Below are 48,697 nucleotides of genomic sequence, written 5' to 3'. Positions count from 1 at the left end.
CCGGCGACAACGTGAAGATGACCGTGCAGCTGATCGCGCCGATCGCGATGGAAGAAGGGTTGCGTTTCGCGGTGCGCGAAGGCGGACGCACCGTCGGCGCCGGCGTCGTCGCGAAGATCATCGAGTAAAGGGCATGGCTAGCCAACGCATACGCATCCGACTCAAGGCATTCGATCATCGATTGATCGACCAGTCCGCGCGCGAGATCGTCGATACGGCGAAGCGAACCGGGGCGCAGGTGCGCGGTCCCGTCCCGCTGCCGTCGCGACATGAGCACTATACCGTGCTGATTTCGCCACATGTTAACAAGGACGCCCGTGACCAATACGAGCTACGCACGCACAAGCGGCTGATGGATATCGTTGATCCGACCGATAAAACGGTTGACGCCCTGATGAAGCTCGACCTGGCTGCCGGTGTCGACGTACAGATCAAACTGAGCTGAGGTTAAGACGATGGCCATTGGTGTGATCGGCCGCAAAGCCGGTATGACCCGCATCTTCAGTGACGACGGTCGCTCCGTTCCGGTCACCGTGATCGAGGTGCAGCCGAACCGCGTGACGCAGACTAAGACTGAGGAACGTGATGGTTACCGTGCGATTCAGGTAACCACGGGGCGCCGTCGTAAAACGCGGGTGACCGAGCCGATGGCTGGGCATTTCGCGAAGGCTGGCACCGAGCCCGGTTCAGTGCTGCGTGAATTCCGTCTCGCCTCCGGCGAGGGTGAGGATTTGAGCGAGGGTGGTGAGCTGTCGGTCTCGTTGTTCGAGTCTGGTCAAAAAGTTGATGTGCGCGGCGTCACCAAGGGGCGCGGCTTCACCGGAACCATCAGACGGCATCATTTCCACGGCCAGGACAGCACCCACGGTAACTCGTTGTCGCACCGGGCTCCGGGGTCGATTGGTCAATGCCAGACTCCAGGGCGCGTGCTCAAGGGTAAGAAGATGGCTGGCCAGATGGGCAACGAGAACCGCTGTCAGCAGAATCTCGAGGTGATCCGGGTCGACGTTGATCGCAATCTCTTGCTGATCCGCGGCGGCGTACCGGGTCCAGCCGGAGGGCGCCTGTTCGTGGTGCCCTCGGTGAAACAGAAGAATCGGAAGGGTTAATCATGGAGCTGGCTATTCGCAACGCCGAGTCGTCGTCGGTCCAGGTTGCTGACCTGGTCTTCGGTGTCGACTACAAGCCTGGGCTTGTGCACCAAGTCGTGACGGCCTATCTGGCCGGTGCGCGCTCCGGAACCAAAGCGCAAAAAAATCGTGCCGCGGTAAGCGGTGGCGGAGCTAAGCCATATCGACAAAAGGGAACTGGCCGGGCCCGAGCCGGTACCAGCCGTGGCCCATTATGGCGCAGCGGCGGTGTGACCTTCGCGGCTCAGCCGCGCAGCTACGAGCAGAAGGTGAACCGCAAGATGTATCGTGGCGCGGTGCGCTCGATCCTCTCGGAGCTGATCCGCGCCGAGCGCTTGATCCTGGTCTCTGAGCTGAGCATTAGCGCGCCGAAGACGAAAGAGGTTCGCGCGAAGCTGGCCGAGTACGGTGTCGAGCGCGCATTGATCCTCGTCGATGAGGTTGAGGACAACCTGGCATTGGGTGCCCGCAATCTACCGGGCGTTTGGGTCGATACGGCCACCAGCGTCGATCCCGTCAGCCTAGTCGCGGCCGAACATCTGATCGTCACCGAGGCTGCATTGCGCCTTCTAGAGGAGCGTCTGTCATGAATGCGGGTATCAATCAAGAACGCCTGATGAAGGTGCTGCTCGGACCGATCATCTCCGAGAAAACCTCGCTCATCGCCGATCAGTCCGCGCAATACACCTTCAAAGTTGAGCCAACCGCGACCAAGCGCGAGATCGGGCAGGCCGTCGAGCTGCTCTTCGAGGTCAAGGTCGACTCGGTGCAGGTGCTGAATGTTAAGGGCAAGGCGAAGCGCTTTGGTGCGCGGCTAGGCAAGCGGCCTGGCTGGCGCAAGGCCTATGTGCGCCTCGCGCCCGGCAATGATATCGACTTTGGGGGCGGTGCCTGATCGGCTGAGCTTGAGCGACGGCGCGTGAAGCTCGCGCACGGCGGTACCTGCTAAGGCCCATCAACGACACGGATAACAGACAATGGCTATCGTGAAAACAAATCCGACATCGCCCGGCCGGCGGTTCGTCGTCAAGATCACCGGAAAAGGGCTGCACAAGGGTGAGCCCCACGAGGCATTGCTCTCGAAGAAAGCAAAGACTGGTGGTCGTAATAATCAGGGCCGTATATCGGTGCGGCATCGTGGTGGCGGCCATAAACAGCGCTTTCGGCTCATCGATTTCAAGCGCCGCAAGAAAGAGGTGCCGGCAGTCGTGGAGCGGATCGAATACGATCCGAACCGCAGCGCCAACATCGCCCTGCTCAAGTATGCCGACGGCGAGCGCGCCTACATCATCGCGCCCAAGGGGCTGAGCCAAGGCGCGACCGTGATGGCCTCGGAGACGGCGCCGATCGCGGTCGGTAACTGCTTGCCGTTGCGCAATATCCCGGTCGGTACCGAGGTTCATTGCATCGAGATGCGTCCCGGCAAGGGCGCGCAGTTGGCGCGCGCGGCAGGCGCCTCGGTGCAGCTCGTCGCCCGTGAGGGTGACTCCGCGACCTTGCGGCTGCGTTCCGGCGAGATGCGCAAGGTGCATGCCGACTGCCGCGCCGTGATCGGTGTCGTCGGCAACGGCGAGCACAGCCTGCGCAAGCTCGGTAAGGCGGGGGCCTCGCGCTGGCGCGGCGTGCGCCCGACGGTGCGCGGCGTGGTCATGAATCCAGTGGATCACCCGCACGGTGGGGGTGAAGGCCGCACCTCGGGCGGTCGTCATCCAGTGAGCCCCTGGGGACTGCCGACCAAGGGCCATAAGACTCGAAACAACAAGCGTACGGACGGCATGATCGTACGTCGTCGTCGGCGCAAGTAAGACAACGCGAGGAGCGATCACGTGGCACGTTCGATCCGCAAGGGCCCGTTCATCGATCATCACTTGGCCAAGAAGGTCGAGGATGCGGTGGCCCAGAATAGTAAACGGCCGATCAAGACCTGGTCGCGCCGTTCGATGATTTTGCCGGAGATGGTCGGTCTGACCATCGCCGTCTACAACGGTCGCCAGCATGTGCCGGTGTTGATCAATGAGAACATGATTGGCCATAAGCTTGGCGAATTCGCGCTGACTCGGACCTTCCGCGGTCACGCGGCGGACCGCAAGGCCAAGAAGCGCTAGGGGATAAGCCATGCAAGCAGCAGCGACACTGAAGTATGCGCGTCTCTCGGCGCAGAAGGCGCGGCTGGTCGCGGATCAGATTCGCGGACAGCACGTTGAGCGCGCACTCAATGATCTGGCGTTCAGCACCAAGAAAGGCGCGCGCATGCTGCGCAAGCTCTTGGAGTCGGCGATCGCCAATGCCGAGAACAACGCCGGGGCGGACATCGACCAATTGCACGTCGTCGAGGTGCAAGTGGGCGAGGGTCCGACGATGAAGCGCCTGCGCGCTCGCGCCAAGGGCCGAGCGACGCGAATCTTAAAACGCACCAGCCACATTAGTGTCCGGGTAGCCGAACGCGACGGTCGGGGTTGAGGCATGGGACAAAAAGTACATCCAGTTGGTATTCGGCTCGGCATCGTCAAGGATTGGAATTCGACCTGGTACGCGAGTTCGAAGGATTATCCCGATCTGTTGAACAACGATCTCGAGGTGCGAGAGTTTCTCAAGAAGAAGCTCGCGAACGCCTCGGTGAGTCGTATCCAGATCAACCGCCCGGCACGCAACGCGCATATCACTATCCATACCGCGCGTCCGGGCGTCGTCATCGGTAAAAAGGGCGGCGATATCGACAAGCTACGCGCCGAGGTCTCCGGGCGTATGGGGATTCCGGTGCACATCAGCATCGAGGAGATCCGTAAGCCTGAACTCGATGCCCAGTTAGTTGCTGAGGGCATTGCCCAGCAGCTCGAGCGGCGCATCATGTTCCGACGGGCGATGAAGCGTGCGGTGCAAGGCACTATGCGGGCTGGCGCTGGCGGTGTGCGCGTGAATATTGCCGGCCGCTTGAATGGTGCCGAGATTGCGCGCTCGGAGTGGTATCGCGAGGGTCGGGTGCCATTGCACACGTTGCGTGCGGACATCGACTATGGCTTCGCCGAAGCACAGACAACCTACGGCATCCTGGGTGTGAAGGTGTGGGTCTTCCGCGGTGAGATTCTTGGCGATTTTCCGGGCGCCGGCGTTAAAGACAAGACCGAGAAGAAGGGTTGAGCCATGCTGCAGCCAAAGCGTACAAAATTTCGAAAGCAGCACAAGGGGCGTAATCGCGGCCTGGCACAAAGCGGCAGTCAGGTCTCGTTCGGTGAGTTCGGTCTCAAAGCGGTCGGTCGCGGTCGTCTGACAGCGAGACAGATCGAGTCGGCACGGCGCGCCATCACGCGTAAGGTCAAGCGTGGCGGCAAACTCTGGATTCGTGTCTTTCCGGATAAGCCGATCTCGAAAAAGCCGCTCGAGGTCCGCATGGGTAAAGGTAAGGGCAACGTTGAATATTGGGTGGCGCTGATTCAACCCGGACGGATGCTCTATGAGATCGAGGGGGTCTCCGAGGAGTTGGCGCGCGATGCCTTTCAGCTCGCTGCCGCGAAACTCCCCGTGCAGACCAGGTTCGAGAAGAGGACGGTGCTCTGATGAAGGCTCAAGAACTACGCACACTCGGTCAGACCGAGTTGCAGAAGCGGCTGCATGAACTGCTCAAGGAGCAGTTCAATTTGCGTATGCAGCAGCGTACCGGCCAGTTATCACGGCCGTCGCGGGTGAAAGCGGTACGACGTGACATTTCCCGGATCAAGACCCTAATGACTGAGCAAACCAAGGCCTTGGCGGGGAGCGGTCAATGAGTGAAAAGAATGACAGCAATCGCGTGCTCACTGGTCAGGTGATCAGTAACGCAATGGATAAGACCATTACCGTGATTATTGAGCGCCGGGTCAAACATCCGTTGTACGGTAAGTTTATGCGCCGTTCCACTAAGGTGCATGCGCATGACGATACTAACGAATGCAATAAGGGTGATTGGGTGCGCGTTGAGCAGTGCCGGCCCCTGTCGAAAACCAAGAGTTGGCGGTTGGTCGAGGTCGTCGAGCGCGCGCGTTAAGCCGCACTCGCGGTTCGTCGACTTGGACGCACGAGTCGGGTCTCGCTTGATATCCGCTCAGCAGTTGCAAAGGTAGGTTCATACAATGATTCAAATGCAAACCCGCCTCGGCGTGGCCGATAATAGCGGTGCCCGCTCAGTGCAGTGCATTAAGGTGCTTGGCGGATCGCACCGGCGTTATGCGGGCATCGGTGACGTGGTCAAAGTCACGGTGAAGGATGCGATCCCGCGCGGCAAGGTCAAGAAGGGCGACGTCTATAATGCGGTCGTGGTGCGCACACGCAAGGGTGTACGGCGACCCGATGGCTCGCAGATCCGCTTTGACGGGAATGCGGCGGTGTTATTGAATAATCAACTGCAGCCCATTGGCACTCGAATTTTCGGGCCTGTGACGCGTGAATTGCGCGGTGAGCGCTTTATGAAGATTATTTCGCTCGCGCCCGAGGTCCTCTGAATACAGGTCTCTGATGGCAGTGGATGGCCCATATACGAGCGGCACCAGAACGGTAGCAGGCAGGTTCAAGTCATGAACAAGATCAAAGTAGGCGATGACGTCATGGTTATCACCGGCAAGGATAAGGGCAAACGCGGCACCGTGCTGAAGATGGATGGTGACCGCATCGTGGTGGAAAACGTCAATATGGCGAAGAAGCACCAGAAGCCGAACCCGCAGAAGGGCGTTCCCGGCGGTATCGTTGACAAGGAGATGCCATTGCATCGCTCGAATGTCGGCGTCTACAACCCCGCAGCTGGACGCGCGGATCGGGTTGGATTCAAGACCCTCGAGGACGGTAGAAAGGTCCGTGTTTTCAAGTCCGACGGCGAAGTCGTGGACGTTGGGTAAAGTTATGTCTAGGCTACAGACGATTTATCATGAAAAGTTCGTCGGCGAACTGCGCGAGCGCTTTGGCTATAAGAGCGTGATGCAGGTTCCTCGGCTCACCAAGATTACCCTGAACATGGGTGTGGGTGAGGCCGTGACGGACAAGAAGGTCATGGATTTTGCCGTCGGCGATTTGACCAAGATCGCGGGCCAGAAGCCGATTGTGACCAAGGCGCGTAAGTCGGTCGCCGGGTTCAAGATCCGTGAGGGCTGGCCAGTCGGCTGCAAGGTTACGCTGCGTCGCGAGCGCATGTATGAATTCCTCGACCGGTTGATCAATGTCGCAATCCCCCGTGTGCGGGATTTCCGTGGGCTTAGTCCCAAGGCGTTCGACGGGCGCGGCAACTACTCGCTCGGTGTGCGCGAGCAGATCATCTTTCCGGAGATCGACTACGATAAGATCGATGCCGTGCGCGGCCTGGATGTCGTTATTACCACCACGGCACGTACCGATGAGGAAGGGCGCGCATTGCTCGAGGTCTTCCAGTTCCCGTTTCGTACCTAATTTTCGGAGGCAAGGTTGGCGAAAAAGAGCATGATCGCGCGCGACCAAAAGCGTGCACGGATTGCGCAACGCTATGCAGAACGGCGTGCGCGGTTGAAAGCTGTCATCAACGATCGGAGTGCCGATCAAGATCAGGTCGAGGCTGCAGTGGTAGCCCTGCAAAAACTGCCGCGCGATGCCAGTCCGACGCGGTACCAGCGTCGTTGCCGAGTCAGTGGTCGGCCGCATTCGGTCTACCGGAAGTTTGGGCTTGGACGCAACAAATTGCGTGAAGCGGTGATGCGCGGCGACGTACCGGGCGTGGTCAAGGCCAGTTGGTAGATGGCGCTCGATCCACCTATTGAGCGGGACCTAAAGTTCCTCTCAAGCCAAGCCTAAAGAGGCTAAAAATAAAAATCCGTCCGGGATTGCATGTGCCGGCGGATTCGATCGGAGTGTCCGATCACCCTGTTCGCCAGAGGCGACCAGGATCGAGAAACCCTAAAGGGTATCGCGCTCTCACCGGCGGTCTGACCCTGGAGTCAATCTAATGAGTATGACCGATCCCATTGCGGATATGCTGACGCGCATCCGCAACGGCCAGGCGCGCGGCAAGATTACGATCTCGATGCCGCTCTCGAAGAAGAAACAAGCCATCGCCAACCTCCTGCGCGATGAGGGCTATATCGCCGATGTGTCCGTTGAGGACGATGAAAAAGCCAAGCCGCAACTGGTGCTCAGACTCAAGTATTACCGCGGCAAGCCGGTGATCGAGTTCCTGAAGCGTGTGTCGCGGCCTGGATTGCGCATCTATCGTGGCAAACATGAGCTGCCTCGTGTCTGGAACGGCCTTGGTGTTGCCATCGTCTCGACTTCACAAGGCCTGATGTCCGATCGTGCTGCGCGCCAGGCTGGACACGGCGGCGAAATCCTGGCTTACGTGGCCTAAGGGAGGTTGTCATGTCCAGAATAGCGAAAGCACCCGTCAAGATACCGAGCGGCGTCGATGTGTCGATGTCCGGTCGCGATGTCACCGTTAAAGGGCCGAAGGGCTCACTCTCGTGGTCAGTACACCCGTTCGTCGAGGTCGAGATTGATGGTGCCATCGTCACTACGCGTCCCGCAAATGACGAGGATGAGCAGTGGGCGATGGTCGGCACGACGCGCGCCCTGCTAAACAATATGGTGCACGGCGTCAGTAGCGGCTTCGAGCGTAAGCTCAGCCTCGTTGGTGTGGGGTATCGCGCGCAAGCCAAGGGGAAGGTGCTGAACCTCGCGCTTGGTTATTCGCATCCGATCGACTTCCCGGTTCCAGATGGCATCGAGATCGATACGCCGACACCCACCGAGATCGTGGTGCGCGGCATCGATAAACAACAGGTCGGTCAGGTCGCCGCGGTGATTCGCGGATTCCGTCCGCCGGAACCGTACAAGGGCAAGGGCGTTCGTTACGCGGATGAACAGGTCCTGCGTAAAGAAGCCAAGAAGAAATAGGTGATGCGGATGGATAAGAAACATGCGCGGCTGCGGCGCGCAACGCGCGCCCGGGCCAAGATTCGCGAACTCGGTGGCTATCGGCTCTGCATCTTTCGCACGCCGCGCCATATCTATGCCCAGGTGATCGGTGCTGATGGTGATCGCGTGATTGCTTGCGCCTCAACGGTCGAAAAGGAGCTTAAGACAGCCTGCGAAGGTCAGACCGGTAATATCAGCGCGGCGGCGAAGATCGGCCAAGCGATTGCCGATCGAGCGCGCTCGGCGGGAGTCGAGAAGGTCAGCTTTGACCGCTCCGGGTTTAAGTATCACGGCCGCGTCAAGGCGCTGGCCGATTCCGCGCGCGAGCACGGGCTTCAGTTCTGAGGAGACGATGATGTCGAATTACAACCCCAAGCCCGAAGGCGACGATCTGCTCGAGAAGCTCATCTCGGTCAACCGGGTCGCGAAAGTCGTCAAGGGCGGCCGCGTGTTTGGCTTCGGTGCGCTCACCGTGGTTGGTGATGGTAAGGGCCGGGTCGGCTATGGCACCGGTAAGGCGCGCGAAGTCCCGGTCGCGATCCAGAAGGCGATGGAGAGCGCGCGTAAGAATATGGTCGATATTAAGCTTAAGGGTTCGACCCTACAGTATCCGGTCAACGGCCGGCACGGCGCGGCGCATGTCTACATGCAGCCGGCCTCTGAAGGGACGGGCATCATCGCCGGCGGTGCGATGCGCGCGGTGTTCGAGGTGGTCGGGGTGCAGGATGTGCTGGCGAAGTGCATCGGTACCAATAACGCCATCAATGTGGTGCAGGCGACGATCAATGGCCTCGCCGGTATGGCCGATGCTGAGGTGGTTGCGGCCAAGCGCGGCAAAACCGTCGATGAGATCCTAGGTTAGGAGCAAGACATGGCGGAGAACAGGCTGAAGGTTCAGCTCGTGCGTAGCATGCACGGGCGCTTGAAGATGCACCAGGATTGTGTTCGCGGCCTCGGCTTGCGGCGCATGCACCAAATCGTCGAGGTGGAAGATACGCCAGCGACGCGCGGGATGGTGAACAAGGTGCAGTACATGGTCCGCGTTTTGGAGGACGGTTGAGATGCATCTGAATACTCTTTCACCCGAGCCAGGTAGCCGCCCCGACGCCAAACGCGTCGGTCGCGGTATCGGTAGCGGGCTCGGCAAGACGGCTGGCCGTGGCCACAAGGGCCAAAAGTCGCGCACAGGCGGCTTCCATAAGACCGGCTTCGAAGGTGGGCAGATGCCGTTGCAGCGGCGTCTGCCCAAGGTTGGTTTTCGCTCGCGCAAGGCTGTGATCAAGGATGAGATCCGGCTTAGCGAGCTGAAGCGGCTCGAGGGCACCGAGGTTAACCTGGCGAGCCTGCGTGCTGCGGGACTAGTCACCGGTGCCGTCTCGTCGATCAAGCTCATCAAGTCCGGTGAGGTTGATCGCGCCTATCAGGTCAAGGACCTGCGGGTCAGCGCGGGCGCGCGTGCCGCGATCGAAGCGGCCGGCGGATCGGTCAGCGACAGTTAACCGATAGCTCAATAGGGGCGCGAAGATGGCGAAGAACACGGCATCGATGATGCAGTCGCTCGGCGGAATGGGGCGGCTGACCGAGTTACGACAGCGGCTGCTGTTCGTAGTCGGTGCGCTGCTCGTCTACCGTATCGGCACCTTTATACCGGTGCCGGGGGTGAACCCCGAGGCGTTGGCCGTTCTCTTCGATCAGAACCAGGGCTCGATCCTGGACATGTTTAACATGTTCTCGGGCGGCGCCCTGGAGCGGGCAAGTATCCTCGCGCTTGGGATTATGCCGTACATCTCGGCGAGCATCATTATGCAGCTGATGACGGCGGTCATCCCGCAGCTCGAGCAGCTGAAGAAAGAAGGCGAGGCCGGCCGCCGCAAGATCACCCAATACACGCGCTATGGCACCGTGGTCTTGGCTACCTTCCAAGCGATAGGGATCTCGATTGCATTGCAGGGACAGACAGCCGGAGGTTCCGCCTTAGTCGTCCAGCAGGGTTTCGGCTTTGTCTTTACCGCAGCGGTGTCCCTGGTGACCGGCACCATGTTCCTGATGTGGCTCGGCGAGCAGATCACCGAGCGTGGCATTGGAAATGGTATCTCGCTGATCATCTTCGCGGGTATCGTCGCGGGGCTACCAGCCGCTGTCGGCGGTACCTTGGAGCTGGTGCGCACCGGTGAAATGAATGCGCTCGCCGTGCTTGCCCTCTTTGCGCTGGCGCTCGCGGTCACTGCGTTCGTGGTCTTCGTCGAGCGCGGGCAGCGCCGGATCACCGTCAACTATGCGCGACGGCAACAGGGTCGACGCATGCTTGCGGCGCAAAGCACACATCTGCCACTGAAGCTGAACATGGCTGGAGTGATTCCGCCGATCTTCGCCTCCAGCATCATCCTGTTCCCGGGAACGCTTGGGCAATGGTTCGGTCAGTCCGAGAACATGCGCTGGCTCGCGGACATTACGAGCAAGCTCTCGCCGGGTGAACCGGTTTATGTGATCTTCTATGCGACCGCGATCATCTTTTTCTGTTTCTTCTATACTGCCTTGGTCTTCAACGCCAAGGATACCGCCGATAACCTAAAGCGCTCGGGCGCCTTCATCCCAGGGATTCGCCCCGGCGAGCAGACCGCGCGTTACATCGATTCGGTCATGACGCGGCTCACAGCCGCCGGCGCGCTGTACATCAGCGCCGTCTGTCTGCTGCCTGAGTTCCTGATCGTCGGTTGGAATGTACCGTTCTACTTTGGCGGCACCTCGCTGCTGATCGTCGTCGTGGTGGTGATGGACTTCATGGCCCAAGTCCAGGCGCATCTGATGTCCCATCAGTACGAGGGTCTGATGAAGAAGGCCAATCTGAAAGCGCCCGGGGCGGGTCTAACGCGATAACAAGACTTGTATGGGGGCGGCGCGGCGAAGCGCTCGTCCCCGCGTTGGCGATTGAGGCCGCGCCCCTCCAACGAAAACGGAGAGAACCATGAAGGTAAGAGCATCTGTCAAAAAGATCTGCCGCCACTGCAAGACCATCCGTCGCAATGGCACGATTCGCGTGATCTGTAAAGATCCGCGGCACAAACAACGCCAGGGCTGATCTGTGCGCTAGTGTTGCTGCTTTCATCTGAAAGCGTGCGATGCTAAACTGCCCTGTTTACACTTTTTCTTCTAAAAGAACCGAACGCTCAGGAGCGCAACGCGCATGGCTCGAATCGCCGGAGTCAACATTCCAGACCGAAAACACACGGTCATTGCCTTGACATCGATCTATGGGATCGGGCGGACTCGGGCGGCCGCGATCTGCGAGGCCGCTCAGGTGCCGACCACCACGCCCGTCCGCACGCTATCCGAGGATGATATTGATCGTCTTCGTACCGAGATTGGCAAATACTCGGTTGAGGGTGATCTCCGGCGTGAGGTGTCGATGAATATCAAGCGCCTGATGGACCTCGGTTGTAACCGAGGTATTCGCCATCGCCGCGGTCTTCCGCTGCGTGGTCAGCGCACGCGTACCAACGCGCGCACACGCAAGGGACCGCGGCGCCCGGTTCGTCGTTAAACCCGTCTAGGGGACCTCTGACCGATTGGCGCGAAAACGCGCCGGCGGCAGGGAATGCCTTTTCCGCTCGGAGACAGAATACAGTGGCTAAGCAGCTGCGCACGCGCAAAAAAGTTAAGAAGCAGGTGGCGGACGGCGTGGCCCATGTTCACGCCTCGTTCAATAACACCATCATCACGATCACTGATCGGCAGGGTAATGCCCTGACCTGGGCGACCTCCGGCGGCTCTGGCTTTCGTGGTTCGCGTAAGAGCACGCCCTTCGCGGCCCAGGTGGCCGCGACGCGCGCCGGCCAGGCCGCGAAGGAGTTCGGCGTTGTCAACCTCGATGTCCATGTCAAAGGTCCGGGGCCAGGTCGTGAATCTGCCGTTCGTGCATTGAACAACGCGGGTTTCAAGGTCGCGAGCATCACCGACGTGACACCGATCCCACACAATGGTTGCCGACCGCCGAAGAAGCGGCGCGTCTAACGGGGCAGAGAACATGGCGAGATACATTGGGCCCACCTGCAAACTGGCACGCCGCGAAGGCGTCGACCTTGGTCTTAAGAGTAAGGCACGCGCGCTTGAGACCAAGTGCAATCTGGAGAAACAGCCTGGGCAAGCGGCTGATCGGCGCCGTCGTCTTTCCGATTACGGCCTACAGCTGCGCGAGAAGCAGAAGGTCCGTCGCACCTATGGGGTGATGGAAAAGCAGTTCCGGAATTACTATGCCGAGGCCGCGCGCCGCAAGGGTGCGACCGGCGAGAACCTACTGCAGCTGCTCGAACGTCGGCTCGATAATGTGGTGTATCGAATGGGCTTTGGTGCCACCCGCGCCGAGGCACGGCAGCTGATCGGTCACAAAGGCGTGTTGGTCAATGGCAAGGTGCTATCGATCCCGTCTTATCAGGTCTCGATCGATGACGAGATCGAGGTCCGAGAAAAGGCTAAAAAGCAGGTGCGCGTGCAAAACGCGCTAGCCTTGGCCGAGGCGAATGGGTTCGCAGAATGGATCGAAGTCGATAGCAAGTCGGCGAAAGGGGTCTTCAAGCGGGTTCCGGACCGGGTCGATCTACCGTCCGATATCAATGAGTCGCTCATCGTCGAGTTGTACTCCAAGTAACGCCGCCGAGGGAGTTTTCTATGTCAGACGTCGCAGGCGGCTTTCTCAAGCCGCGCATCGTCAAGGTCGATCCCGTCGCCGGCAGTCCGCATCGCGCCAAGGTCTCGCTCGAGCCTTTCGAGCGCGGCTTCGGGCACACGCTCGGCAACGCGCTTCGGCGAATCCTATTGTCCTCGATGGAGGGCTTTGCTGTCACCGAGGTCGAGATTCAGGGTATCTTGCATGAGTACACCACGATCGAGGGTGTTCAGCAGGATGTCCTTGAGATCCTATTGAACCTCAAGCAACTGGCCATCCGCTTGCATGGGCGCGATGAAGGGACCTTTACCCTGAGCAAAGTTGGCCCCGGTGCGGTCACTGCCGGCGATATCGCAATCGATCACACGGCCGAGATCGCTAATCCTGATCTGGTGATCGCGAATCTGACCGGAAAAAGTGAGCTAAGCATGTCGCTGACCGTGCGCCGCGGACGCGGCTATGAGCCGGCGAGCGTGCGCGAGGCCAATGGCGCCGAGGAGCGTCCGATCGGCAAGCTGCCGCTCGATGCGACCTTCAGCCCGGTGTTGCGGGTCGCGATCGATGTCGAGGCGGCGCGCGTCGAACAGCGCACCGATCTCGATCGACTCGTGATCGATATCGAGACCGATGGCACGCTCGATGCCAAGGATGCGGTCCAGCGCGCGGCGACCATCCTGCGCGACCAGCTCGGCAGCTTTGTTGATTTGGATCAAACTGGGGGGCCGGTCGATAGCCTTGGCAGTGAAGAGCGCCCGAACGAGCCGTCCTATGATCCGATCCTGGTGCGTCCGGTCGACGAGCTGGAACTGACGGTGCGCTCGGCGAATTGCCTCAAGGCCGAGAACATCTATCTGATCGGTGATCTGATCCAGCGCACCGAGGTGGAACTCCTGAAGACGCCCAACCTAGGCAAGAAGTCGCTCACCGAAATCAAGGATGTCTTGGCCACCCGCGGCTTATCGCTTGGCATGCGCCTGGAGAATTGGCCGCCCGAGAACATCGAAGAGTTGATGGTCAAGTAGCGACCGGAACATTACCGATCGGAACAGAACAATGCGACATCTAAAAGCTGGAAGAAAACTCAACCGGAACAGCACTCACCGCGAGGCGATGTTCCGCAACATGGCCGGCTCGCTGTTCCGGCACGAGCTGATCAAGACGACCCTGCCGAAGGCCAAGGAGCTGCGCCGCGTGGCCGAGCCCTTGATCACTTTGGCGAAGGAGGATTCGGTCCATCATCGGCGCCTGGCCTTCGCCCGGCTGCGCGATAAGAAGGCCGTCGGCAAGCTCTTCACCGAACTCGGCCCGCGCTACAGTGAGCGTCCTGGCGGCTATCTGCGCATCCTCAAGTGCGGTTTCCGCGCCGGTGATGCAGCGCCGATGGCCTATGTCGAGCTGGTCGATCGTCCCATCGACGAGACCTCGGGCGAGGATGACGATTGAGTCCAGCCCCGTTGAGACGCTGGGCGATGCCGGTGTCTTGCGCTGAAACGGCCGGGTTCGACCCGGCCGTTTGCGTTTTGGGACGCGCCTGATGCCAGAACGACGGCCGCGACAACAGCCCGATCACCCCAGGCGCATCGCCTTGCTGACCGACTTCGGCGCTGGTCCCTACGTCGGCCAGATGCGGCTGCGCCTGAGCGAGCTGGCGCCGGCGGTGCCCGTGATCGAGCTGATCTCCGATCTGCCAGCCTGCCGCCCGGAGCTGGCCGCCTATCTGCTGCCCGGCCTGGCCCGTGGCATGCCATCGATGACGCTCTACACCTGCGTAGTCGATCCGGGGGTGGGCACCGATCGCGGGCTCATCATCGCCCAATGCGCGGCGCATGGTTGGTGGCTGGCACCCGATAATGGTCTGCTGATGCCGTTGTTGCGCGCTCATCCGAATGCACAGGTCTTCCGCCTGCACTGGCGCCCAGCCCAGCTCTCGGCGACCTTTCATGGCCGTGATCTGTTCGTGCCTGCGGCGGCGCGGCTGGTCGCGGGGGAATGGCTGGAGGCCGAGCCTGTCGCGGCGAGCCAACTGGTCGGCGCTGACTGGCCCACCGATTGCGCTCGCATCTGCTATGTGGACGCCTTCGGCAATCTGATCACCGGTTTGCCTGCCGATCGCCTTGCGGCCGATGCCGAGGTGCAGGCTGGCACACATGCGTTGAACTCGGCACGCACCTTCGCCGACGTCGCGGCAGGCGAGGCCTTTTGGTATCGCAACGCCTTCGATCTGGTCGAACTGGCCGTGAATCAGGGGCGGGCCGATCACTGCCTGGGGCTTGGGCTCGGCGATCCGATCTCCAGCCGGCCGCCTCCGGCAGCAGCACCTTGAAACCGGCGGCGCCTTGAAATCCGTGTCGCGCCCCTATCTCCAACACTGAACGCCCCGATTGCGCGGAGACGCCGAAGCCCCTTGTATCCCCCCATCGAACCCTTTGCCTCGGAGCGCCTCGCAGTCGGCGAGGGCCATACACTCTATCTTGAGCAGTGCGGCAATCCCAACGGCATGCCGGCGGTGTTTCTGCACGGTGGGCCGGGCGCCGGTTGTGGGCCCTCGCATCGGCGTTTCTTCGATCCCAAACGCTATCGCATCATCCTCCTCGATCAGCGCGGCTGCGGGCGCTCGACACCGCACGCGAGCCTCGAGCACAACAGCACCTGGGATCTGGTCGCCGACTTGGAGCGCATCCGCGAACACTTGGGTCTCGAGCGCTGGCTGGTGTTCGGCGGCTCTTGGGGCTCGACGCTGGCCTTGGCCTACGCCGAGACTCATCCCGAGCGCGTCAGCGCGCTGGTGCTGCGCGGTATCTTCCTCTGTCGCCCCGAGGAGATCGCCTGGTTCTACCAACAGGGCGCGAACTGGATCTTCCCCGACCACTGGGGCGATTTCCTGGCCCCGATCCCGGCGCAGGAGCAGGATGATCTCCTCAGTGCCTATCATCGACGCCTGACCGGAGACGACCCGGCCACCCGGCTGACCGCCGCCAAGGCCTGGTCGATCTGGGAGGGGCGCTGCGCGACTCTGCTGCCAGACAAGACGATCCGCAGCGCTTTCAGCGACGAGCGGCTCGCCTTGAGCCTGGCGCGGATCGAATGCCATTATTTCGTCCATCAGGCCTTCCTGCGTCCGCGCCAACTGCTCGACGACGCCTCGCGCCTGCGCGAGATCCCGGGCGTCATCGTGCAGGGTCGCTATGATCTGATCTGTCCGCTGCGCTCGGCCTGGGAGCTGGCCGCAGCCTGGCCGAGCGCCTCGCTCGAGATCATCGATGATGCCGGCCACGCCGCGTTCGAGCCCGGGATCGCGCAAGCGTTGGTGGCCGCAACCGATCGTCTGGCGGCGGAACTCCATTGAGCCCACCGCGATCGAATCCCGAGAAGCGGCGATGATCGGCTTATTGCAACGGGTCAGCGCGGCCCAGGTGCATGTCGACGGCAACCTGGTCGGCGCCATCGAGACCGGACTGCTGGTCTTGGTCGGGGTGCAACAGGGCGACGACGAGGCGCGCGCGCAGCGCCTGTTGGAACGCCTGCTCGGTTATCGGGTCTTTCCCGATCAGAGCGGGCGCATGAACCGCAGTCTGGTCGACATCGGTGGCGGGCTGTTGCTGGTGCCTCAGTTCACCCTGGCCGCCGATACCAAGAAGGGCACCCGCGCCAGCTTCACCAGTGCGGCCGCCCCCGAGATCGGCAAGCACCTGTTCGACCTGCTGCTCGAACGCGCGCGCGAGTGCCATGCCCCGGTGGCCAGCGGTCGCTTCGGCGCCGACATGCAGGTGAGCCTGACCAACGACGGTCCGGTCACCTTCTGGCTCGAGACCTGAGTCCTGTTTATACTGTACGGCTGGCCTGCGCGCGAGCCGCTGATCGAGACCCTGAACTGAGCGAACCCCTGCATCGACATCCATGACGGCCACTGAGACCTCCACCCATCGCAGCGCCGAGATCGAGCGCAAGACGCTCGAGACCGAGGTGCGTGTCACGCTCGATCTGGACGGCAGCGGGCATGCGCGCTTTGAGACCGGCGTGCCCTTTCTCGAGCACATGCTCGATCAGATCGCCCGCCATGGCCTGATCGACCTCGAGGTGCAGGCCACCGGCGATCTGCACATCGATGCGCATCACACGGTCGAGGATGTTGGGATCACGCTTGGCCAGGCACTGGCCGCAGCCCTGGGCGACAAGGCCGGCATCCGCCGCTACGGTCATGCCTATGTGCCCCTGGACGAGGCCCTGTCGCGGGTCGTGATCGACCTCTCCGGGCGGCCGATGCTGACCTATGAGGTGCCCTATACCCGCGCCCTGATCGGCGGCTTCGATGTCGATCTGCTGCGCGAGTTCTTCCAGGGGCTGGTCAACCATGCGGCGATGACCCTGCAGATCGATAACCTGCGGGGCATCAATGCGCATCATCAGGCCGAGACCGTGTTCAAGGCGTTTGGTCGCGCCTTGCGTATGGCGGTGGAGCCCGACCCGCGCATGGCGGGTATCACCCCGTCGACCAAGGGTCATCTCTGACCATTCACCTCAATCGCCCGCTGGAGGGCCCGCGATGCTGCTGATTCCCGCAATCGACCTCAAGGACGGCCGCTGCGTGCGCCTGCGCCAGGGGCGCATGGAGGACGAGACCGTCTTCGCCGATGATCCAGTCGAGGTCGCCGGGCGCTGGGTCGCGGCGGGCGCCAAACGGCTGCATCTGGTCGACCTCAACGGCGCCTTCGCCGGCGAGCCGGTCAATGGCGATGCCATCCACGCCATCTCCGCCGCCTTTCCCGAGCTGCCGATCCAGGTCGGCGGCGGCATTCGCGATGAACGCACCATCGGCGCCTATCTCGAGGCCGGGGTGCATTGGTGCATCATCGGCACCCAGGCGGTCAAGGAACCGGAACTCGTCGCCCGCGCCTGCGCCGCCTTTCCGGGGCATATCATCGTCGGGCTGGATGCGAAGGACGGGCAGGTCGCGATCAATGGCTGGGCCGAGGTCACCGAGCATCGGGTCGAGGCGCTCTCGCGGCGTTTCGAGCACGACGGCGTCGAGGTCATCGTCTACACCGACATCGGCCGCGACGGCATGCTGACCGGGCCCAATATCGAGGCCACACGACAGCTCGCCGATGCGATCCGCATCCCGGTGATCGCTTCTGGCGGCATTACCCATCTCGATGACCTGCGGGCACTGGCGGCGGTCGCCGAGCCCGGTATCATCGGCGCCATCACCGGTCGCGCCATCTATGAAGGCACCCTCGATTTCGCCGAGGGACAGCGCATCGCGGCGGGCGCCGCCGAGGCCTGAGGCCTCTGCTTCGGCGTCCGCTTGGATCAGTATGGGTCACCAGTCGTCGATCACAGATCACGGGAGTTCAGTCACGTGTCCGATGTCCTGAATCGGCTCTCCGAGGTGTTGGAGGCGCGCAAGGGCGCAGATCCCAGCACCTCCTATGTCGCCAAGCTCTATGGCAAGGGGCTCGATGCGATCCTCAAGAAGATCGGCGAGGAGGCGACGGAAACCGTGATGGCCGCCAAGGATGGCGACCCGGAGAAGCTGGTCTACGAGCTGGCTGATCTCTGGTTCCACTCGCTGGTGTTGATGGCGGACCAGGGGCTGCATCCGGATGCGGTGCTCGCGGAACTCGATCGGCGCTTCGGCCTCTCGGGGCTCACCGAGAAGGCCGCTCGCTCGGAGTAGGCCGATGCTGTCGACATGATTGCCGGCATCTATGCACGGCGACTTGGGCATGCGGTATAGTCGCGGGTCACGGCTCGCGGAGCCGCGTTCGCGCGGCGGCTGCCTGAGCGTTGGGAAAACGAACACTTAAGCTTACCCACTAGGGGTGACATCAAGGCTTGTCCTGGAGGTTTCGATGGGCGTCGGTGGAATTGGTATTTGGCAACTGTTGATCATCCTCTTGATCGTCGTGCTGCTGTTCGGCACCAAGCGATTGAAGAGCATCGGCTCGGACCTCGGTAACGCGGTCAAGGGCTTCCGCTCGGCGATGTCGGAGGCTGATAAATCAGCCGACGAGGACGAGGACCCGAAACGGCTCGATGCGGCCAAGTCAGAGCAGGCGTCCGAGTCGAGCGGGTCGACGGTCGACCCAACCTCGGGCAAGCCGGCGGACAAGACCCAGGTCTGAGAGGCGCGATGGCGGGCTGCGCCATCGAGCGGTTGAACGGGCTGGAGCGAGGCGGATCAGATGTTCGATATAGGCGCATTGGAGCTGCTGGTCATCAGCGTGGTCGCACTGATCGTCGTTGGGCCCGAGCGGCTGCCGACATTGGCGCGCACCGCTGGGCTCTGGGTCGGCCGGGCGCGGCGTGCCTTCTCCGCCGTCAAGGAGGAGATCGACCGCGAGATCAAGGCCGACGAGCTGAAAGCGATCCTGCGCAAGCAGGCCGAAAGCAATCCGCTGGAGACCATCCTCGAAGAGGGCAGTGGCTCGCGCACGAGCGCAAAGCCATCGGCGTCATCCCCCGGCGAAGGGTCCCAGGATCGTTCATGAGTCTCGCCGGATGACAGCGCCCTCCCGACAAGAGACCTCGCAGCAGCAGACCGCCCCTGTGTCGGGTGACGCGCCCGATCCGACGCCCGACGGCTTGGGCGCTGAGCAGCCGTTCATCTCGCATCTGGTCGAGCTGCGCGATCGCCTGATCCGGATGGTCGTCGCCATCCTGCTGGTGTTCCTGGTCCTGTTCCCGTTTGCGAACGATCTCTACACCTTCGTCGCCGAGCCGATCCGCGCGCAGTTGCCGGTCGGCTCGCAGATGATCGCCACACAGGTGGCCTCGCCGTTCCTGACCCCGTTCAAACTGGCCTTGGTGGTCGCGGTCTTCGTCGCGATGCCTTACTTGCTCTATCAGTTCTGGGGTTTCATCGCGCCGGGCCTCTACACCCACGAGAAGCGCTTGGCGCTGCCGCTGGTCAGTTCCAGCATCGTGCTGTTCTACCTCGGGATGCTGTTCGCGTACTACGCGGTGTTTCCGCTCGTGTTCGGCTTCTTCTCGGCGGTGACACCCGAAGGTGTCGCGCAGATGCCCGATATCGAGTTCTATCTCGCGTTCGTGCTGAAGCTCTTCTTCGCCTTCGGCATCGCCTTCGAGATCCCCATTGCGACCATCCTGCTGGTCGCCATCGGCGCGACCACGCCTGCGGCGCTGCGGCGTAAGCGCCCCTATGTGATCGTCGGCGTCTTCGTCGCCGGCATGTTGCTCACGCCCCCGGATGTGATCAGCCAGACCCTGTTGGCGTTGCCGATGTGGCTTTTGTTCGAGGCTGGTATCTTCTTTTCGCGCTTCGTTCAGCGCCGGTTGGATGATGATGATGACGGTGGCAGTGATCCGGCAAGGATGCCTGACGATGCTGGGCCGAGCGGCCCTGCGTCTCCCGCAGCTGCCCAGTCGGCCACTCAGTCAGCCACTCAGTCAGCGACTCAGCCATCAGCGCCTGACGACTCGCCGCAGGACGCTTCGTCGTCCCCCGTTGGCAGTGAACTCGATGGCGGCGATCGCGACGAGCTAGGGCGCTATCGCCCCATGAGCGATGAGGAGATGGAAGCCGAACTCGACGCCATCGAGGCCGAGGAACTTGAGGCCTTGGCAGCTAAGCCAGGCCCCAATTCAGCGCCAACCGCCACCGATGAGTCGGCTCAGGTCGCGCTGATCGAGGCCCTGATCCGCAAGGCGAACCAGCTTCGGACATCGGGTGAGGTCGCCCATGCCAAGCAACTGCTCTATCGCGTCCTCGAGGAAGGTAACGCTGACCAACGCGCGGTTGCTCGCAATATCCTCGTCGATCTGGACCGGTGACTGAGCCTTTGGCGTTCGCTTGGTGGATAGGGGATTGGCCCGTGCTCTCGGCACTCTGTACCGGGAGTGCTCACATCAGACGTGACCAGGGATGACCCGCTCGCCCACCGACCAAGAGCAGTCTTCTGCGCCGTTGGCGCGTCGCCGGGAAAAGGCGGGCGCGGCCACCGGACGTGGCAGTCAAAATCGCCTCAAGCAGTTGCGTGCCTTCTGCCATGCGGCACGGGTCGGCAGCGTCAGTGCCGCCGCCGAGCTGGTCTCGCTCAGTCAGCCCACCGTCTCGCTGCAGATTCAATCGCTCGAGCGCGAGTTGGACACGATCCTCTTCGAGCGTCGCGGCCCGAAGATTCAACTTACCCCCGAGGGCGCTTTGCTGTTCGAACTGGCGCAACCGCTGGTGCAAGGCGTCGATGGATTGCAGGAGACCTTCGCCGCGCAATGCGGGCGACTCGATCGCGGCCGGCTCGATATCGCCGCGGGTGAATCGACCATCCTCTACATCCTGCCCGAGCCGATCCAGCGCTTCGCCGATCAGTATCCGGATATCGAGCTACAGCTGCACAATGTCACTGGTCGCGATGGCCTGGCGATGGTGCGTGCCGATGAGGTCGATCTGGCCGTGGGCTCGATGCTCGAGGTGCCAGACGATATCCGCTACATTCCGATCGTGACCTACCGGCCGGTGCTGATTACGCCCTTGGGGCATCCGCTGGTGCAGAACCCCGAGGTCTCCTTGCAGGATATCGCCGAGCATGGGCTGATCTTGCCGCCGCGACATCTGAGCACCTGGCGACTGGTCGACCTGGTGTTTCGGCAGCAGGGGCTGAGCTACAAGGTGCGGCTCGAGGCCGGCGGTTGGGAGGTGATCAAGAAATACGTCGCGCTTGGGCTCGGCATCTCGATCGTCACCGAGGTCTGCCTCACCGGCGAAGAGCCGCTAGCACGGCGGCCATTGGATGCCTATTTCCCAGCGCGCAGCTATGGGCTGGTACTCAGGCGCGGCAAGTTCATGTCTGCGAGCAGCAAACGCTTCCAGGCACTGATGACCGAGCTGTTCTTGACTGGCGGCGAGCGTCCCGGCCAGCCGCCGCCCGCCGGTGATGACTCTTTTGAGGACGGGCTGCTCGGCTGATCAGCTAAGCGGGAAGGCGCTCAAGCGCTTAAAGTAAGCCGGCAGCGCTGGATCCTGTCTTTAGTATTCGAGCCCGGTCGATCAACGACCCTGGCTCCCTGTTTTCGGTACAACGTCGACACTATGAGCATCAAATCCGACCGCTGGATTCGCCGCATGGCGCGCGAGCAGGGCATGATTGAACCCTACATTCCCGGCCAAGTGCGGGAATCCGAAAGCGGTGGTCGTGTCATCTCCTACGGCACCTCGAGCTACGGCTACGATATCCGGTGTGCTGACGAGTTCAAGATCTTCACCAACATCAACTCGGCCGTGGTCGACCCGAAAAACTTCGACTCCTCGAGCTTCGTCAATCTTAAGTCCGACGTCTGCATCATCCCGCCCAACTCCTTTGCCCTGGCGCGCACAGTCGAATACTTCCGTATCCCGCGCAATGTGCTGACCATCTGTCTTGGCAAGAGCACTTATGCTCGGTGCTTTCGCGGCGACACGCGCGTTGCGCTGCTCGACGGCTCCACCCCCACCTTGGAGGAGATGGCACGGCGGGCCGAGCAGGGAGAGCTGTTCTGGGGCTACAGCATTGGCCAATATGGCCGTGTGATCGCCGCTCTGCTCGAGGCCCCGCGCTATATCGGCCGCGACGCATTGCTCGAGCTGACGCTGGACAATGGCCAGCAGATCCATTGCACGCCGGATCACGAATTCGTGCTGCGTGATGGCCGCATGCTCGCGGCCAATGAGTTGCGCCCGAACGATTCATTGATGCCTTTGTATCGGCATCTTGCTCGTGGATGCGAGATGGCCTATCAGCCGTCCAATGGTCATCTGTATCCAACGCATCGGCTTGCCGATGAATGGAACCTGCGCAATGGCCTCGACGAGGCTGTGCCCGGAACGCACCGGCATCACAAAGACTGCGACCGCCTCAGCAGTCTGCCCGGGACGGTCGAGCGCCTAGCGGCGTCTGAGCGCATCCGGCTGCACAACGCTGAGCGCCTCCAACCAGCTTCGGCGCTGCCTGCATTTCGTGAAAAAGGGCAGTCAGCGGTTGTATACAACCACAAGATACAGCGAATTCGCGAGATTAAGGGTGACCACGACGTCTACTGCTTAACAGTGCCAGAGGCCGGCAATTTTGCGCTTGCCGCCGGTGTATTCGTCAGCAATTGCGGCATTATCGTCAATGTCACGCCCTTAGAACCCGAATGGGAAGGGCATGTAACGCTCGAGTTCTCGAACACGACCCCGCTGCCGGCCAAGGTCTACGCCAACGAGGGTGTGGCGCAGATCCTGTTTCTGGAGTCGAACGAGGTCTGCGAGACCTCATACAAGGATCGTGGCGGAAAGTATCAGGGGCAGCGCGGCGTAACCTTGCCGAGGTCCTGATAAGCTGTCAGTGTGGGACCAACATAGACTCACACCCAACATTCGCCGCGCTTGCATCTGTGCATGCGCAATATTCGGCTCCCGAACTCCAACAGCTGAATGTATTCGAGGCGGTGTGTCTCACTCGACTTTGGCCGTTCGTTTTAGAACCGTTTGCCGTGCTGTTCACGCGACCGACCTGGGCGCATGCGCAGATGTGGGTGATCGGCACCCTGCTCGCGCAAGGGCCCGCGCACGGTCACTGCGGCGCTGCGCGCGATAGGCCTCTCGGGCGAGCGGCGCTTCGAGCGCTACCATCGGGTGCTCAACCGCGCGCGCTGGTCAGGACTGCGCGCAGCGCAGATCCTACTGGGGCTGTTGCTGGCCCTGCTGCCGCCCAGCCTGCCGATCGTGATGGCGATCGACAAGACCCTGGAGCGGCGCTTCGGGCCGCGCATCCGGGCCAAAGGGGTGTATCGGGATGCGGTGCGCTCGATTCGGGGCATGGTGGTCACCTGCCTGGGCGTGGACTGGCTGGTGATGGCGCTGATGGTGCCCGTGCCCTGGAGTCAGCGGATGTGGGCACTGCCGTTTCTGACCCTGCTGATGCCCTCCAAGCAGGCCGACAGCGAGGCCGCGCGCTGACCCTGACCCCGGTACGGGTGATCGAACTGTTCGTCTGGCGCTGGTCGCTGGAGGTGACCTTCGAGGAGACCCGTCGCCACCTCGGCGTGGAGACCCAGCGCCAGTGGAGCGATCTGGCCATCGCCCGCACCACGCCGGTGCTCATGGCCCTGTTCTCGCTGGTCTGTCTGATGGTGCATCGCTGGCGTGAGCACTGGCCGACCCTGGCGCGCTCGAGCGCCTGGACCCTCAAGCCCGAGGCGACCTTCTCCGACTGCCTGGCCTTGGTCCGGCGCCGGATTTGGAGCGAATCCTATTTCGACACCTCAGCCGGCGAGCAGAACCCTGTCCAAATCTCACCCCAGCGCCTGGAGCGCTTGCTCGATCAGCTTGCCGCGACGGCCTGAGGGGCCGAAAAGTCCCAAAGTCAAGGCTCATACACATTTCGTGTCACAGCGAAAGCGTGTGTAAATCATGACTGAAAAATAACGAATAAGAAAATATTACGTCATAATAATGAAATTTATTTGTAATGTTGCCGGAAAACCATCGCTGCTTTAATATTCGCTCCGCAAACGCAGCCAAACGATTGCGCGCGTCTTTCAGATTCTACAGCCGGTATGTGAAGCCTCTGTCTATTTCATGATCAACTCTTGGAGCTGACGATGTCGATTGTCCTGAACCCTCTCGGAACCTACCAAACCGGTGTCTTCGACGAAGGCGCGCAAGAGATCAATGCCTACGACCCGGAGACCCAGCGCCTCTTCGTCGTCAACGCCGATGCCACGACGGTCGACGTGCTGGATCTCAGTGATCCCGCGAATCCCAACAAGCTCGGCAGCATCGATGCCTCCGCGTTTGGCTCCAGTGCCAACAGCGTGGCGGTGAAGGAGGGGCTGATCGCGGTGGCAATCGAAGCCCCAGTGTCGACCGATCCCGGCAAGGTCGTGTTCTTCAACGCCGACGAAACCGATTTTGCCAACCCCACCTTGGTCGCCGAAGTCGGCGTGGGTGCGTTGCCCGACATGGTCGCCTTTACCCCCGACGGGAGCACCCTGGTCGTCGCCAACGAAGGTGAGCCCGACGGCGGCGTTGATCCGGACGGCTCGGTGAGTATCATCGACATCGCCACCTTTACCGAGCAAAAGGCGACCTTCGACGCCTTTAACGCGCAACAGGCAGCCCTACAAGCCGAAGGCCTGCGGCTCTTTCCCGATAAGACCCTCTCTGCGGATGTCGAGCCCGAATATGTGGCGATCACGTCGGACGGCGCACAGGCCTATGTCACCTTGCAAGAGGCGAATGCGGTGGCCGTGGTCGATATCGCCAGTGCGACCGTCACCGACATCCAGACGCTCGCGCCGATCGACCACAGCCAGCCCGGTAATGGCCTTGATCCCAGTGACCGTGATTCCGGCATCAACATCCAGACTTGGCCCGTCTTTGGCCTGCAGATGCCGGACGCGCTCGCCGTCTACGAGGTCGGTGGTGAGACCTACTATGTGACCGCCAATGAAGGCGACGATCGCGGCGATGCCGATGAAGACGCGACCGGTGATGCCGTCCGTCTCAAGGATCTCGCCGATGTCACCTCCTTTGGCCATGATGGCCTCGCGCTCGACCCCAGCATCACCGATGCGTCTCCCAACATCGCCGATGATGACCAGCTCGGACGTCTCACCATCTCCACGGTCGATGGCGACACCGATGGCGATGGTGACATCGACCAGATCCATGCCTACGGCAGCCGCTCGTTCAGCATCTTCGACAGCCAAGGCAATCTGGTCTTCAACAGCGGCGACGCCTTCGAGCAGATCACCGCAGAGCACTTCCCCGAGGACTTCAACGCCAACAACGACGAGAACGACAGCTTCGAGAGCCGCAGCGATAACAAAGGCCCGGAGCCCGAAGGCGTCACCCTCGGTGAGATCGATGGCAAGACCTACGCCTTCATCGGCCTCGAGCGCGTCGGCGGCATCATGGTCTACGACATCACCGATCCGGCCGAGGCCTCCTTCGTCAACTACATCAACAAACGCGACTTCAGCGTCGAGGCCGAGCTCGCCGATGGTTCCACCAACCCCGAGGTGGGCGATCTCGGCCCCGAGGGGATAACCTTCATCGCCGCCGAGGACAGCCCGAACGATCAACCGCTGCTGGCAGTGTCCAATGAGGTCAGCGGCACCACGACGTTGTACGGAGTCGAGTCGAGAGAACCCGTCTATACCCTCGAACTCCTCCATGCGGCTGATCAGGAAGCGGGCCCGGCGGCCATTCAAGATGCGCCGAATTTCTCGGCCGTGCTCAATGCCCTCAGGGCTCAGGATCTCGGCAACGATGGTCTCCCGGATAACACCCTGACCCTCTCAGCCGGTGATGCCATCATTCCCGGTCTGTTCTTCGATGCCTCTGAGGCGGTGTTCGGTTCGCCGGGGATCGCGGATATCCAGATCCAAAACGAGCTTGGCTTCCAGGCGCTCGCGCTTGGCAATCACGAGTTCGACTATGGCACCGCTACCCTGGCCGGCTTGATCGACGGCTCCGCGACTGGTGATTTCTCGGCCCTCAGCGGCTCCGAGCTGGCCGGTCAGGCCTTCACCGGAGCGAACTTCCCCTACCTCGCCACCAACCTCGACTTCTCGACCGACGCCAACCTTGCGCCGCTGGAGGTCGAGGGTGGTCAGGCCCCGCAAGCCCGCACGGTGACCTCGTCGGTGGTCATCGACGTCAACGGTGAAGCGATCGGTGTCGTCGGGGCGACCACGCCGACCCTCGCCATCATCTCGAGTCCTGGGGATCTCGGTATCGCGCCGGCCGACTTCGATGCCAACCCGACCCCTGCCCAGCTCGATGCGCTGGCCGCCGAGATCCAAACGGAGGTCGATGCGCTGCTGGCGGCCAATCCCGGCATGGACAAGATCGTGCTGTTGGCGCATATGCAGCAACTCGATATCGAACGGGCGCTCGCCGAGCGTTTGAGCCATGTCGACATCATCGTCGCCGGCGGCTCCAACACCCGTCTGTTCGACGACAACGATCGCATCCGCGATGGCGACAGCGACCAAGGCCCCTATCCTCAATTCATCACCGACGCCGATGGCGTGACCACCGCAGTGGTCAACACCGACGGCAGCTACAAGTACGTCGGCCGATTGGTGCTCGACTTCGACAGCGACGGCCACATCATCGCCGACAGCTACGATCCCGAGATCTCCGGCGCCTATGCCACCGACGCTCAGGGCGTGGCTGCCTTGGGTGCCGAAGGGCTGATCGATCCTGAGATTCAGGCCATGGCCGATGCCATCGAGGCGCAGATCATCGCCACCGAAAGCAACGTCTTCGGCGTCTCAGACGTCTTCCTCAACGGCAACCGCTCCGGTATTGACACCCCGGAGGAGACCGATGGTGTCCGCACCCAGGAAACCAACCTTGGTAACCTGACGGCAGACGCGAACCTGGCGATCGCACAGGAGTACGACGAGGACGTGGTCGTCTCGATCAAAAACGGCGGCGGCATCCGGGCTTCGATCGGCGAGACGATCGTTCCTCCGGGTGGCAGCGAGGCGGTGCGCTCCCCGAACGAAGCGGTGATCGGCAGCGACGGCAACATCGTCAAGCCGGCCGGCGGGATCAGCCAGAACGATATCCAGACCACGCTGGCTTTCAACAATGACCTGACCTTACTGACGCTCACCAAGGCCGAATTGGTCGCGGTGCTCGAGCATGGGGTTGGCGATATCGGCTCCGGTCGCTTCCCGCAGGTCTCCGGGATCAAGTTCTCCTATGATCCCGACCTGCCCGCCGGCGAGCGCCTCCTCAATGCAGGGATCTTCGATGAGAACGACACGCTGGTCGCCGAACTGGTCCGCGACGGCGAGATAGTGGGCGATGCCAGCGCATCTTTCCGCATCGTGACCCTCAATTTCCTAGCCGGTGGTGGCGATGGCTACCCATTCCCGACCGCCCCGCAAGCCGATCGGCTCGAGCTGACCGACCTCGATGGCGATGCCGAGCCGGACGAGAGCCTGACCGGTGAGGCCACCTTCACGTTTGACGGCACCGAGCAGGATGCACTCGCCGAGTATCTGAACGACAACTTCAACCCAGACAACGGCGGCGAGGCGTTTGGTGCCGCCGATAGTGGACGTGATCTCGATGAGCGCATCCAGAACCTGGATTACCGCACCGATGCCGTGTTCGATATCGATGTGCCGGAGCCGACCCAATCGATTGTCCTGAACCCTCTCGGCACCTATCAAACCGGCGTCTTCGACGAGGGCGCGCAAGAGATCAATGCCTACGACCCGGAGACCCAGCGCCTGTTTGTCGTCAACGCCGATGCCACGACGATCGACGTGCTGGATCTCGGTGATCCCGCCAATCCCATCAAGCTCGGCAGCATTGATGCCTCCGCGTTTGGCTCCAGTGCCAACAGTGTGGCGGTGAAGGAGGGTCTGATCGCCGTGGCGATCGAAGCCCCGGTATCGACCGATCCCGGCAAGGTCGTGTTCTTTAACGCTAACGAAACCGATTTTGCCAACCCCACCTTGGTCGATGAGGTCGAGGTGGGCGCGCTACCCGACATGGTCGCCTTTACCCCCGACGGGAGCACCCTGGTCGTCGCCAACGAAGGCGAGCCCGACGGCGGCGTCGATCCGGACGGCTCGGTCAGCCTCATCGACATCGCCACCTTTACCGAGCAAAAGGCCACCTTCGACGCCTTTAACGCGCAACAGGCAGCCCTACAAGCCGCCGGCCTGCGGCTCTTTCCCGACAAGACACTCTCTGCGGATGTCGAGCCCGAATACGTGGCGATCACGTCTGACGGCGCGCACGCCTATGTCACCTTGCAGGAAGCGAACGCGGTAGCGGTGGTCGATATCGCCAGTGCGACCGTCACCGACATCCAGCCGCTCGCGCCGATCGACCACAGCCAGCCCGGCAATGGCCTTGATCCCAGTGACCGCGACTCCGGCATCAATATTCAGACCTGGCCCGTCTTTGGCCTGCAGATGCCCGATGCGCTCGCCGTCCACGAGGTCGGTGGTGAGACCTACTATGTGACCGCCAATGAAGGCGACGATCGCGGCGATGCCGATGAAGACGTGACCGGTGATGCCGTTCGTCTCAAGGATCTCGACGAGGTCACCTCTTTTGGTCGCTCGGGGATTGCGTTGGATGCCAGCATCACCGATGCGTCTCCCAACATCGCCGACGATGACCAGCTCGGCCGCCTCACCATCTCCACGGTCGATGGCGACACCGATGGCGATGGCGACATCGACCAGATCCATGCCTACGGCAGCCGCTCGTTCAGCATCTTCGACAGCCAAGGCAACCTGGTCTTCAACAGCGGCGATGACTTCGAGCGGATCACGGCACAAGCCTTCCCCGACGATTTCAACGCCAACAACGACGAGAACGACAGCTTCGAGAGCCGCAGCGACAACAAAGGCCCAGAGCCGGAAGGCGTCACCCTCGGCGAGATCGATGGCAAGACCTACGCCTTCATCGGTCTCGAGCGCGTCGGCGGCATCATGGTCTACGACATCACCGAGCCGGCCGAGGCCTCCTTCGTCAACTACATCAACAACCGCGATTTCAGCGTCGAGGCCGAGCTCGCCGATGGTTCCACCAACCCCGAGGTGGGCGATCTCGGCCCCGAGGGGATAACCTTCATCGCCGCCGAGGACAGTCCAAACGGTCAACCGCTGCTGGCAGTGTCCAACGAGGTGAGCGGTACCACGACGATGTATGCGATTGAGTCGGATGAAGAGCCCGAGGCACTGAAGCCTGAGTTGGCTATCTCCGAAATAGCCATGCGAAGATTAGCAGGTGAGGCTGCTGAGCTGTCTGAGAATCTATTAAACATCTTTGCCCGGATTCTGAGCCGTCAAATCACTATCGATGAAGAGACTGATCAGATTGAATACGGGGCTGCGTTTGATAACCTGCTATCTGTTTTCACCTTTGTTGCTACCGACACGGGTAATCGCCCAGATTCACCGTTTAGCCACGAGGATCGAGTTGAGCAAGTTAAAGAAGAAGCAGAAGCAGAGGTTTTTGCGCAAGATCCGTTTGCAGCGTTTGGCGATGCTAAAAACCATCAGCTAGACGATGGAGATGCAATCTTCTTCGAGGATCGAATTAATGACTTCGATCAATCGCATGGTCTAGAGATCGAGGATGCGATGATAAACACACCTCTCGAAAATACAGGCTCCAGTATTTCTAACATGGAAACGGACGTCGTCACGCAGCAAGTGGTGGAAACAACAGGTGGTATAGAAAGCTATGTCGACCTCTGGCTAGCCTGATGTGAAGTCATAGAAGATCGCTGTTCCAGCAATTCTTCGCAGCCGATCGTGACTGCCATGAAATGCACGGGGAATACCCCGTGCATTTCGGGCTACATTCCGTTCAGTGCATCGCATCGACGCGATAACGATAAAGCCGCCAACCATTGATCGGCTCATCGCAACCGCTGGCGTCCCAGGTCGCGGAGACATCGATCACGGTGAAACGCCCGTCGGGGCAGCTATAGAGGCTGCGGGTCTCGACGGCGTCGAAGCCGGTGATCTCGGGTGGCGAGAACTTGCGCGTCAGCAGCCAGAAGCCGGTTTGCCGCAAGGCCTGCGGGTTCGGCAGCGGTGCGATTCGTCCGCGCCCGTACTCCGATGGCCGGGTGATCCCGGGCCATTGACTGACCGCAAGCTGGGGCTGATAGAAGTTCAGCATGGCCGCGAACTGATAGCGATCGGCGATCACCGGCTCGGGCAGGCGCGCGCTATAGTCGGCCAGCTCCGCGAAGCCGTGGCTCTCACGCAGTACGCGTCCGGCCGCGTCCGGCAAGGGCGGGAAGGCCGTGACCGCGTATAACACATAAACACTGATGAGTATCAGGTTGCCAGCGGCCGCGGCCAGCGCCCAGGCGGCCACCCCGCCATCAACCCCGCCATCTACCCCGCCATCGAACCCGCGCCGCAATAGCAGCGCGACGAAGGGCACGGCGCCAATCAGATAGGGCGCCGCCCAGTTCGCCTCGACCTCACTGCCGAGCGCGACCAGCGCAAACAGGCCCAAGGGCACCAAAGCCGCCGCCCCTAGCAGCGAGACGGCGGCAGGATCGAGCGTGCTGATCGTGCGATCAAGTTCGGGCTCGGACTCGGGCTTGATGCCACCCCCCACACCCCCCAGGCGCCAACTAGGGAACCAACCGACGCGCCAAAAAAAATGCCAAGTAGGGCGCTCATCTGAGCCCTGACCAGAGCCTTCATCCGCGCGCTGGTAAGCACGTCGACCAGCGCGCCAAACGGCGATCCCGATCGGCACCAGCACCAGCCCCCAGAACAGCAACTGCTCGCCGATGAAACCGCCGAGACTGGAGAGTCGCTCGCCCACATCCATTGGCGTCGGTTGCTCGCGCGCATAGGCCTGCGCGCCGGTGACTGCGGGCAGGGCGTCTGCCGCCAGCCTGATCGGACCGCTATCGGTCGAAAAGCCGTGCCCAAACTGAAACCGCAGGGTCAGCCAGTCGTTCTGCGCATTCCAGAGCAGGTTTGGCGAGCACACCAGCAGCGCGAGCAGCCCCCCGAGATAGGGCCAAGGCGTGCGCAATGCGCGCGGGTCGGCGCGCACCAGCGCCCAGAGAAAGACCGGGCCGATCATGACCATGCTGTACTTGCCGAGCAGCCCGAGCCCGGTCGCGAGACCCGCCGTGAGCCAGCGTCGACGCTGGCCCTGGAGTGCCCGCAGCGCCTCGTGCAAGGCCAGCGGCCAGCACAGCAGCAACACGCTGTCGGGCGTGGTGATGACGCCAGCGACCAGCCCAGGGGCGGTGGCGACCGAGAGGATGAGCGCGAGCAGCAGCCCATTGCCCGCGCGCAGACCACTGGCACGATACAGGCGCCAAAGCACCAGCAGCGCCGCGCTGCCAAACAGCACGGCGCCGAGCCGGGCGGCCAGCGTGGAGCCGGGCTCGATGACGACACCGAGTCCGAGCAGGGCGACGGCGGGCGGATGGTCGAAATAGCCCCAGGCGAGTCGACCCGCCCAGTCGAAGTAATAGGCCTCATCGCGCATGACCGGCAGCAGATCGGCGACCAGCAAACGCCAGGCCGTGATGCTGATGATCAGCGCGATGACCCAGCGAACCTCGTCGCCTGCGGCATACTGAGCAGACACCAAGCGCTTGCTCATGCGGGTCCAGGGGCTTGCGCGCAGTGGCTCTTGCGCAACTCTTGCTCGATCAGGGTTTGCAGCCGTTGATGATCGTTCATCAGCTCAGCGGGCGGCGCCGGTGTCTGTTTCAGCATCGCCTCGGCCTGGCCCAAGCCTTGACAGCGATTCCCACCGGACTCCTTCAGCAGTGCGTGATAGAGCAACGCCGAGGCGGTGTAGATGAAGCCGAGCGCGCTGTCTGGCACCTGCGCGCGCGCCTGGTTGGCGGCCGCCAGCAGCTTCTGGTTCTCGCGGTCGAGCGTCCTTTCCCGCACCGAGGCATCGAGCCGGTTGCGCCGCTCGCTCAGAGTCAGTAACAAGCCGCCGTGATAGGACGCCATGCTCGGCGACGCGCTCGAGTGGTGCAGCAGCAAGGCTTGGCGGTAACCGGATTCGGCCGCGTCGAGCAATTGCCGGGTTCGCCCCCTGGTCGCGGAAGCGTCAACCGGTAACTGGATGGCGAGTCGCAAACAGGCATCAGCGCGAATGGCGTGGACCTCGGCGCAGGTATCCGAGGGCTCGCCGCAGTCGATGTCGGCGGCCACGATCGCCTCCCAGTCGCTGTCCGCGACCAACGCCTGCAACTGCTCCAACTCCAGCACGGGGCCGAAGCCGACGATGGGTTGGGTCTCGCAGCCCACGGCAAGGCCGAGGAGGGCGAGCGCGCAGCATGCGCGGAGCCACAGGCGAGGCCCTGTATGACGCAAAGGGCTCATCGAACCGTCCGCTCCTCGCGCGTCTTGGGCTGGGGCTTGATCGGCGACTCGATGGGGGCCGCGATCGGGGCGTTGAGCGGAAGGAGGCGTTGCAGCATGAGAAAACCGACCCAAACCAGCAGGATCGAGGTCAGCGCATCGCTGAGGAAATGCGCGCCTGCGGCCATCCGCGCGAGCACCATCGCCAGCAGATAGAGCAGGGCCAAGCCGGTCCAGAGCGAGCCGACCCCACACACCACCACCGGCACCGCGACCAGCCAGGCGGCGGCCGCGACATGGCCGGATGCGAAGGCGCCGCCGCCCTGGTCGGAGACGATGAAGGCCGGCGAGAAGGCGCGCTGCCCGCCGAACTGCTCAAGCTGGATCGGGCGCGCCCGCCCCCAATGCTCCTTGAAGAGCGTATTCACGATCAGACCCGGTACGAGCGCGAGCAGCAGCAGCAGGAAGGCGAGTCGTCGGCCGGTGACGCGACTCGCGACCGACCCGATGAACCGCTCGCTAGCGTGCCGATGGATCGGCACTCGGAGAGCACAGGCGCCGATCAGGCCGAGGCTGATGACCACCAACAGCTTGTCGATCGAGTGATACATGAACTGCTCCCAGAGGGCGCCGCGCGCGGCAAAGTTGTCCTCCGGTGTCCAGAACAGGCTGGCGACGGCGAGGTCGATCTGCGGAAACGCCAGCCAAAGATCGGCCAGCGCGAAGAACAGGATCGAGACGGCAAGCAGCGGCGAGGCGCGCATGGGCAAGACGGGGTCGGCTTCACTTCTTGCGCTCACGCATGAAGCCCCAGAGGTCTTTGATGAGGTCGAGCATCAGTAGGGCTCTCGTCAGTAAGGTTTCTCGAAGGAATGGGGTGATCGTGATAAAACGCCGAGGATGTTGACCGCCATGAGTGCCGAAGACGCATCTGAGTAGGGTTCGCCCGGCAGCTGCCGCGCAAGCCGGCGGAGTATAACGAAGTTCTGATGTGCTGACCCGCTTGCTCTGCGGTTGAAGCCAATCCGCGGCCGGACCTCGTTGCACGGCGACAAGACGGCAGCGCGGAGCATACCGCGACCTTTACTCTCGCCACAGCGCACGCTGGACGCTCGTCGTCTAAAGCCTCAGCGGCCGAGACGTCTGCTGATGACAGCGCAGGTCGCTGATCGAGAGCGCTAGCCCGGGTCACCTGTTTGCAGCGGTCCGGCGTTTCCCGCGACAACGCCGAGTGATGACCGGCCTGGCTACTCCCCAGATGGCTCCCGCACGATGCCGAGCGCGGCGAGATAGGCTTGGGCGCTGGCGTGGATCGAAAAGTCCTGGGCACGCTCGATCAATCGCGTCTTCGCCGGCGGGTGCGCCAGGGTCTCGCTGATCACCCGCGCCAAGGCCTGATGATCGCCAACTGGCACCAGTGCCTGCGGACAGCAGGGACCCAGGATCTCACGCGGGCCGGAGGGGCAGTCGGTGCTGACCGCCGGCGTGCCGCACGCAAGTGCCTCGACCAACACGATCCCCAAGCCCTCCCAACGCGAACTCAGTGCAAAGACCGCTGCTTGGCGCATATACGGATAGGGATTGTTGACGAAGCCGGGCAGGTCGACCGCATCGGCGACACCAAGGTCGGCCGCCAGCGCTAGCAGCCGTTCGCGTTGGCGGCCGCGACCGAGGATCAACAGCCGACAGGGGCGCTCGGCCCGCACCAGCGCGAAGGCGCGGATCAGGGTGGCGAAGTCCTTGCGTGAGCCAAGCTCGCCCACCCCGAGGATGACCGGTGGCGCGCCAGCGGCGAGCCAAGGATGCTCGATCGGTTCCTGCGCCAAGGGCTCCAATCGCGCCGAGACAATCGGGCTATGGGCGACCTGAATACGCGCGCGCTCGACGCCAAGCTGCTCGACCAGATCGGTCGCGACCCCGACCGAGGGCACGATGATGCCATCGGCGAGCCGATACAGATAGCGGATCGAGGCGCGCTGCAGCACGCGCTCACCGAGGCCGCGACTGGCGAGATTGACCGAGACCGTGGTGCCAAGCCGCACGGCGAGCCGGGTGTGTACGCCAGACAGCATGCGCGCCAGGATCGCGATGCGATTGACGCGATCTTTGTCGGAGAGCATCGCGACCGGGCGCTCGCGGCGCAGATACCGCGCCACGGCCGACAGTGCGGTGTTGACGTGTGCAGTGCCGAGATCGATGCAGCGCACGCCTGGCGGGACGGGCTCAAGCCGTGGTCCATGTCGGCGCACCTGCAGTAGATCGACGCGTAGCCCCCAGGCGGCCCATTGCTCGATCAGGTTGACGAGGATACGGTCGACGCCGCTGTGGCCTGAGGTGGCGGCGAAGATTGCGATGCGTTCGGCCGCTGATGGTTCGCCGCAAGTCAATGCTTAGTCCATCCCAGGATGGCCTGTCTCTGACCTGAAAGCCCTCCCCCCGACCCGGGAACGCTTAGCCCGAGCACTTCAGCATAGCGCGCGGCGCTGCGCTGCGGATCGAAGCGCGCGGCCCCGGCGCGCAGGCGCTCGGCCGGCAACGGCGCCTCGAGCACCGAGCGCATCGCCTCGGCCAAGGCGACCGGGTCGTCGACCGGCACCAGGGGGCCGAGGCGGCCGTCGTTGAGGATCTCGCGCGGGCCGCTTGGGCAGTCGGTCGAGACGCAGGGCGTGCCGAGCGTGAGGGCCTCGAGCAGGGCGTTGTTGGCGCCCTCGAAGACAGATGAGCAGACGAACAGGTCGGCGGCGGCGACATAGCGGAACGGGTTCGACTGATAGCCGAGCAGCTCGATCCGGTCGGCGATTCCGAGTCGCGCCGCCAGCGCCAGCAGTCGTTCATGTTGGCCGCCGCCGCCGCAAATCATCAGGCGCGCGTTCATCGCCGGCGGCAACAGCGCGAAGGCACGTAGCAGTAGGCTGAACTGCTTGGCGCGCACCAAGCGCCCGACGCTAACGATGACAGGTCCGATCTTTTGCTTGAGCCAGGGATGCGAGACCGGCTCGCCGGCTAGGCGGGCGATGGCCTCGGCATCAACCGGATTCAGGATGGTCTCGATGCGTGGCTGATGCCGCCGCCAGCGCGGACCCTGGTTCAGCATGCGCGTTAACGCGGCGCTGACGCCGGAGGAAATGCCGATCAATAGATCGACCTGGCGATAAAGCACAGCGAGCCGCCAGCCATTCCAAGCCGCCGTCCAAGGGCTGTTGCGCTTGAGCCGTTCCGGAATATTGGTGCCGACGCGAAAAGCGGTGAAGGGGCGTTCTCCGTCGAGTGTACGCCGCAGGAGCAGGCGATGACTCTGATCTCGGTTGCTGAGGATGGCGTCGGGCTGGCGCTGGCGCAGGTACGCGAGCAGCGTCGGCTCGGCCTGCTTGAGTCGATCGAGATCGATGACGAAGCGATTGACCTCGCCTCGCAGCGCACTCAGGTCTGGATGCTCCGCGCTCGGCAGCAGCAGATCGATGTCGATGCCGGTATCGAGCAGGGCGTCTATCAGCGTGGTCATCACACGCCCGACACCGCCGCTGCCTTGGCGGAAGCCGATCATGGCCAGTCGCCGTCGTGGCGCGCTTGTGCTTGCGTTTGCCGGCGTGAGTGCTCTGTGATCGACCATGCGCAGTGTCTTCATCAAACGTGCACGAGAAACCTTGTCCTTCTGAGGGAGCGCTCGGTGGCTGCAAGAGCGCGTCCATTCCAATGGCCTCAAGGGCCAGAGCGAGGGGCTGGGGTGACGGCTAGTGATGCAGGCCGGTTATAGTACAGCGTTTGCCCATGCTGTCCCCACGACTGTTTTTGTGACCACCGCAATCGCTTCGCCCTGGAACGGCTCGCTAGACCGCTTGCGTCTTTTTAGCCTCTATGCACTCTCGCTCAGCCTGTTCATGGCGCCGGCTGGGGTCTCGGCCGGACTGCTGCTGATCTGGGTTTGGTTCGTGGCGCTGTTGCTGAGCCGGGCCCACCAGCCCCAGCTGCCGCGTCATCCGCTGGTCTGGCTGACGCTCGCGTTCGCGCTCTATGGTCTGCTGCAGGCGCTCTTCCCACGCATGGCGAGTGCCGAGCTGATGCAGCGCTGGGAGGTCGCGTTCAGTTGGGCGCAGCTCGCTGTCATGGTGCCAATCGCTTACGCGCTGCGCGGTGAGGAGCGACTCGCGCAGCGCTTGTTCTTGCTGGTGCTGATGGGGATCTTGCTCGGCACCCTCTGGCGGCTGGACTGGGCATTGTTGCTCGGCGATGCCGATGCCTTCTTCGATTCGCGCCCGGGCTTCGGTTTTCCGGCGCTCGCTTATGCCCTCTATGCGGGAACGGCGCTGATCGGGCTGCTGGTTCTGCGCCGGCGTTGTTGGTACCGGCATGATGGCCGGTTACGCTGGTGGGCCTTGCCGCTGTGGCTTGCGGCGCTGGTCATGCTGGCCGAAGGCGTGGTACTGACCCAGGCCCGTGGTAGCTGGCTTGGGCTGATCTTGGTCGCGTTGCTTGGGGCTGGGCTGTGGCTGCGCGGGCAATGGCGACGGCATGGGCGGATTCCGCGCACCCCTTTGTTGGTGGCTGCAAGCGCGCTGCTGCTGCTCATTGGCTTGAACGCCAGCGAGATCGGTGAGCGTCTGAACGAGGAGCGAAGGGTCGCCGAGCAACTACTGCGCGGCGAGGTGCCGCCCGATCAGGTCACCTCGCTGACATTGCGTTGGCATGCCCAACGCTTCGGATTTGAGGTATGGCAAAAACGGCCCTGGCTGGGTTGGGGGCCCGGCGCCAGCGCTCCGCTGATAGCCGCAAGCGTAGCCGCGCTCGCTGTGGAGACTGAAGCCGATTCTTGGACAGGGGTCGCGGCAGGGACCGAAGCTGGTGCGGCGGCAGGGGCTGATGCTGGTGTAGTAGGGGCTGATGGCGCTGATGAGGTGGCGGGACTTGCGCGTGGCGGCAGGGCGAGCGTCGTGGACGCTAAGCTGGCCGCTGCTGCGAGCGGGATCTGGCATCCCGAGGATGGCGTCATCAAGCATCTGCACAACAGCTACCTGGAGCTTCTGGCCCAGTTGGGTCTGGTTGGCTTCGGGCTCTGGATGCTGATCGCCCTGCTATTGCTCTGGGCGGTCTATGACGGGATTCGCCGTGGACGGCTGAGCCTGGATGTGGGTCTGTTCCTGAGCCTTGCGCTGCTCTACCTAGCGGTTTGGAGTCTGTTCGATTTCCGTATGGTGCACCAAGACTTTCGTGGCTACTGGGCGCTGCTCGCGGGCACGGCGCTGAGCATGGCGCTGTACCGGCGCGACAGCGTTGAGGATGATGGTCGCTGATGAGGGTTCCGAGTACCGATCAGGGAGCGGAAACAATGGCCCGATGCAGCGTTGGCAGGGACGCTCGAGACGGCGATGGGGCGAGGGCAAGTCCGCAACGTCTCCTGTTGGTGCGCCTGAGCGCGATCGGTGACATCATCTTCGCCTCGCCGCTGATCGCAAGCGCTCGGCGCGCCCATCCTCGGGCGCACATCGCCTGGCTGGTGCAGCCCGAATGTGCGCCGTTGCTGGCGCACCACCCGGACCTTGACCAGGTCATCGAGTGGCCGCTGCCGCGCTGGCGCCGGCTCTGGCGCGAGCGGCGTCTCTTCGGGCTGGTGGCGGAGGTCATCGTGGCGGTGAAGGCGTTGCGCGCGTGCCGCTTCGATCTGGCGATCGATTTGCAAGGGCTGCTCAAGAGCGCGCTGCCAGTGCGCTGGTCCGGAGCACCGGAGCGCATCGGCTTGGGCACGCGCGAAGGCGGTCAGTGGCTGATGACGCAGCGGATCGAGCGGGGGCCGAACAGCGACTGGATCAGCTCCGAGTACCGTCACCTCGCCTCCAGTCTGGGCTGGCCGAGCGATGATTTCCGCCTCCGGGTGTCTCCAGGCCGCGAGGCCGAATTGGCGGCCGAGGCGCTGATCGCCGCGCATGGACTGGACGCCGGTTATGCCGTGATCTGTCCGTTTACCACGCGCCCGCAGAAGCATTGGATCGATGCGCGTTGGTCGGCGCTGGCAGCGCGGATTCACGCGCGCTTTGGACTACCGACGCTGATGCTGGGCGGTCCGGGGGATCGAGAGGCCGCGCAGCGGATCAGCCGCGGGCCGCTGGTCGATCTGGTCGGCGCGACCAGCCTCCTGAGCGCGGCGGCGCTGATCCGTCGGGCTCGCTGCGTGGTCGGTGTCGATACCGGCCTCAGCCACATGGGCATCGCCTTCGAGCGGCCGACGGTGCTGCTATTCGGCTCGACCTGTCCCTATACCGAGACCGGCAGCGCCGCCGCACGCGTGCTCTATCACCCGCGCCACTGCTCGCCCTGCCGCCGCCGGCCGATCTGTGATGGCGCCTTCACCTGCATGCGCGAGATTCAGCTCGACGAGGTCATGGCGACGTTGGTCGAACTGCTGGAGCGGGACCGGAGCGAACAGACGAGTCGGGCGGATCAGGCTGATCGGGCAGATCGGCCTGATCAGGCGGATCAAGCCGATCCGTCGGTGGGTCGAGCATCAGGATGAAGGTGCTGCACATCGAGGGTGGGGCGCACCTCTATGGCGGTGCGCAGCAGGTTCTTTATCTGCTGGAAGGACTGGCGGCGCGCGGCATCGAGAATCATCTCGCCTGTCGTCCTGGCTGCGCGCTAGGCGTCCGCGCCGAGTCCTTCGCGGTGGTGCACGGCATGCCGATGCACGGTGATTTGGATGTGCTGATGATCGGACGCCTGTATCGGCTGATCCGCCGCGTACAGCCAGAGCTGGTGCATCTGCACAGCCGCATCGGCGCCGATCTGATGGGCGGCCTCGCGGCGCGGCTGGCTGGGGTGGCGGTGCTGCACACGCGTCGGGTCGATAACCCCGAGCCGCGCTGGTTGGTCGCGCTCAAGTATCGGCTGCATGATCGGGTGATCGCGATCTCCGAGGGCATCGCGCGCGTGCTGCGCTCCGAGGGGCTGCCGGAGGCCAAGCTGCGCGTGGTGCGCAGCGCGGTCGTCGCCGAGCGTTTTGCCCAGCCCTGTCGGCCGGGGCTGATCGGCGAGCGGCTCGGGTTGCCGGAGGAGGCGTTGGTGCTCGGCGTGGTCGCGCAGCTGATCGCGCGCAAGGGGCATGCGGTGCTGCTGCGAGCACTACCCGCCTTGCTCGCCGAGCAGCCACGGCTGCGGGTGGTGTTTTTCGGTCAGGGACCACTGGCCGACGTGCTCACACAGCAGATCGATGCGGCGGGGCTCAACGGGCGCGTGCATCTGGTCGGCTTTCGCGACGATCTCGCCGAGCTGCTGCCTTGCCTGGCGCTGCTGGTGCATCCGGCGCTGATGGAAGGGCTTGGCGTGTCCTTGTTGCAGGCGGCGGCCGCTGGGGTGCCGATCGTCGCGAGCCGCGTGGGCGGTATCCCGGAGGCCGTCGAGGATGGTGTCACGGGGCTGTTGGTGCCTCCCGGCGAGGCGGCGGCCTTGGCGCAGGCCATGCGCGCCTTGCTCACTGATCCCGCGCGGCGCGAGCGGTTCGGGCAGGCCGGGGCCGAGCGGGTGCGCCGGGTGTTCTCCGTCAACGAAATGGTCGAGGGAAATCTGAGGGTCTATCACGAGCTGCTGGCGGAGGCTGCGCGATGAGCGCCAAGCCCGGATCAGCGCCCGGATCAGCGCCCGATCCCAGGGCTGACACCGACGCTCAGATGACCTCTCACGCCGAGGCTCATCCTGACCGGCTGGCCTCGGCTCACTGGCCCTCGAGCCTGCAACTGATCGGCAGCAAGGGCCTGGGCGGCGCCGAGCGCTGGTTCCAACGCTTCTGCGAGGCGCTGGCCGAGCGGCAGGCACCGGCGGCGATCGGTCTGCGCGCCGGCGGCGAGCTGGATCGCCTGCGCGGGCAGCAGGGGCTGGACGCACGGTTACCCTGCCATCGATTGCCGTTTCGCACCGTTTGGGACCCGCTCTCGCGGCTGGCCGTCGAACGGCTCGTGCGGCGCGTAAAGCCGCAGATCGTGCAGACCTACATGGGCCGGGCGACGCGACTGACTCGCTTGTCACGCCGTCCTGGCCTGGGCTTGGCTCGACCGGTCCATCTGACACGGCTCGGCGGTTACTATGACCTGTCTCCCTACCGGCATGCGGATGCATGGATCGGCAATACGCGCCAGCTTTGCGACTGGATGCTGCAACAGGGGTTACCCGCGCGACGCGTGCATCAGATCTACAACTTCGTCGATCCGCCGCAGCCACTGCCGGCGGCTGAACTCGCGCAGCGACGGCGCCAACTGGGAGTGCATGCCGATGAGCAACTGCTGCTCTGCATGGGCCGCTTCGTCACCGTCAAGGGCCAGCGCTATCTGCTCGATGCGCTTGCGCGCTTGCCAGCCGAGCTGGGTGGCCGGCGCTGGCGTTTGCTGTTGCTCGGTGAGGGGCCACTGCGACAGCGGTTGCAACGACAGGCGCGCGAGCTGGGCATCGACTCGCGCATCCTCTGGCTCGGTTGGCAGCCGGAGCCGGCGCCCTATCTGCAACTTGCCGATCTGGTGGTCTTCCCGTCGCTCGAGACCGAGACCCTGGGCAATGTGATCCTCGAGGCCTGGGCCTGGCGCCGACCGTTGGTGACGGCGGCGTTTCGCGGCGCGCGCGAGATCACCCATCACGGCAAGGATGCCTGGTGCGTGCCCTGCGAGGATGCGCCGGCCCTGGCCGAGGGCATCCGGTTGCTGCTGCGCGAGCCGGCCTTGGCCAAGGCGCTGGTGGAGCAGGGCGCCCAGCGGGTCGAGCAGACCTTTTCGCGCACTGTGATCATGCAGCGTTACCTTGAACTCTACACCGACCTGACCGATGGCTGATCCCGTCTCAAGCCCAAGCCCACTCGGCCGACGCCTGTCGATCCTGATGTACCACCAGGTTGGGCGCTTCAAGCCAATGCGCGCGCATCGCGCGAATTATTGCGATGCCGGGCGTTTCGCGCGCCAGATGGCCTTGCTCGCCCATGGCGGCTTCCATGTGATCTCTCTCGAGCGGGCACTGGCGGGACTTTATGGCCAATCCCCCTTGCCACCACGGGCGGTGCTCTTGACCTTCGACGATGCCTACGCCGATTTCATCGAGCACGCGCTGCCAGTGCTGATGGCACATCGATTCCCGGCCGTGGTCTATGCCATCAGCGATTGGGTCGGACAGCGCATGCGCTGGGCCGAGCGCGATCCCGATCGTGCCGAGCCGGCCCTGATGAGTGCTTTCCAATTACGCGCGCTCAAGGAGGCCGGCATCAGTGTCGGCTCGCATGGGGTCTCGCATCGCAAGCTCGCTGAGCTGGCGCCGGCGGAACAAGCCCGGGAGCTGAATCAGAGCCGGGCGGCGCTCGAGGACCTGCTCGGGCAACCGGTGCGCGATCTGTGCTATCCCTTTGGCCGCTTCACTCAGGAGACGGTGCGCCTCGCCGCCGAGGCGGGCTATCGCAGCGCGATGACCTGTCTGCGTGGGGCCGCCACTGGCGCGGATCATCCCCTGGTGCTGCCGCGCAAGGCGGTCTCGTTCGGCGACAACTTGCTCGGCGTCGGCTGGAAGCTGACCAAGCATCGACCAAAGCCGGCGCTGGAGGACTGGCGCCGCTGGAGCCACCAGCGCGCGGATGCTGTCGGCCTCCGAGGCGGTCGTTGAGACATGCGTTCCCTGTATTCACTCCTGCTCACGCTGGTGCTGCCGCTGGTACTGCTGCGTCTGCTCTGGCGCGGCTACCGCAATCCGGCCTATCTCCAACGCTGGCCGGAGCGGCTTGGGGTTTGGCGAGTGCCGCCGCGCCCGGTCGATCTCTGGATTCACGCCGTCTCGGTCGGCGAGGTGCAGGCGATGCAGCCGCTGATCCGCGAACTGCTCGGGCGTGAACCGGCGCTGGAGCTGATCGTCACCACCACGACCCCAACCGGCGCTCGGCGGCTGCGGGATCTGTTCGGTGAGCGTGTGCAGCACGCCTTCACGCCCTACGATCTGCCGGTGGTCATGCACCGCTTTCTGCAGCGAGCCCAGCCGCGTCTGGTGTTGGTGGTCGAGACCGAGATCTGGCCGAACATGCTCGCGGTCTGCGCCGCGCGCGGCATCCCGGTGATCCTGGCGAATGCCCGCATGTCGCCGCGCTCGGCGCGCGGCTATGCGCGCCTTGGCGGCTTGACCGCGCGCACGCTGCGCGGCTTTGCGTGGATCGCCGCACAGAGCCCGCCCGATGCCGAGCGCTTCATCGCACTCGGTGCCGACGCGCGTCGGGTGCGGGTGACCGGCAGCATCAAATTCGATGTCCGGTTGCCGGCGAGCCTGCGCGATCGCGCCGAGGCGATGCGCCGTGCGTGGGGCATCAACCGTCCGGTCTGGGTGGCCGCGAGTACCCACGAGGGCGAGGAGGAGCCCTTGCTCGCCGTGCAACGCCGGCTGCGAACCCTGTTCCCCGAGGTCTTGTTGGTGCTGGTGCCGCGCCATCCGGAGCGCTTCGAGCGGGTCGCGGCCTTGGTGCAGCGTGACGGTCAGGCCCTGATGCGCCGCAGCCAAGGGCAGGACTGCGAGGGCGCCTGTTCGGTCTATCTGGTCGATAGCATGGGCGAGCTGCCGATGTTTCTGGCCGCCGCCGACGCGGCCTTCATCGGCGGCAGTCTGGTGCCGGTCGGCGGCCATAATCTGCTGGAGGCCGCCGCGCTGGCCGTGCCGGTGGCGATCGGCCCGCATTGCTTCAATGTCGCCGAGATCACCCGCCTGTTGGTGGCCGAGCAGGGCGCGGTCCAAATCGAAGACGCCGAGGCGCTGGGCCGGTTGCTCGAGGGCTGGCTCGGCGATGCCACCGAACGCGCACGCATCGGTGAGCAGGGCCTGGCCTTCGTCGAGCGCAACCGGGGCGCCTTGCAGCGCCTGCTGGCGCTGCTGGATGGAAAAAGCTAGGGCGGCGGCGCTACCGGCTCGGCCGTGGACTGAACCGCAGCTATTTGAACAGGCGCGAGACCTCGCGGAATTGCGCATGCTGGGAGTCGCTGAGCCATTCGAAGGCGACCGACTCGGTGTTGCTGACCTGGATGCCAGAGTGGCGCATGCGCGCGAGGGCATTATCGGCCTTCTGTGGATGGCGCGAGCAGATGCCATCGGCGGCGACGAAGACTTGATAGCCCCAGCGCTGCAGGCCAGAGGCGGTCTGGATGATGCAAATATGCGCTTCCATGCCGACGAGCACCACTTGCTTGCGCTCGGGCTGCTCGGTCAGCGCGCGCTCGAAGCCGGCGGCGGTGCAGCACGAGAAGCAGGTCTTTTCGGTCGGCGCGGCGGTTGCGGGGAGCTGGTCGCGGATGGCATCGATGGTCGTGCCGAGTCCTTGCGGATACTGCTCGGTCGAGATGATCGGGATCTCGAGGATCTTGGCCGCGCCGATGAGCCGGTTGATGTTGCCCACCGTGCGTTCGAGCACGTCCTCGGGCATGGCGGCGGCGAGGCGCTCCTGCGCATCGATGATCAAAAGCTGCGCGAACGCGGCCTGGCACAACGGCATCGGGGCCTGGTGGATGCTCATGACGGTCTCCTCGCGGGGGGTGAATCGGCAGCGCTGCTTGGGCGCTGCTCAGTAGGTCGGCATTTCGGGGTCGACGTCGCTCGCCCAAGCGGCGACACCGCCGCGCAGGTTGATCACGCGCCGAAAGCCTTGGAGTTGGAGAAAGAGGGCGACCTGATGCGAGCGGATGCCGTGATGGCAGATGAGGACGGTCGGGCGCGCCTGATCGAGCTGGGCGACGGCGGCCGGGATCTGGCGCATCGGCAACAGCTCGCTGCCGTCGATCCGGCAGATGGCATGCTCCCAGGGCTCGCGCACATCGAGCAGCAGTGGTCGCTGTTGGTCGAGCGTGGCGTTGCCATCGAGCAGGTCTTTCAGGGATTGGGGAGTGATCTGTTCTATCACCGGCGCCTCGCATCGGTTGGGTGGGATTCAGAACGCGAAGCGTTCTGGTAGCGGGGCATTCTCGAGCGCAGCGATGCAAGTCTCGAACAGGCTTTCGCGGCGAATGTCGTTGCCGATGCGGGTGATGCGCATCGCCTCCATCAGCGGCGGCTCGCCGACGACGATGAACAGGCGCCCGCCATCGGTGAGCTGTTGCTCGAGTGCCGCAAGAGGCTCGGCGGTGGGCACCGAACCGGTGACGGCGATGACATCGAAGGGGCCGCCGTCGATGTGCCCGGAGAAGGCATCACCGGTGTGCACCTCGGTGTGCGAGAGCCCCATGGCCTCGAGGCGTGCGCGCGCGCCCTCGGCCAGGGCCGGGTCGATCTCGAGGCTGAGGACACGCTTGCCGAGGTGCGCCAGGCAGGCGGTGACGTAGCCCGTGCCGGTGCCGATCTCGAGCACCGTCTCGTGCGGCTGTACCTGCACTGCCTGCAGCAGGCGCCCGACGACCTTGGGCGCCAGCATGGCGGCCTGGTCGCCGAGTGGGATCTCGATATCGGCATAGGCCAGCCCTCGGTAGGCATCGGGCACGAAGGCCTCGCGCGGTAGCTCGCGCATCACTGTGAGCACGCGCTGGTCAAGCACCTCCCAGGGACGTACTTGCTGCTCGATCATGTTGAACCGTGCTCGGTCCGTGGTCGCTTGCATCGGTTTGAATCCTCATCTTGCGATAATGGGCGGTCGCTCGATCACGCACACTGACCACCGGTGAAGGGTATGGATTTTGATCAGCAGTGGCAAGCGCCTCGCGGAGTGCTCGGTCCCGCGTGCTAGAGCAGCACGAGGTTATCGCGATGGATCAACTCTTCGTCATCGATGTAGCCGAGGATGTCGACGAAGGCCGCGCTGGGCTGGCCCTGGATGCGCAGGGTCTCTTGCACATCATAGTTGACCAGTCCGCGGGCGATCTCCTGGCCCTGCTCATCGACGCAGGCGACCACCTCGCCGCGCTTGAACTGCCCGCGCACCGCCTTGACACCGACCGCGAGCAGGCTGCGGCCCTGTTCACGCAGGGCGCGCGCGGCGCCGGCGTCCAGCACCAGGCGGCCGCTCACGCGCAGATGGCCGGCCAGCCATTGTTTGCGTGCCGCTTGCGGCTCTTGCACCGGGCTGAGCAGGGTGCCGACCGGCTCGCCCTGGCCGAGCCGCGCGAGACCGTCGGCGGCGCGCCCCGAGGCGATGAGGGTGGTGCATCCGGAGCGCGCGGCGAGGCGCGCGGCGCGCACCTTGGTGACCATGCCGCCGCTGCCGAGACCGCCGCCGCTGCCGCCGGCCACTGCATCGAGTCGATTGTCATCGACCCGCGTCTCGGTGATCAAGCGGGCCTCGGGGTGGGTGCGCGGGTCGGCCTCGAAGAGACCGTCCTGATCGGTCAGCAGCACCAGCAGTTCGGCCTCGATCAGATTCGCGACCAAGGCCGCCAGGGTGTCGTTGTCGCCGAAGCGCAGCTCATCGGTGGCGACGGTGTCGTTCTCGTTGACCACCGGCACCACGCCGAGCGCGAGCAGGGTGCGCAAGGTGCTGCGGGCGTTCAGGTAGCGCTCGCGGTTGGCGAGATCGTCGCGGGTCAGCAGGACCTGCGCGGTGTGCAGACCGTGGCGGGCGAAACAGGCCTCCCAGGCCCGGATCAGGCCCATCTGGCCGATGGCGGCGGCGGCTTGCAGCTCATGCAGCGCGCGCGGTCGTCGGCTCCAGCCCATGCGCGCCATGCCCTGGGCCACGGCGCCGGAGGAGACCAGCACCAGGTCATGGCCGGCGAGCCGGCGCGCGGCGAGCTGGGCGACCCAGGGTTCGAGCACCTCGATGTCGAGACCGGCGCCGTCGCGCGTCAGCAGCGCGCTGCCGATCTTCACGACCCAGCGTCGGGTCTGCGGGATGCGCTGGCGATTGGGCATGTGAGCGCGCTAGTCGAGTGGATGCCAGCCGCTGGCGGCGTCCGCATCGGCCTCGCTCGCATCCTGTTCCGGCGCGAGCGGGTGTTGGATCTCGCTGAGCCGCTGCATCAGAGCGCCGGTCAACGCATCGGTGCCGGCGCCGGTCGCGGCCGAGATCAGGAACACCGGGCCGGACCAGCCCAGGGCCTCGACCAGCGCGCGTCGTGCCTCGGCGCCCTGCTCGGCGTCCAGCACATCGCTCTTGTTCAGGACCAGCCAGCGCTCCTTGGTGGCCAGCGCCTCACCGTGGGCGACGAGTTCGTCGGCGATGATCCGCGCCTGTTCGAGCGGACGCGCACTGCCCTCGAGCGGGGCGATGTCGATCAGATGCAGCAACAGGCGGGTGCGGGTCAGGTGCTTCAGGAAGCGCGTGCCAAGCCCCGCGCCTTCGGCGGCGCCGGCGATGAGGCCAGGGATGTCGGCGATGACGAAACTCTGCCGGGGGCCGAGCCGGACCACGCCAAGATTGGGATAGAGGGTGGTGAACGGATAATCGGCGACCCGGGGGCGGGCGCTGGACACCTGCCGGATCAGGCTCGATTTGCCGGCATTGGGCAGCCCGACCAAGCCGACATCGGCGAGCAGGATCAGCTCGAGCCTCAGAAAGCGCCGTTCCCCAGGCGTGCCCGGCTTCGACTGGCGGGGCGCGCGATTGGTGCTCGACTTGTAGCGTGCATTACCAAGGCCGTGGAAGCCGCCTTGGGCGACCAGCAGACGCTGCTCAGCGGTGAGCACCTCGCCGATGCATTCCTCGGTCTCGCTATCGAAGACGCGGGTTCCGAGCGGCACCTGGATCGCGAGATCCTGTCCGCCACGACCGGTGCGGTTCTGGCCCATGCCATCGCGACCACGCTCGGCGCGATGGCGGCGCGCCTGGCGAAAATCGACCAGGGTATTGAGCCCCGGATCGCCGATCAGGTAGACGCTACCGCCATCACCGCCATCACCGCCGTCGGGGCCGCCCTTGGGGATGAAACGCTCGCGCCTGAAGCTGACGCATCCATTGCCCCCATCACCGGCCTCGACCCGGATCTGCGCCTCATCGACGAATTTCACGCACTGGTTTCGAGCGGATCGATGCTGACGAATTTGCGGTTGCGCGGGCCCTTGACCTCGAAGCGCACCACGCCATCCTTGAGCGCGAACAGGGTGTGATCGCGACCACAGCCGACATGCACGCCGCCGTGGAACCGGGTGCCGCGCTGGCGCACGATGATGCTGCCGGCCTGCACGGTCTGACCACCGAAGCGCTTGACGCCAAGGCGTTTGGACTCTGAATCGCGGCCGTTGCGAGAGCTGCCGCCTGCTTTCTTATGTGCCATGGTGTAATCCTCTCAGCCGTTGCTGATCGCGGTGATCTTGAGCTGCGTGAAGGGTTGGCGATGACCCTGCCGCTTCATGTGGTGCTTGCGCCGCTTGAATTTGATGATGCGCACCTTGTCATGCTTGCCGTGGGCCGCGACCTCGGCGGTGACCTTGGCGCCGTCCAGATACGGCTTGCCGAGCTGGACCGAATCGCCATCGGCGAGCATCAACACGCGCGGCATGTCCAGGGTCGCGCCCTGATCGACGTCGAGCTTCTCGACGGTCACGAGATCGCCCTCGGCGACGCGGTACTGTTTACCGCCGGTTTCGATGATTGCGTACATAACGGTGTCGAGATGCCTCGGAGCAGAGGAAGGGGTTGGCCGGGCGCGAGGGGCCGCGCGCTGGTGCCTCATCCGGGGCGCCGCTCGCAGGAACCAGTTCATCGCGCAAGACCCCCTAGTATGCCGGATCGCGCGGAAGGCGTCAAAGAGATGCGATCGAGCAGTCGTACGAAGCCTTGCCTCGCCTCCAGCAATTCCAAATTTGAAACCCTCATGTTACCAGTAGCTTTTCTGAAAGCGGTTGAAACTTGAGTTGTTAGCCGATGGTTCTCAAGCCCACCCCCACAGCCACACCGACGCCCCCGGTGTTCGCTACCGACCTGATGGCCAGCATCCGCGAAGCCTTGTTTGGACTCCCCGATCACCGCAAGGGCGGCAACAACCAGCGCTACGCCATCGGCGATGCGGCCTTGAGCGCGTTGTCGGTGTTCTTCATGCAAAGCCCGTCGTTTCTCGACTTCCAGCGCCGGATGCAAAAGGAGCGCGGCGCCAACAACGCCAACACCCTGTTCGGGGTCCATCAGATTCCCAGTGATCAGCAGATCCGCAACCTCCTCGATCCCATCGATCCAGAGCAGGTGTTCGCGGTGTTCATTGAGCGCGTTGAGGCGCTGCATGAGCAAGGCGCACTCGCGTCCCATCGCGGCCCGCATGGGGGTCTG

59 protein-coding genes and 5 pseudogenes are annotated in these 48,697 nt (G+C 63.6%); 52 read left to right on the top strand and 12 right to left on the bottom strand.

From position 1 onward, the window contains the following. From CCR82_RS07530 to CCR82_RS07320, 45 genes and pseudogenes are all read left to right on the top strand, one after another. The coding region (locus CCR82_RS07530; protein WP_476702790.1) for an EF-Tu C-terminal domain-related protein at positions 1-128 on the top strand (128 nt) is incomplete at its 5' end. Between the two features lie 5 nt (positions 129-133). Beyond that, positions 134-445: a 30S ribosomal protein S10 gene (gene rpsJ / locus CCR82_RS07525; RefSeq protein WP_201244777.1), complete on the top strand. Its 312-nt coding sequence runs from the start codon at positions 134-136 to the stop codon at positions 443-445. A 10-nt stretch (positions 446-455) separates the two neighbouring features. Further along, a complete protein-coding gene (gene rplC / locus CCR82_RS07520) occupies positions 456-1,109 on the top strand; it encodes a 50S ribosomal protein L3 (RefSeq protein WP_201244776.1) in 654 nt (217 codons plus the stop codon). A 2-nt stretch (positions 1,110-1,111) separates the two neighbouring features. Continuing rightward, entirely contained in the window at positions 1,112-1,720 is a 609-nt protein-coding gene (rplD, locus tag CCR82_RS07515) for a 50S ribosomal protein L4 (protein WP_201244775.1), read from the top strand. Positions 1,721-1,728: 8 nt separating this feature from the next. Then, positions 1,729-2,025, top strand: coding sequence for a 50S ribosomal protein L23 (rplW, locus tag CCR82_RS07510; protein ID WP_201244847.1), 297 nt, complete (start codon positions 1,729-1,731; stop codon positions 2,023-2,025). Between the two features lie 82 nt (positions 2,026-2,107). Next, entirely contained in the window at positions 2,108-2,935 is an 828-nt protein-coding gene (rplB, locus tag CCR82_RS07505) for a 50S ribosomal protein L2 (protein ID WP_201244774.1), read from the top strand. Between the two features lie 21 nt (positions 2,936-2,956). After that, positions 2,957-3,235, top strand: coding sequence for a 30S ribosomal protein S19 (gene rpsS / locus CCR82_RS07500; protein ID WP_200343995.1), 279 nt, complete (start codon positions 2,957-2,959; stop codon positions 3,233-3,235). 10 nt (positions 3,236-3,245) lie between these two features. Further along, positions 3,246-3,590 carry a 50S ribosomal protein L22 gene (rplV, locus tag CCR82_RS07495; protein ID WP_201244773.1) on the top strand — a complete coding sequence of 115 codons (345 nt, stop codon included), beginning with the start codon at positions 3,246-3,248 and terminating at the stop codon, positions 3,588-3,590. A 3-nt stretch (positions 3,591-3,593) separates the two neighbouring features. Next, positions 3,594-4,268: a 30S ribosomal protein S3 gene (gene rpsC, locus CCR82_RS07490; RefSeq protein ID WP_201244772.1), complete on the top strand. Its 675-nt coding sequence runs from the start codon at positions 3,594-3,596 to the stop codon at positions 4,266-4,268. A gap of 3 nt (positions 4,269-4,271) precedes the next feature. After that, positions 4,272-4,685 carry a 50S ribosomal protein L16 gene (gene rplP / locus CCR82_RS07485; RefSeq protein ID WP_201244771.1) on the top strand — a complete coding sequence of 138 codons (414 nt, stop codon included), beginning with the start codon at positions 4,272-4,274 and terminating at the stop codon, positions 4,683-4,685. Further along, complete coding sequence (gene rpmC, locus CCR82_RS07480; RefSeq protein WP_201244770.1) at positions 4,685-4,894, top strand: 50S ribosomal protein L29; 210 nt, start codon at positions 4,685-4,687, stop codon at positions 4,892-4,894. Before rplP ends, rpmC begins: the two co-directional genes overlap by 1 nt. Continuing rightward, on the top strand, positions 4,891-5,151 hold the full coding sequence (rpsQ, locus tag CCR82_RS07475) for a 30S ribosomal protein S17 (protein WP_201244769.1): 261 nt from the start codon (positions 4,891-4,893) through the stop codon (positions 5,149-5,151). The genes rpmC and rpsQ overlap by 4 nt, the downstream gene beginning before the upstream one ends. An 85-nt stretch (positions 5,152-5,236) precedes the next feature. Then, the gene (gene rplN / locus CCR82_RS07470) at positions 5,237-5,605 is read left to right on the top strand and encodes a 50S ribosomal protein L14 (protein ID WP_201244768.1); all 369 of its coding nucleotides are present in this window, start codon (positions 5,237-5,239) and stop codon (positions 5,603-5,605) included. 72 nt (positions 5,606-5,677) lie between these two features. Beyond that, positions 5,678-5,995 (top strand): 50S ribosomal protein L24, encoded by a 318-nt coding sequence (gene rplX / locus CCR82_RS07465; protein ID WP_201244767.1) that lies wholly within the window; start codon positions 5,678-5,680, stop codon positions 5,993-5,995. A 4-nt stretch (positions 5,996-5,999) separates the two neighbouring features. Beyond that, positions 6,000-6,539 (top strand): 50S ribosomal protein L5, encoded by a 540-nt coding sequence (gene rplE, locus CCR82_RS07460; RefSeq protein ID WP_201244766.1) that lies wholly within the window; start codon positions 6,000-6,002, stop codon positions 6,537-6,539. A gap of 15 nt (positions 6,540-6,554) precedes the next feature. Next, positions 6,555-6,860: a 30S ribosomal protein S14 gene (gene rpsN, locus CCR82_RS07455; RefSeq protein WP_201244765.1), complete on the top strand. Its 306-nt coding sequence runs from the start codon at positions 6,555-6,557 to the stop codon at positions 6,858-6,860. 208 nt (positions 6,861-7,068) lie between these two features. After that, on the top strand, positions 7,069-7,467 hold the full coding sequence (gene rpsH, locus CCR82_RS07450) for a 30S ribosomal protein S8 (protein WP_201244764.1): 399 nt from the start codon (positions 7,069-7,071) through the stop codon (positions 7,465-7,467). Between the two features lie 11 nt (positions 7,468-7,478). After that, on the top strand, positions 7,479-8,012 hold the full coding sequence (rplF, locus tag CCR82_RS07445; protein WP_201244763.1) for a 50S ribosomal protein L6: 534 nt from the start codon (positions 7,479-7,481) through the stop codon (positions 8,010-8,012). A 9-nt stretch (positions 8,013-8,021) separates the two neighbouring features. Continuing rightward, positions 8,022-8,378 carry a 50S ribosomal protein L18 gene (gene rplR / locus CCR82_RS07440; protein ID WP_201244762.1) on the top strand — a complete coding sequence of 119 codons (357 nt, stop codon included), beginning with the start codon at positions 8,022-8,024 and terminating at the stop codon, positions 8,376-8,378. Positions 8,379-8,388: 10 nt separating this feature from the next. Beyond that, on the top strand, positions 8,389-8,895 hold the full coding sequence (gene rpsE / locus CCR82_RS07435; RefSeq protein ID WP_201244761.1) for a 30S ribosomal protein S5: 507 nt from the start codon (positions 8,389-8,391) through the stop codon (positions 8,893-8,895). 9 nt (positions 8,896-8,904) lie between these two features. Beyond that, positions 8,905-9,093, top strand: a complete 189-nt coding sequence (gene rpmD / locus CCR82_RS07430; protein ID WP_201244760.1) for a 50S ribosomal protein L30 — start codon at positions 8,905-8,907, stop codon at positions 9,091-9,093. Position 9,094: 1 nt separating this feature from the next. Beyond that, positions 9,095-9,532 carry a 50S ribosomal protein L15 gene (rplO, locus tag CCR82_RS07425; protein ID WP_201244759.1) on the top strand — a complete coding sequence of 146 codons (438 nt, stop codon included), beginning with the start codon at positions 9,095-9,097 and terminating at the stop codon, positions 9,530-9,532. Positions 9,533-9,557: 25 nt separating this feature from the next. Continuing rightward, positions 9,558-10,910: a preprotein translocase subunit SecY gene (gene secY, locus CCR82_RS07420; protein WP_201244758.1), complete on the top strand. Its 1,353-nt coding sequence runs from the start codon at positions 9,558-9,560 to the stop codon at positions 10,908-10,910. Positions 10,911-10,998: 88 nt separating this feature from the next. Next, positions 10,999-11,112: a 50S ribosomal protein L36 gene (rpmJ, locus tag CCR82_RS07415; RefSeq protein ID WP_200344028.1), complete on the top strand. Its 114-nt coding sequence runs from the start codon at positions 10,999-11,001 to the stop codon at positions 11,110-11,112. Positions 11,113-11,217: 105 nt separating this feature from the next. Continuing rightward, entirely contained in the window at positions 11,218-11,574 is a 357-nt protein-coding gene (gene rpsM / locus CCR82_RS07410) for a 30S ribosomal protein S13 (RefSeq protein WP_201244757.1), read from the top strand. An 83-nt stretch (positions 11,575-11,657) separates the two neighbouring features. Beyond that, entirely contained in the window at positions 11,658-12,044 is a 387-nt protein-coding gene (rpsK, locus tag CCR82_RS07405) for a 30S ribosomal protein S11 (protein ID WP_201244756.1), read from the top strand. Positions 12,045-12,057: 13 nt separating this feature from the next. Further along, complete coding sequence (gene rpsD / locus CCR82_RS07400; protein WP_201244755.1) at positions 12,058-12,678, top strand: 30S ribosomal protein S4; 621 nt, start codon at positions 12,058-12,060, stop codon at positions 12,676-12,678. Positions 12,679-12,698: 20 nt separating this feature from the next. After that, positions 12,699-13,718 (top strand): DNA-directed RNA polymerase subunit alpha, encoded by a 1,020-nt coding sequence (locus CCR82_RS07395; RefSeq protein WP_201244754.1) that lies wholly within the window; start codon positions 12,699-12,701, stop codon positions 13,716-13,718. A gap of 31 nt (positions 13,719-13,749) precedes the next feature. After that, a complete protein-coding gene (rplQ, locus tag CCR82_RS07390; RefSeq protein ID WP_201244753.1) occupies positions 13,750-14,139 on the top strand; it encodes a 50S ribosomal protein L17 in 390 nt (129 codons plus the stop codon). Positions 14,140-14,230: 91 nt separating this feature from the next. Then, positions 14,231-15,019 carry an SAM hydrolase/SAM-dependent halogenase family protein gene (locus tag CCR82_RS07385; RefSeq protein WP_201244752.1) on the top strand — a complete coding sequence of 263 codons (789 nt, stop codon included), beginning with the start codon at positions 14,231-14,233 and terminating at the stop codon, positions 15,017-15,019. 81 nt (positions 15,020-15,100) lie between these two features. Then, positions 15,101-16,042, top strand: a complete 942-nt coding sequence (gene pip / locus CCR82_RS07380) for a prolyl aminopeptidase (protein ID WP_242513332.1) — start codon at positions 15,101-15,103, stop codon at positions 16,040-16,042. A gap of 31 nt (positions 16,043-16,073) precedes the next feature. After that, a complete protein-coding gene (gene dtd, locus CCR82_RS07375) occupies positions 16,074-16,511 on the top strand; it encodes a D-aminoacyl-tRNA deacylase (protein WP_201244751.1) in 438 nt (145 codons plus the stop codon). Positions 16,512-16,593: 82 nt separating this feature from the next. After that, positions 16,594-17,205, top strand: a complete 612-nt coding sequence (gene hisB, locus CCR82_RS07370) for an imidazoleglycerol-phosphate dehydratase HisB (protein WP_201244750.1) — start codon at positions 16,594-16,596, stop codon at positions 17,203-17,205. A gap of 34 nt (positions 17,206-17,239) precedes the next feature. Next, positions 17,240-17,980 carry a 1-(5-phosphoribosyl)-5-[(5-phosphoribosylamino)methylideneamino]imidazole-4-carboxamide isomerase gene (gene hisA / locus CCR82_RS07365; protein ID WP_201244749.1) on the top strand — a complete coding sequence of 247 codons (741 nt, stop codon included), beginning with the start codon at positions 17,240-17,242 and terminating at the stop codon, positions 17,978-17,980. Positions 17,981-18,055: 75 nt separating this feature from the next. Next, positions 18,056-18,373, top strand: coding sequence for a phosphoribosyl-ATP diphosphatase (locus tag CCR82_RS07360; RefSeq protein ID WP_201244748.1), 318 nt, complete (start codon positions 18,056-18,058; stop codon positions 18,371-18,373). Positions 18,374-18,548: 175 nt separating this feature from the next. Next, complete coding sequence (tatA, locus tag CCR82_RS07355) at positions 18,549-18,821, top strand: twin-arginine translocase TatA/TatE family subunit (protein WP_201244747.1); 273 nt, start codon at positions 18,549-18,551, stop codon at positions 18,819-18,821. 60 nt (positions 18,822-18,881) lie between these two features. After that, positions 18,882-19,187, top strand: a complete 306-nt coding sequence (tatB, locus tag CCR82_RS07350) for a Sec-independent protein translocase protein TatB (RefSeq protein WP_201244746.1) — start codon at positions 18,882-18,884, stop codon at positions 19,185-19,187. A 10-nt stretch (positions 19,188-19,197) separates the two neighbouring features. Then, positions 19,198-20,490 (top strand): twin-arginine translocase subunit TatC, encoded by a 1,293-nt coding sequence (tatC, locus tag CCR82_RS07345; RefSeq protein WP_201244745.1) that lies wholly within the window; start codon positions 19,198-19,200, stop codon positions 20,488-20,490. Between the two features lie 91 nt (positions 20,491-20,581). Continuing rightward, on the top strand, positions 20,582-21,622 hold the full coding sequence (locus tag CCR82_RS07340; RefSeq protein ID WP_201244744.1) for a LysR family transcriptional regulator: 1,041 nt from the start codon (positions 20,582-20,584) through the stop codon (positions 21,620-21,622). Positions 21,623-21,745: 123 nt separating this feature from the next. Next, positions 21,746-22,099, top strand: a pseudogene (locus CCR82_RS18610) (dCTP deaminase); the annotation flags it as partial. Between the two features lie 9 nt (positions 22,100-22,108). Next, positions 22,109-22,777, top strand: a pseudogene (locus CCR82_RS18605) (Hint domain-containing protein); the annotation flags it as partial. A gap of 6 nt (positions 22,778-22,783) precedes the next feature. Next, a pseudogene (locus tag CCR82_RS18600) lies at positions 22,784-23,008 on the top strand (dCTP deaminase); the annotation flags it as partial. Positions 23,009-23,251: 243 nt separating this feature from the next. After that, positions 23,252-23,632, top strand: a pseudogene (locus CCR82_RS07330) (transposase); the annotation flags it as partial. Positions 23,633-23,649: 17 nt separating this feature from the next. Then, a complete protein-coding gene (locus CCR82_RS07325; protein ID WP_201244742.1) occupies positions 23,650-24,018 on the top strand; it encodes a hypothetical protein in 369 nt (122 codons plus the stop codon). Positions 24,019-24,276: 258 nt separating this feature from the next. Continuing rightward, complete coding sequence (locus tag CCR82_RS07320; RefSeq protein ID WP_201244741.1) at positions 24,277-29,928, top strand: choice-of-anchor I family protein; 5,652 nt, start codon at positions 24,277-24,279, stop codon at positions 29,926-29,928. A 103-nt stretch (positions 29,929-30,031) separates the two neighbouring features. Here CCR82_RS07320 and CCR82_RS07315 read toward each other — a convergent pair whose 3' ends face one another. The 5 genes from CCR82_RS07315 to CCR82_RS07295 form a co-directional block, all read right to left on the bottom strand. After that, positions 30,032-31,795, bottom strand: a complete 1,764-nt coding sequence (locus tag CCR82_RS07315; RefSeq protein WP_338073136.1) for a glycosyltransferase family 39 protein — start codon at positions 31,793-31,795, stop codon at positions 30,032-30,034. A gap of 11 nt (positions 31,796-31,806) precedes the next feature. Then, the gene (locus CCR82_RS07310; protein WP_201244739.1) at positions 31,807-32,547 is read right to left on the bottom strand and encodes a hypothetical protein; all 741 of its coding nucleotides are present in this window, start codon (positions 32,545-32,547) and stop codon (positions 31,807-31,809) included. Beyond that, entirely contained in the window at positions 32,544-33,326 is a 783-nt protein-coding gene (locus CCR82_RS07305; protein ID WP_338073135.1) for a phosphatase PAP2 family protein, read from the bottom strand. Before CCR82_RS07305 ends, CCR82_RS07310 begins: the two co-directional genes overlap by 4 nt. A 447-nt stretch (positions 33,327-33,773) precedes the next feature. Then, a complete protein-coding gene (locus tag CCR82_RS07300; RefSeq protein WP_201244738.1) occupies positions 33,774-34,913 on the bottom strand; it encodes a glycosyltransferase in 1,140 nt (379 codons plus the stop codon). Next, positions 34,910-36,070: a glycosyltransferase gene (locus tag CCR82_RS07295; protein ID WP_201244737.1), complete on the bottom strand. Its 1,161-nt coding sequence runs from the start codon at positions 36,068-36,070 to the stop codon at positions 34,910-34,912. Before CCR82_RS07295 ends, CCR82_RS07300 begins: the two co-directional genes overlap by 4 nt. A 247-nt stretch (positions 36,071-36,317) precedes the next feature. On the opposite strand from CCR82_RS07295, the gene CCR82_RS19100 reads away from it, so the two are divergent. The 6 genes from CCR82_RS19100 to waaA are packed head-to-tail and all read left to right on the top strand — an operon-like array spanning position 36,318 to position 43,407. Next, positions 36,318-37,814, top strand: coding sequence for an O-antigen ligase family protein (locus CCR82_RS19100; RefSeq protein WP_201244736.1), 1,497 nt, complete (start codon positions 36,318-36,320; stop codon positions 37,812-37,814). Positions 37,815-37,849: 35 nt separating this feature from the next. After that, positions 37,850-39,031, top strand: coding sequence for a glycosyltransferase family 9 protein (locus CCR82_RS07285; protein ID WP_201244735.1), 1,182 nt, complete (start codon positions 37,850-37,852; stop codon positions 39,029-39,031). Continuing rightward, positions 39,028-40,119, top strand: coding sequence for a glycosyltransferase (locus tag CCR82_RS07280; RefSeq protein WP_201244734.1), 1,092 nt, complete (start codon positions 39,028-39,030; stop codon positions 40,117-40,119). Before CCR82_RS07285 ends, CCR82_RS07280 begins: the two co-directional genes overlap by 4 nt. After that, entirely contained in the window at positions 40,116-41,330 is a 1,215-nt protein-coding gene (locus CCR82_RS07275) for a glycosyltransferase (protein WP_338073134.1), read from the top strand. The genes CCR82_RS07280 and CCR82_RS07275 overlap by 4 nt, the downstream gene beginning before the upstream one ends. After that, positions 41,323-42,144 (top strand): polysaccharide deacetylase family protein, encoded by an 822-nt coding sequence (locus CCR82_RS07270; RefSeq protein ID WP_201244732.1) that lies wholly within the window; start codon positions 41,323-41,325, stop codon positions 42,142-42,144. Before CCR82_RS07275 ends, CCR82_RS07270 begins: the two co-directional genes overlap by 8 nt. A gap of 3 nt (positions 42,145-42,147) precedes the next feature. Then, on the top strand, positions 42,148-43,407 hold the full coding sequence (gene waaA / locus CCR82_RS07265; RefSeq protein ID WP_201244731.1) for a lipid IV(A) 3-deoxy-D-manno-octulosonic acid transferase: 1,260 nt from the start codon (positions 42,148-42,150) through the stop codon (positions 43,405-43,407). A gap of 40 nt (positions 43,408-43,447) precedes the next feature. Here the strand turns inward: waaA and CCR82_RS07260 are convergent, their stop codons facing one another. The 7 genes from CCR82_RS07260 to rplU all read right to left on the bottom strand — a co-directional run bounded on the left by CCR82_RS07260 (position 43,448) and on the right by rplU (position 48,035). Further along, positions 43,448-44,026 (bottom strand): isochorismatase family protein, encoded by a 579-nt coding sequence (locus CCR82_RS07260; protein WP_201244730.1) that lies wholly within the window; start codon positions 44,024-44,026, stop codon positions 43,448-43,450. Positions 44,027-44,074: 48 nt separating this feature from the next. After that, complete coding sequence (locus CCR82_RS07255; protein WP_201244843.1) at positions 44,075-44,407, bottom strand: rhodanese-like domain-containing protein; 333 nt, start codon at positions 44,405-44,407, stop codon at positions 44,075-44,077. Between the two features lie 30 nt (positions 44,408-44,437). Beyond that, complete coding sequence (locus tag CCR82_RS07250) at positions 44,438-45,100, bottom strand: protein-L-isoaspartate O-methyltransferase family protein (protein WP_201244729.1); 663 nt, start codon at positions 45,098-45,100, stop codon at positions 44,438-44,440. A 122-nt stretch (positions 45,101-45,222) separates the two neighbouring features. Continuing rightward, on the bottom strand, positions 45,223-46,347 hold the full coding sequence (proB, locus tag CCR82_RS07245) for a glutamate 5-kinase (protein ID WP_201244728.1): 1,125 nt from the start codon (positions 46,345-46,347) through the stop codon (positions 45,223-45,225). A gap of 9 nt (positions 46,348-46,356) precedes the next feature. Continuing rightward, positions 46,357-47,442 carry an Obg family GTPase CgtA gene (gene cgtA / locus CCR82_RS07240; RefSeq protein WP_201244727.1) on the bottom strand — a complete coding sequence of 362 codons (1,086 nt, stop codon included), beginning with the start codon at positions 47,440-47,442 and terminating at the stop codon, positions 46,357-46,359. Then, positions 47,439-47,708: a 50S ribosomal protein L27 gene (gene rpmA / locus CCR82_RS07235; RefSeq protein WP_201244726.1), complete on the bottom strand. Its 270-nt coding sequence runs from the start codon at positions 47,706-47,708 to the stop codon at positions 47,439-47,441. Before rpmA ends, cgtA begins: the two co-directional genes overlap by 4 nt. Positions 47,709-47,720: 12 nt before the next feature. Continuing rightward, on the bottom strand, positions 47,721-48,035 hold the full coding sequence (rplU, locus tag CCR82_RS07230) for a 50S ribosomal protein L21 (protein WP_201244725.1): 315 nt from the start codon (positions 48,033-48,035) through the stop codon (positions 47,721-47,723). 263 nt (positions 48,036-48,298) lie between these two features. Here rplU and CCR82_RS07225 point away from each other — a divergent pair. Then, a pseudogene (locus CCR82_RS07225) lies at positions 48,299-48,697 on the top strand (ISNCY family transposase); the annotation flags it as partial.

It is taken from the genome of Halochromatium salexigens (assembly GCF_016653295.1).
In the GTDB taxonomy this organism is placed as follows: Bacteria; Pseudomonadota; Gammaproteobacteria; order Chromatiales; family Chromatiaceae; genus Lamprobacter; species Lamprobacter salexigens.
The sequence above is the reverse complement of the archived record's forward strand: the minus strand, read 5'-3'. Positions and strand labels throughout refer to the sequence as shown.

Coding starts and splice junctions, on each gene's coding strand:
- rplR (WP_201244762.1), top strand. CDS start 8,022: ATGGATAAGAAACATGCGCGGCTGCGGCGCGCAACGCGCGCCCGGGCC.
- CCR82_RS07285 (WP_201244735.1), top strand. CDS start 37,850: ATGGCCCGATGCAGCGTTGGCAGGGACGCTCGAGACGGCGATGGGGCG.
- rplV (WP_201244773.1), top strand. CDS start 3,246: ATGCAAGCAGCAGCGACACTGAAGTATGCGCGTCTCTCGGCGCAGAAG.
- hisB (WP_201244750.1), top strand. CDS start 16,594: ATGACGGCCACTGAGACCTCCACCCATCGCAGCGCCGAGATCGAGCGC.
- rplD (WP_201244775.1), top strand. CDS start 1,112: ATGGAGCTGGCTATTCGCAACGCCGAGTCGTCGTCGGTCCAGGTTGCT.
- rplB (WP_201244774.1), top strand. CDS start 2,108: ATGGCTATCGTGAAAACAAATCCGACATCGCCCGGCCGGCGGTTCGTC.
- CCR82_RS07250 (WP_201244729.1), bottom strand. CDS start 45,100: ATGCAAGCGACCACGGACCGAGCACGGTTCAACATGATCGAGCAGCAA.
- tatC (WP_201244745.1), top strand. CDS start 19,198: ATGACAGCGCCCTCCCGACAAGAGACCTCGCAGCAGCAGACCGCCCCT.
- rpsH (WP_201244764.1), top strand. CDS start 7,069: ATGAGTATGACCGATCCCATTGCGGATATGCTGACGCGCATCCGCAAC.
- CCR82_RS07260 (WP_201244730.1), bottom strand. CDS start 44,026: ATGAGCATCCACCAGGCCCCGATGCCGTTGTGCCAGGCCGCGTTCGCG.
- rplQ (WP_201244753.1), top strand. CDS start 13,750: ATGCGACATCTAAAAGCTGGAAGAAAACTCAACCGGAACAGCACTCAC.
- CCR82_RS07295 (WP_201244737.1), bottom strand. CDS start 36,070: ATGATCGGCTTCCGCCAAGGCAGCGGCGGTGTCGGGCGTGTGATGACC.
- rplE (WP_201244766.1), top strand. CDS start 6,000: ATGTCTAGGCTACAGACGATTTATCATGAAAAGTTCGTCGGCGAACTG.
- CCR82_RS07320 (WP_201244741.1), top strand. CDS start 24,277: ATGTCGATTGTCCTGAACCCTCTCGGAACCTACCAAACCGGTGTCTTC.
- rpsD (WP_201244755.1), top strand. CDS start 12,058: ATGGCGAGATACATTGGGCCCACCTGCAAACTGGCACGCCGCGAAGGC.
- rpsJ (WP_201244777.1), top strand. CDS start 134: ATGGCTAGCCAACGCATACGCATCCGACTCAAGGCATTCGATCATCGA.
- waaA (WP_201244731.1), top strand. CDS start 42,148: ATGCGTTCCCTGTATTCACTCCTGCTCACGCTGGTGCTGCCGCTGGTA.
- hisA (WP_201244749.1), top strand. CDS start 17,240: ATGCTGCTGATTCCCGCAATCGACCTCAAGGACGGCCGCTGCGTGCGC.
- rplN (WP_201244768.1), top strand. CDS start 5,237: ATGATTCAAATGCAAACCCGCCTCGGCGTGGCCGATAATAGCGGTGCC.
- CCR82_RS07310 (WP_201244739.1), bottom strand. CDS start 32,547: ATGAGCCCTTTGCGTCATACAGGGCCTCGCCTGTGGCTCCGCGCATGC.
- tatA (WP_201244747.1), top strand. CDS start 18,549: ATGGGCGTCGGTGGAATTGGTATTTGGCAACTGTTGATCATCCTCTTG.
- rplP (WP_201244771.1), top strand. CDS start 4,272: ATGCTGCAGCCAAAGCGTACAAAATTTCGAAAGCAGCACAAGGGGCGT.
- dtd (WP_201244751.1), top strand. CDS start 16,074: ATGATCGGCTTATTGCAACGGGTCAGCGCGGCCCAGGTGCATGTCGAC.
- rplU (WP_201244725.1), bottom strand. CDS start 48,035: ATGTACGCAATCATCGAAACCGGCGGTAAACAGTACCGCGTCGCCGAG.
- rpsC (WP_201244772.1), top strand. CDS start 3,594: ATGGGACAAAAAGTACATCCAGTTGGTATTCGGCTCGGCATCGTCAAG.
- CCR82_RS07395 (WP_201244754.1), top strand. CDS start 12,699: ATGTCAGACGTCGCAGGCGGCTTTCTCAAGCCGCGCATCGTCAAGGTC.
- rpmJ (WP_200344028.1), top strand. CDS start 10,999: ATGAAGGTAAGAGCATCTGTCAAAAAGATCTGCCGCCACTGCAAGACC.
- CCR82_RS07340 (WP_201244744.1), top strand. CDS start 20,582: ATGACCCGCTCGCCCACCGACCAAGAGCAGTCTTCTGCGCCGTTGGCG.
- rpsQ (WP_201244769.1), top strand. CDS start 4,891: ATGAGTGAAAAGAATGACAGCAATCGCGTGCTCACTGGTCAGGTGATC.
- rpmC (WP_201244770.1), top strand. CDS start 4,685: ATGAAGGCTCAAGAACTACGCACACTCGGTCAGACCGAGTTGCAGAAG.
- tatB (WP_201244746.1), top strand. CDS start 18,882: ATGTTCGATATAGGCGCATTGGAGCTGCTGGTCATCAGCGTGGTCGCA.
- rplO (WP_201244759.1), top strand. CDS start 9,095: ATGCATCTGAATACTCTTTCACCCGAGCCAGGTAGCCGCCCCGACGCC.
- rpsE (WP_201244761.1), top strand. CDS start 8,389: ATGTCGAATTACAACCCCAAGCCCGAAGGCGACGATCTGCTCGAGAAG.
- CCR82_RS07270 (WP_201244732.1), top strand. CDS start 41,323: ATGGCTGATCCCGTCTCAAGCCCAAGCCCACTCGGCCGACGCCTGTCG.
- rplC (WP_201244776.1), top strand. CDS start 456: ATGGCCATTGGTGTGATCGGCCGCAAAGCCGGTATGACCCGCATCTTC.
- rpmA (WP_201244726.1), bottom strand. CDS start 47,708: ATGGCACATAAGAAAGCAGGCGGCAGCTCTCGCAACGGCCGCGATTCA.
- rplF (WP_201244763.1), top strand. CDS start 7,479: ATGTCCAGAATAGCGAAAGCACCCGTCAAGATACCGAGCGGCGTCGAT.
- secY (WP_201244758.1), top strand. CDS start 9,558: ATGGCGAAGAACACGGCATCGATGATGCAGTCGCTCGGCGGAATGGGG.
- CCR82_RS07275 (WP_338073134.1), top strand. CDS start 40,116: ATGAGCGCCAAGCCCGGATCAGCGCCCGGATCAGCGCCCGATCCCAGG.
- rpsM (WP_201244757.1), top strand. CDS start 11,218: ATGGCTCGAATCGCCGGAGTCAACATTCCAGACCGAAAACACACGGTC.
- rplX (WP_201244767.1), top strand. CDS start 5,678: ATGAACAAGATCAAAGTAGGCGATGACGTCATGGTTATCACCGGCAAG.
- CCR82_RS07280 (WP_201244734.1), top strand. CDS start 39,028: ATGAAGGTGCTGCACATCGAGGGTGGGGCGCACCTCTATGGCGGTGCG.
- proB (WP_201244728.1), bottom strand. CDS start 46,347: ATGCCCAATCGCCAGCGCATCCCGCAGACCCGACGCTGGGTCGTGAAG.
- CCR82_RS07385 (WP_201244752.1), top strand. CDS start 14,231: ATGCCAGAACGACGGCCGCGACAACAGCCCGATCACCCCAGGCGCATC.
- rpmD (WP_201244760.1), top strand. CDS start 8,905: ATGGCGGAGAACAGGCTGAAGGTTCAGCTCGTGCGTAGCATGCACGGG.